At 72.1% G+C, this 50,024-nt stretch carries 48 protein-coding genes (1 of these 48 cut by a window edge); 21 read left to right on the top strand and 27 right to left on the bottom strand.

All coding sequences use genetic code 11. The annotated features are described in order from the left end of the window. Nucleotides 1-498, top strand: a 498-nt coding sequence (locus tag BMW78_RS18120; protein WP_143056326.1) for an HNH endonuclease signature motif containing protein, incomplete at its 5' end; no start/stop codon positions are given. A 57-nt stretch (nucleotides 499-555) separates the two neighbouring features. On the opposite strand, the gene BMW78_RS18115 is transcribed toward BMW78_RS18120, so the two are convergent. The 5 genes from BMW78_RS18115 to BMW78_RS18095 form a co-directional block, all read right to left on the bottom strand. Beyond that, the gene (locus BMW78_RS18115) at nucleotides 556-741 is read right to left on the bottom strand and encodes a hypothetical protein (RefSeq protein WP_091762575.1); all 186 of its coding nucleotides are present in this window, start codon (nucleotides 739-741) and stop codon (nucleotides 556-558) included. Between the two features lie 54 nt (nucleotides 742-795). Continuing rightward, nucleotides 796-2,640, bottom strand: a complete 1,845-nt coding sequence (locus BMW78_RS18110) for an NHL domain-containing thioredoxin family protein (protein WP_091762573.1) — start codon at nucleotides 2,638-2,640, stop codon at nucleotides 796-798. 85 nt (nucleotides 2,641-2,725) lie between these two features. Beyond that, nucleotides 2,726-3,733, bottom strand: a complete 1,008-nt coding sequence (locus BMW78_RS18105; protein WP_281247102.1) for a GTP pyrophosphokinase — start codon at nucleotides 3,731-3,733, stop codon at nucleotides 2,726-2,728. Between the two features lie 109 nt (nucleotides 3,734-3,842). Then, on the bottom strand, nucleotides 3,843-4,643 hold the full coding sequence (locus BMW78_RS18100) for a carbon-nitrogen family hydrolase (protein WP_091762571.1): 801 nt from the start codon (nucleotides 4,641-4,643) through the stop codon (nucleotides 3,843-3,845). Further along, a complete protein-coding gene (locus tag BMW78_RS18095; RefSeq protein ID WP_091762569.1) occupies nucleotides 4,640-6,658 on the bottom strand; it encodes a bifunctional copper resistance protein CopD/cytochrome c oxidase assembly protein in 2,019 nt (672 codons plus the stop codon). The genes BMW78_RS18100 and BMW78_RS18095 overlap by 4 nt, the downstream gene beginning before the upstream one ends. A 27-nt stretch (nucleotides 6,659-6,685) precedes the next feature. Here BMW78_RS18095 and BMW78_RS18090 point away from each other — a divergent pair, with 27 nt between their 5' ends. From BMW78_RS18090 to BMW78_RS18075, 4 genes are all read left to right on the top strand, one after another. Next, nucleotides 6,686-7,540, top strand: a complete 855-nt coding sequence (locus BMW78_RS18090) for a maleylpyruvate isomerase family mycothiol-dependent enzyme (RefSeq protein WP_091762568.1) — start codon at nucleotides 6,686-6,688, stop codon at nucleotides 7,538-7,540. A gap of 122 nt (nucleotides 7,541-7,662) precedes the next feature. Beyond that, nucleotides 7,663-9,219 (top strand): DHA2 family efflux MFS transporter permease subunit, encoded by a 1,557-nt coding sequence (locus tag BMW78_RS18085; RefSeq protein WP_091762566.1) that lies wholly within the window; start codon nucleotides 7,663-7,665, stop codon nucleotides 9,217-9,219. Nucleotides 9,220-9,415: 196 nt separating this feature from the next. Continuing rightward, on the top strand, nucleotides 9,416-9,925 hold the full coding sequence (locus tag BMW78_RS18080) for a MarR family winged helix-turn-helix transcriptional regulator (RefSeq protein WP_091762564.1): 510 nt from the start codon (nucleotides 9,416-9,418) through the stop codon (nucleotides 9,923-9,925). Beyond that, nucleotides 9,926-11,626, top strand: a complete 1,701-nt coding sequence (locus BMW78_RS18075) for an MDR family MFS transporter (protein WP_091762562.1) — start codon at nucleotides 9,926-9,928, stop codon at nucleotides 11,624-11,626. A 73-nt stretch (nucleotides 11,627-11,699) separates the two neighbouring features. Here the strand turns inward: BMW78_RS18075 and BMW78_RS18070 are convergent, their stop codons facing one another. The 10 genes from BMW78_RS18070 to paaN form a co-directional block, all read right to left on the bottom strand. Then, a complete protein-coding gene (locus BMW78_RS18070) occupies nucleotides 11,700-13,007 on the bottom strand; it encodes an MFS transporter (protein WP_091762560.1) in 1,308 nt (435 codons plus the stop codon). Further along, complete coding sequence (argE, locus tag BMW78_RS18065) at nucleotides 13,004-14,215, bottom strand: acetylornithine deacetylase (protein ID WP_091762558.1); 1,212 nt, start codon at nucleotides 14,213-14,215, stop codon at nucleotides 13,004-13,006. Before argE ends, BMW78_RS18070 begins: the two co-directional genes overlap by 4 nt. A 120-nt stretch (nucleotides 14,216-14,335) precedes the next feature. After that, entirely contained in the window at nucleotides 14,336-15,928 is a 1,593-nt protein-coding gene (locus tag BMW78_RS18060; RefSeq protein ID WP_091762556.1) for a dihydrolipoamide acetyltransferase family protein, read from the bottom strand. A gap of 30 nt (nucleotides 15,929-15,958) precedes the next feature. Continuing rightward, nucleotides 15,959-16,933 carry an alpha-ketoacid dehydrogenase subunit beta gene (locus BMW78_RS18055; protein ID WP_218144414.1) on the bottom strand — a complete coding sequence of 325 codons (975 nt, stop codon included), beginning with the start codon at nucleotides 16,931-16,933 and terminating at the stop codon, nucleotides 15,959-15,961. Further along, complete coding sequence (gene pdhA, locus BMW78_RS18050; RefSeq protein WP_425439068.1) at nucleotides 16,933-18,132, bottom strand: pyruvate dehydrogenase (acetyl-transferring) E1 component subunit alpha; 1,200 nt, start codon at nucleotides 18,130-18,132, stop codon at nucleotides 16,933-16,935. Before pdhA ends, BMW78_RS18055 begins: the two co-directional genes overlap by 1 nt. A gap of 201 nt (nucleotides 18,133-18,333) precedes the next feature. After that, the gene (gene mgrA / locus BMW78_RS18045; protein WP_091762554.1) at nucleotides 18,334-19,380 is read right to left on the bottom strand and encodes an L-glyceraldehyde 3-phosphate reductase; all 1,047 of its coding nucleotides are present in this window, start codon (nucleotides 19,378-19,380) and stop codon (nucleotides 18,334-18,336) included. Nucleotides 19,381-19,437: 57 nt separating this feature from the next. After that, nucleotides 19,438-20,544, bottom strand: coding sequence for a histidinol-phosphate transaminase (hisC, locus tag BMW78_RS18040; RefSeq protein ID WP_091762552.1), 1,107 nt, complete (start codon nucleotides 20,542-20,544; stop codon nucleotides 19,438-19,440). A gap of 4 nt (nucleotides 20,545-20,548) precedes the next feature. Beyond that, nucleotides 20,549-21,196 carry a helix-turn-helix domain-containing protein gene (locus BMW78_RS18035; protein WP_091762550.1) on the bottom strand — a complete coding sequence of 216 codons (648 nt, stop codon included), beginning with the start codon at nucleotides 21,194-21,196 and terminating at the stop codon, nucleotides 20,549-20,551. 127 nt (nucleotides 21,197-21,323) lie between these two features. After that, nucleotides 21,324-21,710 (bottom strand): phage holin family protein, encoded by a 387-nt coding sequence (locus BMW78_RS18030; protein ID WP_091762548.1) that lies wholly within the window; start codon nucleotides 21,708-21,710, stop codon nucleotides 21,324-21,326. A gap of 110 nt (nucleotides 21,711-21,820) precedes the next feature. Then, on the bottom strand, nucleotides 21,821-23,545 hold the full coding sequence (gene paaN / locus BMW78_RS18025; protein WP_091762623.1) for a phenylacetic acid degradation protein PaaN: 1,725 nt from the start codon (nucleotides 23,543-23,545) through the stop codon (nucleotides 21,821-21,823). 84 nt (nucleotides 23,546-23,629) lie between these two features. On the opposite strand from paaN, the gene BMW78_RS18020 reads away from it, so the two are divergent. From BMW78_RS18020 to galE, 3 genes are read left to right on the top strand one after another with little or no spacing between them, the layout of a single operon-like run. Continuing rightward, on the top strand, nucleotides 23,630-24,811 hold the full coding sequence (locus BMW78_RS18020; RefSeq protein WP_245735959.1) for a 3-hydroxyacyl-CoA dehydrogenase NAD-binding domain-containing protein: 1,182 nt from the start codon (nucleotides 23,630-23,632) through the stop codon (nucleotides 24,809-24,811). Continuing rightward, the gene (gene paaI, locus BMW78_RS18015) at nucleotides 24,811-25,212 is read left to right on the top strand and encodes a hydroxyphenylacetyl-CoA thioesterase PaaI (RefSeq protein ID WP_091762544.1); all 402 of its coding nucleotides are present in this window, start codon (nucleotides 24,811-24,813) and stop codon (nucleotides 25,210-25,212) included. Before BMW78_RS18020 ends, paaI begins: the two co-directional genes overlap by 1 nt. A 45-nt stretch (nucleotides 25,213-25,257) precedes the next feature. Continuing rightward, on the top strand, nucleotides 25,258-26,274 hold the full coding sequence (galE, locus tag BMW78_RS18010; RefSeq protein ID WP_091762621.1) for a UDP-glucose 4-epimerase GalE: 1,017 nt from the start codon (nucleotides 25,258-25,260) through the stop codon (nucleotides 26,272-26,274). Here the strand turns inward: galE and BMW78_RS18005 are convergent. Further along, a complete protein-coding gene (locus BMW78_RS18005) occupies nucleotides 26,262-27,077 on the bottom strand; it encodes a dienelactone hydrolase family protein (protein ID WP_091762542.1) in 816 nt (271 codons plus the stop codon). The two genes, galE and BMW78_RS18005, sit on opposite strands and share 13 nt — an antisense overlap. A gap of 163 nt (nucleotides 27,078-27,240) precedes the next feature. Between BMW78_RS18005 and BMW78_RS18000 the strand changes: the two genes are divergently transcribed. From BMW78_RS18000 to BMW78_RS17970, 7 genes are read left to right on the top strand one after another with little or no spacing between them, the layout of a single operon-like run. Continuing rightward, nucleotides 27,241-28,689 carry a cytochrome ubiquinol oxidase subunit I gene (locus tag BMW78_RS18000; RefSeq protein WP_091762540.1) on the top strand — a complete coding sequence of 483 codons (1,449 nt, stop codon included), beginning with the start codon at nucleotides 27,241-27,243 and terminating at the stop codon, nucleotides 28,687-28,689. A 55-nt stretch (nucleotides 28,690-28,744) separates the two neighbouring features. Continuing rightward, nucleotides 28,745-29,788 carry a cytochrome d ubiquinol oxidase subunit II gene (gene cydB, locus BMW78_RS17995; RefSeq protein ID WP_091762538.1) on the top strand — a complete coding sequence of 348 codons (1,044 nt, stop codon included), beginning with the start codon at nucleotides 28,745-28,747 and terminating at the stop codon, nucleotides 29,786-29,788. Beyond that, entirely contained in the window at nucleotides 29,788-31,443 is a 1,656-nt protein-coding gene (cydD, locus tag BMW78_RS17990) for a thiol reductant ABC exporter subunit CydD (protein ID WP_091762536.1), read from the top strand. The genes cydB and cydD overlap by 1 nt, the downstream gene beginning before the upstream one ends. Then, entirely contained in the window at nucleotides 31,440-33,113 is a 1,674-nt protein-coding gene (gene cydC, locus BMW78_RS17985) for a thiol reductant ABC exporter subunit CydC (protein WP_425439067.1), read from the top strand. The genes cydD and cydC overlap by 4 nt, the downstream gene beginning before the upstream one ends. Nucleotides 33,114-33,118: 5 nt before the next feature. Then, complete coding sequence (locus tag BMW78_RS17980; RefSeq protein WP_218144413.1) at nucleotides 33,119-33,541, top strand: BlaI/MecI/CopY family transcriptional regulator; 423 nt, start codon at nucleotides 33,119-33,121, stop codon at nucleotides 33,539-33,541. 20 nt (nucleotides 33,542-33,561) lie between these two features. Further along, nucleotides 33,562-34,413, top strand: a complete 852-nt coding sequence (locus BMW78_RS17975) for a M56 family metallopeptidase (RefSeq protein ID WP_245735957.1) — start codon at nucleotides 33,562-33,564, stop codon at nucleotides 34,411-34,413. Then, the gene (locus tag BMW78_RS17970) at nucleotides 34,410-34,970 is read left to right on the top strand and encodes a low molecular weight protein-tyrosine-phosphatase (RefSeq protein WP_091762534.1); all 561 of its coding nucleotides are present in this window, start codon (nucleotides 34,410-34,412) and stop codon (nucleotides 34,968-34,970) included. The genes BMW78_RS17975 and BMW78_RS17970 overlap by 4 nt, the downstream gene beginning before the upstream one ends. A gap of 59 nt (nucleotides 34,971-35,029) precedes the next feature. Here the strand turns inward: BMW78_RS17970 and BMW78_RS17965 are convergent, their stop codons facing one another. Next, nucleotides 35,030-35,269: a hypothetical protein gene (locus tag BMW78_RS17965; RefSeq protein ID WP_143056325.1), complete on the bottom strand. Its 240-nt coding sequence runs from the start codon at nucleotides 35,267-35,269 to the stop codon at nucleotides 35,030-35,032. A gap of 97 nt (nucleotides 35,270-35,366) precedes the next feature. On the opposite strand from BMW78_RS17965, the gene purB reads away from it, so the two are divergent. Further along, nucleotides 35,367-36,776: an adenylosuccinate lyase gene (purB, locus tag BMW78_RS17960; RefSeq protein WP_091762531.1), complete on the top strand. Its 1,410-nt coding sequence runs from the start codon at nucleotides 35,367-35,369 to the stop codon at nucleotides 36,774-36,776. On the opposite strand, the gene BMW78_RS17955 is transcribed toward purB, so the two are convergent. The 3 genes from BMW78_RS17955 to BMW78_RS17945 all read right to left on the bottom strand — a co-directional run bounded on the left by BMW78_RS17955 (nucleotide 36,764) and on the right by BMW78_RS17945 (nucleotide 40,608). Beyond that, nucleotides 36,764-37,354: a DinB family protein gene (locus tag BMW78_RS17955; RefSeq protein WP_091762529.1), complete on the bottom strand. Its 591-nt coding sequence runs from the start codon at nucleotides 37,352-37,354 to the stop codon at nucleotides 36,764-36,766. The two genes, purB and BMW78_RS17955, sit on opposite strands and share 13 nt — an antisense overlap. A 63-nt stretch (nucleotides 37,355-37,417) precedes the next feature. Continuing rightward, nucleotides 37,418-38,893, bottom strand: a complete 1,476-nt coding sequence (locus BMW78_RS17950) for an adenylate/guanylate cyclase domain-containing protein (RefSeq protein ID WP_143056324.1) — start codon at nucleotides 38,891-38,893, stop codon at nucleotides 37,418-37,420. Continuing rightward, nucleotides 38,893-40,608 (bottom strand): NAD(P)/FAD-dependent oxidoreductase, encoded by a 1,716-nt coding sequence (locus tag BMW78_RS17945; RefSeq protein WP_091762524.1) that lies wholly within the window; start codon nucleotides 40,606-40,608, stop codon nucleotides 38,893-38,895. The genes BMW78_RS17950 and BMW78_RS17945 overlap by 1 nt, the downstream gene beginning before the upstream one ends. A 135-nt stretch (nucleotides 40,609-40,743) precedes the next feature. On the opposite strand from BMW78_RS17945, the gene BMW78_RS17940 reads away from it, so the two are divergent. Next, the gene (locus BMW78_RS17940) at nucleotides 40,744-41,175 is read left to right on the top strand and encodes an MmcQ/YjbR family DNA-binding protein (RefSeq protein WP_245735955.1); all 432 of its coding nucleotides are present in this window, start codon (nucleotides 40,744-40,746) and stop codon (nucleotides 41,173-41,175) included. Nucleotides 41,176-41,178: 3 nt separating this feature from the next. On the opposite strand, the gene BMW78_RS17935 is transcribed toward BMW78_RS17940, so the two are convergent. Beyond that, nucleotides 41,179-41,667: a MarR family winged helix-turn-helix transcriptional regulator gene (locus BMW78_RS17935; protein ID WP_091762522.1), complete on the bottom strand. Its 489-nt coding sequence runs from the start codon at nucleotides 41,665-41,667 to the stop codon at nucleotides 41,179-41,181. A 74-nt stretch (nucleotides 41,668-41,741) separates the two neighbouring features. Between BMW78_RS17935 and BMW78_RS17930 the strand changes: the two genes are divergently transcribed. Then, on the top strand, nucleotides 41,742-42,116 hold the full coding sequence (locus BMW78_RS17930) for a cupin domain-containing protein (RefSeq protein WP_091762520.1): 375 nt from the start codon (nucleotides 41,742-41,744) through the stop codon (nucleotides 42,114-42,116). Nucleotides 42,117-42,232: 116 nt separating this feature from the next. Here the strand turns inward: BMW78_RS17930 and BMW78_RS17925 are convergent, their stop codons facing one another. The 3 genes from BMW78_RS17925 to BMW78_RS17915 all read right to left on the bottom strand — a co-directional run bounded on the left by BMW78_RS17925 (nucleotide 42,233) and on the right by BMW78_RS17915 (nucleotide 44,795). Beyond that, the gene (locus BMW78_RS17925) at nucleotides 42,233-42,865 is read right to left on the bottom strand and encodes a VOC family protein (RefSeq protein WP_091762612.1); all 633 of its coding nucleotides are present in this window, start codon (nucleotides 42,863-42,865) and stop codon (nucleotides 42,233-42,235) included. A 108-nt stretch (nucleotides 42,866-42,973) separates the two neighbouring features. Beyond that, nucleotides 42,974-43,792 (bottom strand): TrmH family RNA methyltransferase, encoded by an 819-nt coding sequence (locus BMW78_RS17920; protein ID WP_091762610.1) that lies wholly within the window; start codon nucleotides 43,790-43,792, stop codon nucleotides 42,974-42,976. Nucleotides 43,793-43,808: 16 nt separating this feature from the next. Beyond that, entirely contained in the window at nucleotides 43,809-44,795 is a 987-nt protein-coding gene (locus tag BMW78_RS17915) for a DUF2332 domain-containing protein (RefSeq protein ID WP_091762518.1), read from the bottom strand. A gap of 72 nt (nucleotides 44,796-44,867) precedes the next feature. On the opposite strand from BMW78_RS17915, the gene BMW78_RS17910 reads away from it, so the two are divergent. After that, nucleotides 44,868-45,476, top strand: a complete 609-nt coding sequence (locus BMW78_RS17910) for an LURP-one-related family protein (protein WP_091762516.1) — start codon at nucleotides 44,868-44,870, stop codon at nucleotides 45,474-45,476. A 46-nt stretch (nucleotides 45,477-45,522) separates the two neighbouring features. Here the strand turns inward: BMW78_RS17910 and BMW78_RS17905 are convergent, their stop codons facing one another. Both BMW78_RS17905 and serS read right to left on the bottom strand, forming a co-directional pair. Then, nucleotides 45,523-46,317, bottom strand: coding sequence for an HAD family hydrolase (locus tag BMW78_RS17905; RefSeq protein ID WP_091762514.1), 795 nt, complete (start codon nucleotides 46,315-46,317; stop codon nucleotides 45,523-45,525). A 71-nt stretch (nucleotides 46,318-46,388) separates the two neighbouring features. Continuing rightward, the gene (gene serS / locus BMW78_RS17900; RefSeq protein ID WP_091762512.1) at nucleotides 46,389-47,645 is read right to left on the bottom strand and encodes a serine--tRNA ligase; all 1,257 of its coding nucleotides are present in this window, start codon (nucleotides 47,643-47,645) and stop codon (nucleotides 46,389-46,391) included. A 103-nt stretch (nucleotides 47,646-47,748) separates the two neighbouring features. On the opposite strand from serS, the gene BMW78_RS17895 reads away from it, so the two are divergent. Beyond that, on the top strand, nucleotides 47,749-48,384 hold the full coding sequence (locus tag BMW78_RS17895; RefSeq protein WP_091762510.1) for a LysE family translocator: 636 nt from the start codon (nucleotides 47,749-47,751) through the stop codon (nucleotides 48,382-48,384). A 42-nt stretch (nucleotides 48,385-48,426) separates the two neighbouring features. Further along, nucleotides 48,427-49,530 carry a hypothetical protein gene (locus BMW78_RS17890; protein ID WP_091762508.1) on the top strand — a complete coding sequence of 368 codons (1,104 nt, stop codon included), beginning with the start codon at nucleotides 48,427-48,429 and terminating at the stop codon, nucleotides 49,528-49,530. Between the two features lie 53 nt (nucleotides 49,531-49,583). Here the strand turns inward: BMW78_RS17890 and BMW78_RS17885 are convergent, their stop codons facing one another. Further along, nucleotides 49,584-50,024 carry the 3' portion of a DinB family protein gene (locus tag BMW78_RS17885; protein WP_091762506.1) on the bottom strand. 117 nt of this gene lie beyond the right edge of the window, so only the last 441 of its 558 coding nucleotides appear in the window; its start codon lies beyond the right edge, outside the window; its stop codon occupies nucleotides 49,584-49,586.

Below are 50,024 nucleotides of genomic sequence, written 5' to 3'. Positions count from 1 at the left end.
CTGCTGCTCACCATGAGCTACGACGACCTCAAGGACCGGCTCGGGGCCGCCACCACCCTCGGTGGGCTCGATGCCGGCACCCACCTGCCCCCCGAGACCGTTCGGCGGCTGTGCTGCGACGGGTCCGTCATCCCGGTCGTGCTCGGCGGTGACGGCGAGGTCCTCGACTGGGGCCTGGAGAAGCGCTTCTTCACCGACGCCCAGACCAAACGGTTGTGGCTCCGCGACGGCGGCTGCACGTATCCCGGCTGCGGGGCACCCCCGCAGTGGACCGACGCCCATCATCTTGTCCACTGGGCCGACCTCGGACCCTCCGACCTCGACAACGGGGCACTGCTCTGCGAGCGGCACCACAACATCGTCCACACCCGCCGCCTGGCCGGCCGCGTCGTGCAGGGGTCGTTCGGGGAACGGGTCGAGTGGGACCTCACCCGAGGCTCCTACGACGACCTCCTCGCCCGACGCGCCGCCAGCAACACCGCAACCGAACCAGCGTGACCCCGCCCCACACCTCGCCGGCCACGACGGGGCCACAACCGTGCGCGAAGCCGGGCGTCAGTGGTGGTACGTGTCGTTCACGCCCCACGGCCGGTGCGCCTCGGGCGGTCGGGGGGAGTCGGTGAGCCGGTCGTAGCTCTCGGTGTCTCCGGGAGTCCGGCGACGCCGGTCGACGAGCACGACCACCACGGCGATCACCGCAAACACGATCAGAATCGGCAGCACGACCTCGACAATGCCCATGACCACGTCCCCCGTTCAGCCACCCCGCGGCGGCCTGGTGTGGCGAGTATGCCGTCAGACACCGCGGAGGTCGAGGCTGACCTCGGCCGGTGCGCCCTCCACGAGCACGACCGGGATGCCCCAGTCCTGCTGGTAGAGGTGGCAGGCGGCGTGCTCAGGCACCTCGCCGGTGTCGGGGTCGCCGTCGCAGGCCGCGGCCTGCACCGACACGTGCAGCACCCCGTCACCGACCGACGGGTCGAGCACGAGCTCGCGGGTCAGGCCCTCGGCGCTGCCCTCACCCTCGGTGAGCAGCGCGGCCGGCGTTGCCGAGACCACCAGCCGGGTGGGGTCGCCCCAGCGGTAGTCGAGCTTCTGGCCCGTGGGCGGGGTGAAGTTCACCCGGAGGTGCACCGCACCGGGAGCGACCTCCTGCCGGGGGCGCTGGGTCTGACGGGCCAGGCCGTCGACGCGCTGGGCCTTCTCCGGCAGCGGGATCCGCACCAGCTGGTGCGCGGCCGACTCGACGACCACGAGACGCGTGCCCTCGCCGTCGGTCTCGACCACGGCGTCGCTCGGCTCGCGCAGGCCGGTGGCCAGGGTCGAGACCTCGCGGGCCACCGCGTCGAAGCGGCGGATGGCGCCGTTGTAGGTGTCGCTCACCGCGACCGACCCGTCCGGCAGCACGGTGACGCCGAGGGGGTGCTGCATCAGCGCGTGGTCGGCGGCACCGTCACGGTGCCCGAAGTCGAACAGTCCCTGTCCCACGTGGGTCTCCACGACGAAGCCGTCGTCGGTGAGGTCGAGTGAGCGCAGCGCGGACGTCTCCGAGTCGGCCACCCACAGGCGCGAGCCGTCGGCGGAGGTGGCGAGGCCGGACGGCTGGGCGAACCACGCCTCGTCCGCAGCCCCGTCGCGGAGGCCCTCGTTCGAGGTGCCGCCGAGCACGGCCACGGTGTTGTCGGCCGGGTCGGCGCCCAGGTGCAGGGCCCACAGCTGGTGGGTGCCGGCCATCGCGACGACGACGCGGTCGATGAACCACGCGACGTCCCACGGGGTCGACAGGTCCTGCTTCAGGGCAGGGCCGCTGCCGGACCGCTCGCGCAGCTGGCGGCCGGTGCCGGCAAGCACCGTGAACGAGCCGTCGGCGAGCCGCAGGCCCTTCACCTGGTGGTTGACCGAGTCGGCGACGACGACGTCGTAACCGACGCGCGAAGCCGTCTCGACCGGCAGCACAAGGACACCCTGGGGCTCGTTCAGGACGCCGGGACCGCCGAACCGGGCACGCTCGGTGACCAGGTCGGCCTCGAGCTGCACGACCTCGTGGTGCGTCGTGTCCGACACCAGGAACGAGCCGTCCGGCAGGGTGGCCGCCTTGCCGGGGAACCGCAGCGCGGTCACCGGAGCCGGCGGCGCGGCATACGGGGTGTCGCCCTGCCGCAGGGTGCCCTTGGCCGTGTGCTCGGCGATGAGCTCCTCGATCAGCACGGAGAGCCCGTGGGCGTGCCCCTCACCGGACATGGAGGCGACGATGTAGCCCTCCGGGTCGATGACGACGAGGGTCGGCCACGCGCGGGCGGTGTAGGCCTGCCACGTGGCGAGCTCAGGGTCGTCGAGCACCGGGTGGTGCACGGCATACCGCTCCACGGCGGCCGCGAGGGCGTCCGGGTCCGCCTCGTGCTCGAACTTCGGCGAGTGCACGCCGATGAGCACGAGGGAGTCGGCGTACTTCTCCTCCAGCGGCCGCAGCTCGTCGAGCACGTGCAGGCAGTTGACGCAGCAGAAGGTCCAGAAGTCCAGGACGACGATGCGCCCGCGCAGCTCCTCGAGCGAGATGTCCTTGTCACCGGTGTTGAGCCAGCCGCGGCCGGTGAGCTCGGGGGCACGCAGGCGGGAGACGGAGCGGAGGGAGGCGGTCACGAGGGTGCCAACACGGCCCGGTCCGCTGCTCTTCCCGCCGGGGGCTGTTCCGTCGAGGGCTCGGCGCTCCACGGAGATGGCGGGCTCATCCCGACGGGGTGCCGCGCAGCTTCTCGAGCCGCACTCGCAGGGCGGCCTCGCGGTGGGCGTTGCCGTGCAGCGCGAGGTACCGGCTGCCGAAGACCGCCAGCAGCGCGTCGTCGAGCCTGCGGACGGCGCCGGCGGGGTACCGGTAGGCCATGCGGGCGTTGATCCCCGGGGTGTCGATCGAGGACAACAGCCCCCTGAGCTCCCCGAGCGAGGTGATGCCGAGCTCGAGCAGGAGGCCGGAGATCCACTCGTAGTGGTCGGTGCGGGACCAGCCGGAGTCCTGGAACTGGCCGGCGAGGAAGGTCGCGAGGTCCGAGGCGCTGATGCGGGGGTCGTCGGCGTGGGCCACGAGGCGCTGGTGGCCCATGGTCGCCTGCAACCGGTCGCGGATGGCGGAGAACTCACGGTCGGCGAGCTCCAGGAGCCCGGCAGCGAGGGTGAAACGGCGGTCCAGGTCGGGCACGTGCTCCTCGGGGATGGTGCCCTTGTAGCGCACGTCGTGCTCGAACTCCGCCCAGGCGTGCTGGAGGATCGTGCGCACCTGCACGGACGCGCTGCGCCCGCGCAGGGTCTCGTATGCCGCGGGCACCCCCTTCACCGGGTCCACCGCCACCAGCAGGTGGCGGCTCGCGTACCCGAAGCGCCCCTCCTGGGCGGTCTCCTGGCCCATGTCGCGGTCGTCGAGCACGCTGAACTGCTCGGCGAGGAGGCCTGCGACGGCCGTGACGTCCTCCTGCAGGTAGGTGACGACCCGGACCCCGAGCTGGTCGGTGATCTGGGTAAGCGGGTCGCTGTAGACGGGCTCACCGTCGACCACGCGCTCGGCCTTGCCGGCGAACGACGCCACGCTCTTGGCCCGACCGGTGACGCTGACGTAGTTGATGCCCGCGTCGTCGAGGAGTGCCGTCACCAGGGCGACGAACTGGTCGGCCGCGACCCGCAGCTCCGGCTGCATCGCGGCATACCGCTGCACGGCCTCGGCGCGCTCCTGTTCGACACCCACGGGACGACAGGCTATTGCCCACCCGCCCGCCGGGGTCGTGCGCCCGGCCGAGAGGGCCCGGCGGAGGGGCCGGCGGAGGGCTCGGCGGAGGGCCCGGCCGGTAGCCCCGTCAGAGGCGGCGGTCCTCCAACACGGGGAACGAGGCCCGGTAGTCGGAGACCACCGACAGGTCGACGTCGACGCTGAGCACCTGCTCCTCGGCTCCGGCCATGGCGAGCGCCTCGCCGGTCGGCAGCACCACCTGGCTGTGCCCACCCATCTCGGTGCCCGCGTGGGTGCCGGCGGTGTTGCAGGCGATGACGAGGCACTGGTCCTCGACGGCGCGGGCGTGGGCGAGCAGCGTCCAGTGCCGCACCCGGGCCATCGGCCAGGCGGCCGGGATGACGAACGCGGTGGCGCCGGCGTCGAGCTGTCGGCGGTAGAGCTCGGGGAAGCGCAGGTCGTAGCAGGTGGACAGGCCGGCTCGCCCCTGGCCGCCGGGCAGGTCGACCAGCACGACGTCCTCGCCGGCGTCCATGAGCTTCGGCTCGCCGGCGCCGAAGCCGAACCGGTGGATCTTGCGGTAGGTCGCGACCAGCTCCCCGGCCGGCGAGAACACGAGCGAGGTGTTCCACAGCCCGCGGCCCTCGGGCCCGTGCTCGCCCGTGGTCGGCCGCTCCACGATGGAGCCGGCGTGCAGCATCACCCCGGCGTCGCGGGCGGCGGCCGCCATGGCCTGCGCGGTGGGGCCGTCGACCGGCTCGGCCCGCGCGTCCCACTCCCGGTAGGCGAACCCGCCTGGCGCCCACAGCTCGGGCAGCACGGCGAGGTCGTGACCCGCCTGCTCGCGCACCAGCGCCGCGACCCGTTCGACGCGCTCCTGCACCGGCTCGGCGTCGCCGTAGCCGACCTGGATGACCGCGACCCTCATGGCTTCTCCCTCCTGTCCGCCTCCGCCTCCGCCGAACGGCGGTGCCGCTGGGCCAGCTCGGCGAGGTGTGCGTTGTAGGCCGTGAGCTCGGCGTCGTTGTCGCGGTCCGCCTGGCGGTCGCGACGCTTGGCCTCGGCCCGGTCGGTGCGCACCCAAGCGGCGGCCACCATGAGGGCCAGGATGAGCGTGGGCGCCTCACCGACACCCCACGCGATGGCTCCGGCCCGCTGCTGGTCGGCGAGCGGGTCCAGCGCCCACGGCAGGTGGAGCCGGGTGAAGAAGTCGGCCGCCAGCAGCTCCGTGCCGCTCGTCATGACCACGCCGAAGAACGCGTGGAAGGCCATGGTGGCGAAGAGGATGACGACGAGCAGCAGCGGTGACCACCGCTTCGGCCCGGGGTCGATGCCGACGAGCACCCAGACGAACAGGTAGCCCGAGAGCAGGAAGTGCACCATCATCGCGACGTGCCCGGTGTGGGTGCGCAGCGCGAGGTCGAACAGCGGCGAGTAGTAGAAGATCGCCAGGCTGAAGAAGAACAGCGCGGCCGCCACGACGGGGTTGGCCAGCAGGCCGAGGTAGCGCGAGTGCACCAGCTGGAGGATGACCTCCCGCGGGCCCCACGTCTTGTCGGGCCGCGAGGGCAGTGCGCGCAGCGCCAGGGTGATCGGTGCCGCGGGCACGAGCAGCAGGGGCACGATCATGGCCACGGCCATGTGCATCACCATGTGTGCGGAGAAGAGCACCCGGCCGTAGACGCCCGGTCCGCCGGACGTGGCGTAGACGAAGACCGCCCAGCCCAGCACCCACAGCACGACCCGGTACACCGGCCACGCGTCGCCTCGCCGGCGCAGCCGCAGCCACCCGGCGACGTAGACCCCGGCCATCACGAGCGCCACGGTCAGCCAGAGCCAGTCGACCCGCCAGGTGGTGAACCAGGCAGCCGGCGTCAGCGGCCCCGGGGCCGGGTAGCCGGTCAGGAGCTCGGCCGGGCTCGGTTCGGCCATCGCGGTGTCGGGCACGGGTGGGGCAGAGCGGGCCAGGGCGACGGCCACACCGACCGCGAAACCCATCACGACCAGCTCGCCGAGCACCAGTCGCAGGAACGCGGCGGCGTCGCCGCCGTCGGCACGCAGGCGGTGGGCCATCGTGCGGCGGTGGCGCCAACCGGCATACCCGAGCAGCACCAGGGCCGTCACCTTGGCGATGACCAGGAGCCCGTATGCCGTGGCCAGCCCACCGAGCGAGCCCAGCCGGATCCACGCGCTCTGCACGCCCGAGAGGGCCACCGCCACGAAGCACCAGAGAGCCACGGCGGAGAAGCGCTGCACCGTGACACCGAGGTCGTCGCCGAGCCGCGGGCGCATCACCGCGAGCGCGAGCAGGCCGCCGACCCACACGACGACCCCGACGAGGTGGACCGCCAGGGCGTTGACGGCGACGTCGTGGTCCGCAGCACCTGCGGCGTGGCCCGCGAGGGCCAGCGGGAGCACCGCGAGCACGGCGAGGAGCGAGAGCCACGCCATCGCGGCGCGGCTGCGGGCCACCGCGGCACCGGCGGCGACCACGGCAGCCAGGGCGGCGCTGATGACCGCCACCCGGGTGACCTCGAGGTCCCAGACGAAGGTGGTCAGCTGCATGAGGTAGCCCTGGCCGAAGAGCGGTATGCCGGCCAGTGAGGCGAACGTGAACAGCATCCCGACCAGCCCGGCCACCGCCCAGACGGCTGCCGTCACCGCCGCGGCCCGGGTGGCCGTCAGCCGACGGTTGGTGCGCGTGGTCTCCGGGGTGAGGAAGGCCGCGAGCAGGAGCAGCCCGACCGTCGCCGCGGCGGCCAGGTCGTGCACCACCCGCACGAGCAGGGTCCCCCAGCGGACCACCGCGCCCGGGTCGCCGATGGCGAGGGGCGCGGCTGCGCCCCCGATCACGGCGGCCACGAGAACCGCGGCGAACGCGGACCCAGCCAGCACCGCGGCGGGCACCCGTGCCGGGGCGGTCGTACTGCTCGGGGAGGACATGGTGCCCAGCCTAAGTAGGGTGGGGGCATGCCTCTCCACCCGGCAGCACCCCACGACCTTCCCGGGCTGGTCCAGGCCTACTGCCAGACCGTGCAGGCGGTCATCGACATCGGCCGCTCCTGCTCGGACCGCGACTTCGACAAGCCGACGGTCTACGACGGGTGGACGGTCAAGGACCAGGTCTCCCACGTGGTGGGGGTGGAGCAGTGGCTGAGCGGCTCACCTCTGCCCCGCGTGCCCGTCCCCGACTACCGGCACGTGCGCACCGAGCGCGACCGCGCCCGCGAGTCCATGGTCGAGCTGCGGCGCCGGATGATCGGCTCCAAGGTGGTCGACGAGCTCGAGGGTGTGCTCGCCAAGCGGATGATGCAGCTCGACGACCCTGAGCTGACCCTCGAGACCGAGGTCAAGGGCGTGGGCGGCCCGGCACCGGCCGGCGAGGTGCTGCGCGAACGGATCATGGACGTCTGGACCCACGAGCAGGACATGCGCCAGGCGCTCGGCCGCCCGGGCGGCCTCGACGCACCCGGGGCGGCCATCTTCATGGACACCCTCTGCACCGAGCTGCCGAGGCTGGTCGCCCGGGACGCCGGCATCGACCCCGGCAACATCGTCATCTTCGACATCACGGGCCCGGTCGTGGGCCGCGCGGGGGTCCGGGTCGAGGTCGCCGAGGACGGCAGCCCCCTGGGCACGCCACTCTTCACCGGCACGGTGCACGAGCACCCCGAGGACGGGCAGGTCACCAGCATCACGCTGTCGACCGACGCCATCACGCGCCGGGCCGCCGGGCGGGGCTCGCTCGGCGACATCCACTACACGGTGCAGGGCGACGAGGAGGTCGCCGTGCGGGTGCTGCAGGCCCTCCCCATCACGCACTGAGGAAATTCGCAGGACCGGGGCCGGGTCGCTCGCCTAGCATCGTTGGTTGACTCGCGCACAGCGACGTGCGCCTCCCCGCCCACTGGGCGCCGCCAACCCTGCCTCCTGAAGAGAGCACCGTCGTGTCCGCAACCGCACCACCCGCCCCGCAGTACCCCGACAACATCGACGCCGCCGTCCTGAAGGTGGCCGGCGTCGTCGTGCTCGGCGCCATCATGTCGATCCTCGACATCACCGTCGTCAACGTCGCCCTGCCGGTCTTCCAGACCGTCTTCGCCGAGACCCCCGACCAGCCCCTGGCCTACTCGACCGTGGCCTGGACGGTCACGGCCTACACGCTCGCGCTGGCGACGGTCATCCCGCTCACCGGCTGGGCCGCCGACCGGTTCGGCACCAAGCGGCTCTACATCATGGCCATCGTCCTCTTCACCGCCGGCTCGGCGCTGTGCGCGACGGCGACCTCGATCGAGATGCTCATCGGGTTCCGCGTGCTGCAGGGCCTCGGCGGCGGCATGCTCATGCCGCTGGGCATGACGATCATGACCCGGGCCGCCGGCCCGCACCGGATGGGTCGCCTCATGGCGATCCTCGGCGTGCCGATGCTGCTCGGCCCGATCATGGGCCCGATCCTCGGCGGCTGGCTGATCGAGCACTACAGCTGGCACTGGATCTTCCTCATCAACGTGCCGATCGGCGCGATCGCCGCCATCTACGCCTTCTTCGCCCTGCCGAAGGACCACACCGAGCCGTCGGAGTCGCTCGACGTGGTCGGCGTGCTGCTCATGTCGCCCGGCCTGGCGCTGTTCCTCTACGGCATCTCCTCGATTCCCGAGCACGGCACCATGAACAACCCCGAGGTCTACGTGACCATGGGCATCGGCATCGTGCTCATGCTGGCGTTCGTCTGGCACTCGTTCCGCCCGCAGCACCCGCTGCTCGACCTGCGCCTGTTCCGGAACCGCAACCTGACGGTCTCCCTCATCACGATGTTCATGTTCGGCGCCGCCTTCTTCGGCGGGCTGCTGCTCGTTCCGACGTACTTCCAGTCGGTGCGCGGCGAGTCGACCCTCGACGCCGGGCTGCTCGTGGCACCCCAGGGCATCGGAGCGATGGTGACCATGCCGATCGCCGGGGCCCTGGTCGACCGCTTCCCCGTGGGCCGGATCGTGCCGTTCGGCCTGCTCGGCATCATCGCCGGCATGTTCGCGATGACGCAGATCACCTCGACCACGCCCTACCCGCAGATCATCGCGGTGCTCTTCGTCATGGGCCTCGGCATGGGCGGCACGATGATGCCGATCATGACCACCGCGCTGAAGACGCTCACCTCGCACGAGGTGGCCCGCGGGTCGACCCTGCTCAACATCACCCAGCAGATCGCGAGCTCGGTCGGCGTGGCGGTGATGTCGGTGATCCTCACCAACAACCTCAAGGAGTCCAAGCTCGCCGGACCCGCCATGGCGACGCAGCGCGACCCCTCGCTGGTCGACAAGATCGGCGGCCAGGCCGTCGTGGCCAAGGGCCTGGCCGACGCGGCGGACGCGTTCGCCCAGACGTTCCTGGTGGCTGCCATCCTCGTGACGCTGACGATGATCCCGGCGCTGTTCCTGCCGCGGAAGAAGGAGGAGTCGCACCTCCTCGACGACCAGGCGGCCGCCGCCCCCGTCGTCCTGCACTGAGGCGTCGGGGCGTCGCCGCCCCAGCCGACACCCGCCGGGCGCTTCCTCGAGGAGCGCTCGGCGGGTCTTCTTTCTCGCCGTTTTCTCGCAGTCACCCATCCGCGGGTTCACTGGCCGCGAAGAACTATTTGCAATGCGCAAGCATTGAGTGATACTTGTATGCCGCAAACAAACGTTCCGTCTCGAAGGGACCCCTGTGCCCATCACTCTCGAGGCCGCCTCCACCTTGAGCACCACGCTGGTGCGCGTCATCAAGCTGATCAAGGGGATGCGGCACCACGCCCCCACCCCGCACCCCGAGGTGGACGCCAGCGCCTACCCGGTGCTGTTCACCATCGCCTCGGGCCCCAAGCGGGTCTCCGAGCTGGCCGACTGCACCCACTCCGACGTCTCCACCGTCAGCCGCCAGGCCAGCAACCTGGTCAACCAGGGCGTGGCCACCAAGGTCACCGACCCGGACGACGGCCGCGTCCAGCTCATCACCCTCACCGCTGAGGGCCAGGCCCTCCTCGAGGCCGTCAAGGGCCAGCGCTCGCAGTGGTTCCAGTCGCTGCTCGCGGACTGGACCTCCGAGGAGGCCGCCGAGTTCACGGCATACCTCGACCGGTTCGGCGACGCCCTCGAGGCCTCCCGGGCGCGCGCGCTGACCCGCACCCCGGCCCCGCCGGGCGCCCCCCACACCTCCACCGACCCGCAGGAGAACTGAATGGCAACCGCCGCCGTACGCCCCGAAGGGCCGCTCACCCACAAGCAGATCGTCACGATCCTCATCGGCCTGATGATGGGGATGTTCCTGGCCGCCCTCGACCAGACCATCGTCGCGACCGCGATCCGCACCATCGCCGACGACCTCAAGGGCCTGGACCAGCAGGCCTGGGCGACGACCGCGTACCTGATCACCTCCACCATCGTCACGCCGCTCTACGGCAAGCTCGGCGACATCTACGGCCGCAAGAAGCTGTTCATCTTCGCGATCAGCATCTTCGTCGTCGGCTCGGTCCTGTGCACCCTCGCGCAGACGATGCCCCAGCTCGCGGCCTACCGCGCCGTGCAGGGCATCGGTGCGGGCGGCCTCTTCTCGCTCGCCCTCGCCATCATCGGCGACATCGTGCCGCCGCGGGAGCGCGCCAAGTACCAGGGCTACTTCCTCGCCGTCTTCGGCACCTCCAGCGTCCTGGGCCCGGTCATCGGCGGGTTCTTCGCCGGCCAGGACCAGATCTTCGGCATCGACGGCTGGCGCTGGGTCTTCCTCGTCAACGTGCCCATCGGCATCGCCGCCCTGGCCGTCGTCTCCAAGACCCTGCACCTGCACCACACCCGGCTCGACCACCGCATCGACTGGTGGGGCGCGGTCGCCCTCAGCGTCTCCCTCGTCCCGCTGCTGCTGGTGGCCGAGCAGGGTCGCCAGTGGGGTTGGGGATCGACCTCGGCGCTGATCTGCTACGGCATAGGCATCATCGGTGCCGCCGCCTTCTTCGCCGTCGAGCGGGCGATGGGCGAGGAGGCGCTGCTACCGCTGGCGCTCTTCCGCATCCGCACCGTCGGGGTGGCCTCCGGCGCCTCGGTCCTCATCGGCATCGCCATGTTCGGCGGACTGGCCTGCCTCCCGCTCTACCTGCAGATCGTCAAGGGCGCCTCGCCCACCGAGGCCGGTCTGCTGCTGCTGCCGATGACCCTCGGCATCATGAGCGGGTCCATCAGCTCCGGCCAGATCATCAGCCGCACCGGCCGCTACCGGACGTTCCCCGTCGTCGGCTCGGGCCTGCTGGCCGTCGCCCTCTTCGTCTTCCACTACGTCCACGAGGACACCCCGCTGTGGCAGACGATGATCGTGATGTTCTTCTTCGGCATCGGACTCGGCTTCAACTTCCAGCCGCTGACCCTCGCCGTCCAGAACGCCGTGCCCCCGCAGCAGATCGGTGTCGCCACCTCGTCGGCGACGTTCACCCGTCAGATCGGCGGCACGCTCGGCACTGCGGTGTTCCTGTCCATCCTGTTCACCACTGTGCCTGACAAGATCGCTGCTGCACTGCAGAAGATCGCTCCCACGCCTGCCTTCCAGGAGGCGCTGCGCGACCCCAAGAACGCGGAGTTCGCCAAGCAGCTGCAGGCCCAGAAGGCCGGCGGCGGGTCCGGCGCCACCGGTGGGGTGCTGAAGGACAGCTCGTTCCTCAACACCCTGGACGCCCGGCTGGCCAAGCCGTTCCTGCAGGGGTTCTCGGACTCGATGGACCTCGTCTTCCTCGTGGGGTCGGCGGTCATGGTCGTCGGGTTCGTGGTGATGCTGTTCCTGCCCAACGTCGAGCTGCGGTCCGGCTCGTCCTACGCCCAGCGGGGTCAGGACGAGGCGCAGGCCCGCAGCGAGGTGGAGGCGGCTGCCGCGGCGCCGCCCGCGACCGGGCACTGACGGCCCGCCACACAGAAGCGAGGGGTATGCCGCGTGGTCACCACGCGGCATACCCCTCGCCTTTTGTTCGCCGTCAGCGGATGACGTACTTCGAGCGGGCCACGAACAGCCCCACCAGCGACAGCAGGGCGATCGCGATGTAGTACAGGCTCGGCGACATCAGCGACCCGGTGCGGGAGATGAGCCAGGTCAGAACCAGCGGAGCGAAGCCGCCGAACAGCGTCACGCCGAGGTTGTAGGAGACCGACAGGCCGGTGGTGCGGATCTGGGTCGGGAACAGCTCGGAGAGCAGGGCCGGCAGCGGGCCGAAGTAGAGCGCCATGATGATGCCGAGCACCACCTCGACGACCGTCAGGCCCCAGATCGAGGGGTTGGCGACCAGCAGCGCGAACATCGGCCACGCCAGCACGATGGCCGCGACCGTGGCCGCCCGCATGATGACTACCGGACCCACGCGGTCGGCCAGCGTCCCGACGTAGGGCACCCCGACGAGCGTGACGAGGCCGCTGATGATGCCACCGAGGTAGCCCGCCGAGGCCGGCAGGCCGAGGCTCTTCACCGCGAACGTCGGCATGTAGAGGATCAGGTAGACCGAGATGGTGGCCAGGCCCACGCAGGCCGCACCGGTGACGACACGGCCGGTGTGGTGGCCGATCGTCGACCACAGCGGCGACTTCACGGTCTCGCTCTCGACGAAGTCGGGGGTCTCGCTCATCCGCGAGCGGATGTAGAACCCGACCGGGCCGATGAGCATGCCGAAGAGGAACGGCACCCGCCAGCCCCACGACTCCAGCTGCTCGGTGGTCAGCCAGCTGTTGAGGCCGAAGCCGAACAGCGACGCCAGGAACATCGACGCGCCCTGGGTGGCCACCTGCCACGAGGCGTAGAACGCCTTGCGGTCGGGGGCGTGCTCGATGAGGAACGCCGTGGCCGTGCCGAACTCGCCGCCGGCGGAGAAGCCCTGGAGCAGCCGCGAGAGCAGGATGAGCAGGCCGGCGCCCGTGCCGATGGTCGCGGCCGTCGGGGCCAGGCCCATGATCGCGGTGCCGACCGTCATGATCGCGATGGTCAGGGTGAGGGCGGCCTTGCGACCGGCGCGGTCGCCGTAGGAGCCGAGCACCATCGCCCCGAGGGGCCGGATCAGGTAGGAGACGCCGAACGCGCCGAACGTGTAGAGCAGCGCGGTGACGCCGCTCGTCTCGGGGAAGAACAGCTTGCTGATGACGACCGCGAACGAGGCGTAGACGATGATGTCGAACCACTCGAGGGCGTTGCCGACCGAGGCGGCCACGACGGCACGGGTGGCGACGCGGCGCTGCTCCTCGGTGGTCGGTGCGGCGGAGGGCAGGGCCTCCACGGTGCGGGTCCGGTCGGTGCTCATCGCGTCTCCTCGGTGGTCGGGTCCTGCGTGGTGAGCTGGTCCAGCAGCTGGGTCATGAACTGCTCGCAGGCCTCGACCTGCGCGAGCTCGACGAACTCGTCGGGTGAGTGGGCCTGCGCGATGTCGCCCGGGCCGCAGACCACGGTCGGGATGCCGACCGCGTCGAAGAGCCCGGCCTCGGTGCCGTAGGTGACCTTGTCGGTCGAGGGGATGCCGCCGAGTCCCGACGCGAACGCGATGGCCGGTGATTCGGCAGGCGTGTCGAGCCCCGGGACCAGCGCGACGGGCTTCATCTCGACCCGGGCGCTGGGGTCCTCGGCCTGCATCTCCTGCTCCAGGCCGCGCACGTGCTCCTCGATGCGGCCGAGGATCTCCTGGGGATCGTCGGCGCCGACCGTGCGGAACTCGAACTGCACGTGGCACCGGTCGGCCACCGTGTTGCCGGCGATGCCGCCCTGCACGACGTTGACGCTCGCGGTGGTGTGCGGCACGACGTAGGCCTCGTCGAACGGGCCCTCGGCGCGGCGCTGGTCGGCGATGCCGCGGATGAAGGTGATGGCGCGCGCGGCGTACTCGACCGCGTTGACGCCCTGCGGCGTCAGCGACGAGTGGGCCGCCTTGCCGTGGAAGACGAGGTTGATGAGGTTGATCGACTTGTGCGCCGGGATGACCCGCATGCTGGTGGGCTCGCCGACGATGCAAGCGCGTGGCAGCGCCCCGCCCTCCTGCTCGGCTCGCGCCCTGAAGTGCTCGGCGATGTCGACGGCGCCGAGGCAGCCGACCTCCTCGTCATAGCTGAGCGCGAGGTGCACCGGCTCGCTCAGCCGCGCCGCGGCATACCGGGGCAGCAGCGCCAGCACGACGCCGATGAAGGACTTCATGTCGGCGGTCCCGCGGCCGTAGAGCCGGCCGTCGCGCACCTCCGGCGTGAACGGCGGCGAGCTCCACTCCTGGCCGTCAACCGGCACCACGTCGGTGTGGCCGGAGAGCACCACGCCCCCGGAGGTGCCGCCGTCGTGCGCGGGGAGGGTGGCGACGAGGTTCGCCTTGGTGCCATCGGCACTCGGCAGGCGGGTCGAGTCGACGCCGAGCCGCTTCAGCTCGGCCTCGACGACCTCGATGAGCGGGAGGTTGGTGTCGCGGCTGGTGGTGTCGAGCTCGACGAGGCGGGTCGTCCAGTCGAGGGACGAAGGGGGCGAATCGGACATGGGGTCACGTTCTGCCCTACCGCGAGGTACCGCAACCCCGTCTCAAAGAAGCGGGTCGAGGTAAGAACGCCGGTGATCCCCGGCGTTCTTACCTCGACCCAGTGAGGAGGAGAGGAGCGCTCAGCCCCAGACGAGGCCGCGGGCCGGGTCCTCCATGACCTTCGCGACGTCGGCGAGGAACTTGCTGCCGAGCTCGCCGTCGATGAGCCGGTGGTCGAAGCTCAGCGCCAGGCGGGTCACCCAGCGCGGCTCGATCGACTCGGTGCCGTCGGCCGCGGTGACCACCCACGGCTCGCGGCGGATGGCGCCGAACGCCATGATCGCCGACTCGCCGGGGTTGATGATCGGGGTGCCGAGGTCGACGCCGAAGACACCGACGTTGGTGATGGTGATGGTGCCGCCGGACATGTCGGCCGGCTGGGTGCGGCCCTCACGCGCGGTGGCGGTCAGCGCGCCGATGGCCTCGGCGAGCTGGCGCATCGACATCTGGTCGGCGTCCTTGATGTTCGGGACGATCAGGCCGCGCGGGGTGGCGGCGGCGATGCCGAGGTTCACGTAGCTCTTGACCACGATCTCGCCGGCGGCGTCGTCCCAGGTCGCGTTGATCTCCGGGTTGCGGCGCAGGGCCACGCACATCGCCTTGGCCAGCACCAGCAGCGGCGTGACCTTGACGTCGGCGAACTCGCGGTCTGATCTCAGCCGCTCGACGAGCTCCATCGTCGCCGTGGCGTCGACGGTGATCCACTCGGTGACGTGCGGCGCCGTGAACGCGGAGCCGACCATGGCCTGCGCCATCATCTTGCGCACGCCCTTGATCGGGATCCGCTGCTCGCGCTCGCCCGAGGGGGCGAAGGCCGGTGCCTGGTATGCCGCGACCTCGCCGACCGCTGCCGGCTCACCGGCGGCGGGGGCCTGCGGCTGCTGGCCGCCGGCCGCGTGGGCCTCCACGTCGGCGCGGGTGATGATGCCGCCCTCGCCGGAGCCCCGCACCTGCGCGAGGTCGACCCCGAGGTCCTTGGCGAACTTGCGCACCGGAGGCTTGGCCAGCGCCCGGGCGCCACCCTCACGGGCGACGACAGGAACAGCGGCCTGGGAGGCAGCGGGCTGGGCAGGGGCGGGCTGGGCAGGGGCGGCCTGGGCAGCCGGCGCCGGCGCGGCCACGGCGGGCTCGGCGGGGAAGGGCGACTGCGAGCGGGCAGCCACGCCACCCTCACCTCCGGCAGGGGCACCGGCACCCGGCTTGCGGGGGCGGCGCTTGGCCTCGGTCTGCTTCACGCCGTAGCCGACGAGGACGGCGGTGCGACCGGTCGACGTGGTGCCGCCGATCTTGCCCTCCTCGATCTGCTCCTCGGCCTCGGCCGCTGCGGCTGCCGCCGCCATCTTGGGCGCGGGGCTGCCCTCGATGCCGGGCTCGACCGCGCCGGCGGCCGGCGCCTGCTGCACCGAGGTCGGGGCACCCTCGCCGGCGCCACCAGCGGTGTCGACGGCGATGATCGGGGTGCCGACCTCGACCGTCTCGCCCTCGGGCACGAGCAGCTCGGTCACGGTGCCGGCGAAGGGCACCGGCAGCTCGACGAGCGACTTGGCGGTCTCGATCTCGACGACGATGTCGTTGACCTTGACGGTGTCGCCGGCCTTGACCTTCCAGGTGACGATCTCGGCCTCGGTCAGGCCCTCACCGGGGTCGGGGAGGTTGAACTGTTTGATGGACATGAGTTTTCGCGTCCTCTTCCTGGGCCGGGCTCAGTAGGCCAGCGAGCGGTCGACGGCGTCGAGCACCCGGTCGAGGTCTGGGAGGAACTCCTCCTCGAGCTTGCTCGGCGGGTAGGGCAGGTTGTAGCCGCCGACCCGGAGCACGGGCGCCTCGAGGTGGTAGAAGCAGCGCTGCTGGACCTCCGCCGCGACCTCGGCACCGAGGCCGAGGAAGGTCGAGGCCTCGTGCACGACGACCATGCGGCCGGTCTTCTCCACCGACGCGGCGATCACGTCCATGTCGAGCGGGCTCAGCGAGCGCAGGTCGATGACCTCGAGGTTCTTGCCCTCGCCCGCAGCCGCCTCTGCGGCCTGCAGGCAGGTCTTGACCATGGGGCCGTAGGCGACGAGCGTCGCGTCGGTGCCCTCGCGGCACACCTGCGCCTTGAACAGCTCACGGGGAGCGGCGGTCTCGTCGACCTCGGCCTTGTCCCAGTAGCGGCGCTTGGGCTCGTAGAAGAGCACCGGGTCGTCGGTCTCGATGGCCTGCTGGATCATCCAGTAGGCGTCCTCGGCGTTGGAGCAGCAGACGACCTTCAGGCCCGCGGTGTGCGCGAAGTAGGCCTCGTTGGACTCGCTGTGGTGCTCGACCGCGCCGATGCCGCCACCAACCGGGATGCGGATGACCATCGGCAGCTTGACCTTGCCCAGCGAGCGGGCCCGCATCTTGGCGACCTGGCTGACGATGTGGTCGAACGCCGGGTAGATGAACCCGTCGAACTGGATCTCGACGACGGGGCGGTAGCCGCGCAGCGCCATGCCGATCGCGGTGCCGACGATGCCGGCCTCCGCGAGCGGGGTGTCGATGACGCGGTCCTCGCCGAAGTCCTTCTGCAGGCCGTCGGTGACGCGGAAGACGCCACCGAGCTTGCCGATGTCCTCACCCATGAGGACGACGCGGGAGTCCTTCTCCATGGCCACCCGCAGGCCGTTGTTGATGCCCTTGGCGATCGTCATGGTGCTCATCAGTGCTCGCCCTCCGTCGCGAAGCCGGCGTGGTAGTCGACGAACTCGCGGCGCTCCTGCTCCACGAGCGGGTGCGGCTCGACGTAGACGTGGTCGAACATCGACTCGCCGGTCGGGTCGGGCATCGACAGGCAGCCCTCGCGGACCGTGGCGGCCAGCTCGTCGGCCTCCTTGTCGAGGGCGTCGAAGAAGTCCTGGTCGGCCTTCTTCTGGTGCACCAGGTAGGACTTCAGGCGCTCGATCGGGTCACGGTGCTTCCACACCTCGACCTCGGCGGAGACGCGGTACTTGGTCGGGTCGTCCGAGGTGGTGTGGGCGCCCATCCGATAGGTGTAGGCCTCGATGAAGGTCGGGCCGTTGCCGCTGCGGGCGGCGTTGAGCGCCTGCTGGGTCACGGCATACACGGCGAGCACGTCGTTGCCGTCGACCCGGACGCCGGGGAAGCCGAAGCCGCGGGCGCGCTGGTAGAGCGGGATGCGGGTCTGGCGCTCGTTGGGCTCGGAGATGGCCCACTGGTTGTTCTGGCAGAAGAACACGACCGGGGCGTTGTTGACCGCGGCGTAGACGAACGCCTCGTTGACGTCGCCCTGCGCGGACGCGCCGTCACCGAAGTAGGCGATCACGGCGGCGTCGCGGTCCTTGTCGCCGGTGCCGACGTCACCGTCGCGCTGGATGCCCATCGCGTAGCCGGTGGCGTGCAGGGTCTGGGCGCCGATGACGATCGTGTAGAGGTGGAAGTTCTTCTCGTTGGGGTCCCAGCCACCGTGGTTGACCCCGCGGAAGAGGCCGAGCAGGTTGAGCGGGTTGACCCCGCGACACCAGGCGACGCCGTGCTCGCGGTAGGTCGGGAACGCGTAGTCCTGCGGGCGCAGCGCGCGGCCGGAGCCGACCTGGGCGGCCTCCTGGCCCAGGAGGCTGGCCCAGATGCCCAGCTCGCCCTGGCGCTGGAGCGCGGTGGCCTCGGCGTCCACGCGACGGATGAGGACCAGGTCGCGGTAGAAACCGCGCAGGTCGTCGTCGGTCAGGTCCTGGACGTAGTGGTCGTACTCGGTGCTCTCGACGCGCTGCCCCTCCGGGGTCAGCAGCTGCACCATCTCCGGGCCGCCGTCTCCCACTTCGGGGACCGGCGCGGTCAGCTCGGCCAACGCATCGTGCTCACTGGCACTGGTGCTGGCACTCGCGACGGCGTTGTCGCTCACAGGCACTCCTGTTCCCTCGGGTCGTCGGAGGGTTCCCGGCGATCCTCGGCTCGGGCCGCGGTGGCCCTGCGGGGTCACCGCTGCTGGACACTGCGGCAAGGGTCGATCCACGCCACCTCAGGTGTGGCGGCGCTCACATGGGCCTTGCACCGCCGAATGTACCGGCAGCCCGGAGAATCTCAGAATCCGGGATTTCCCGGGTCAGGAGAGCTCGGATTGGGTGCGCCAGAGGTCGATGCCGGCGTCGACGGCGTGCTGGTCGATCTGCTGGAGCTCCTCGTCGGAGAAGTGCAGGTTCGACACCGCCGACGCGCTGTCCTCCAGCTGCTCGACGCTGGAGGCGCCGATCAGCACCGAGGTGACCCGCTCGTCGCGCAGCGCCCACGCGAGCGCCATCTGGGCGAGGGACTGGCCGCGCTCCTGGGCGAGGTCGTTGAGCCGGCGGACGTGCTCGAGCGACTCGTCGGTCAGCAGGTCGGGCGAGAGCGACTTGCCCTGGCTGGCGCGCGAGCCCTCGGGGATGCCACCGAGGTACTTGTTCGTGAGCATGCCCTGCGCCAGGGGGCTGAACGCGATGCAGCCGATGCCGCGCTCGCCTAGCGTGTCGAGCAGGCCGCCCTCGATCCAGCGGTTCAGCATCGAGTAGCTCGGCTGGTGGATGAGCAGCGGGACGCCCAGGTCGGTCAGGATCTCGGCCGCGCGGGCGGTGAGCTCGGGGCCGTAGCTGGAGATGCCGGCATACAGCGCCTTGCCCTGGTGGACGATGCTCGCCAGCGCGCCCATCGTCTCCTCGATCGGGGTGTCCGGGTCGGGGCGGTGGCTGTAGAAGATGTCGACGTAGTCGAGGCCGGTGCGCTTCAGGGTCTGGTCGAGGCTGGCGACGAGGTACTTGCGGGAGCCACCGTCGCCGTACGGGCCCGGCCACATGTCCCAGCCCGCCTTGGAGCTGATGACCAGCTCGTCGCGGTAGCGCCTGAAGTCGTCCTGGAAGTGGCGACCGAAGTTGGTCTCGGCGCTGCCGTAGGGCGGGCCGTAGTTGTTGGCGAGGTCGAAGTGCGTGATGCCGATGTCGAACGCGCGGCGCAGAATGGCCCGCTGCACGTCGAAGGGCTTGTCGTCGCCGAAGTTGTGCCACATCCCGAGGGAGATGGCGGGCAGCCGCAGGCCGCTCTGCCCCACCTTGCGGTAGGGCATCGGGCCGTAGCGGTCGGGGTTGGGCTGGTATGCCGGGAGCCAGGTGTCGACCATGGCCGCCACCCTAGAGCGGGGCCGGGTCGACGGCGAGGCCGGCGCAGCCCCTGCCGGTCAGACCGCCGGGGTCGTCGGGGCGGTGGCCTCGAGGAACGCGCCCGCGACCCGGATGAGCACGTCGTTGGCCTCGGGCTCGCCGATGGTGGCTCGCACGCCGTCGTCGCCGTACTGGCGCAGGGTCAGGCCGGCCTCCTGGGCCGCCTGGGTGAAGGCGGTGCTGCGGTCGCCGAGGGGGAACCACACGAAGTTGGCCTGGGTGTCGGGGATGAACCAGCCCTGGGTCCGCAGCGCCTCGACCACCCGGCTGCGCTCGGCGACGATGGCGTCGACCCGTTCCTTCAGCTCGTCGAAGGCGTCGAGGGAGGCGATGGCCGCCGCCTGGGCCAGCGAGTTCACGCCGAAGGGCACGGCGGTCTTGCGCAGGGCCGAGGCGATGGGCTCGTGCGCCACGGCATACCCGACCCGCAGGCCGGCCAGGCCGTAGGCCTTGGAGAAGGTGCGCAGCACGACGACGTTGGGGCGGTCGCGGTAGAGCGCCAGGGCGTCGGGGGCCTCCGGGTCCTGCACGAACTCGAGGTAGGCCTCGTCGATGACCACGAGCACCCGGCTCGGCACGGCGTCGATGAACCGCTCGAGCTCGTCGTGGTGGACGATCGGCCCGGTGGGGTTGTTGGGCGTGCAGACGAGCACGACCTTGGTGCGCTCGGTGATGGCCGCGAGCATGGCGTCGAGCCGGTGGCGGCAGTGCTCGTCGAGCCCCACCCTGACGGCCGAGGCGCCGGCGAGCGCGGTGACGATGGGGTAGGCCTCGAACGAGCGCCAGGCGAAGACGACCTCGTCACCCGGGTCGCAGGTCGCCTGGATGATCTGCCCGAGCACGCCGACGCTCCCGGTGCCGGTGGCGATGTGCTCGACCGGCACGCCGAGGTGGTCGGCAAGCGCGTTGCTCAGCTCGGTGACCGCCATGTCGGGGTAGCGGTTGATCTGGGTGGCCGCCTCCCGGACGACCTCGAGCACGCTCGGCAGCGGCGGGTAGGGGTTCTCGTTGGAGGACACCTTGTAGGCGATGACGCCCTCGCGGGGCGCCGCCGGCTTGCCGGGGACGTAGGCAGGCACCTGGGTGAGGGCGCTGCGCAGGCGGACGTCGCTGTGCTCGCTCATGGCGTCACTCTAGAGGCCGACCTCCCGAGAGGCCGCTGCACGGGGACTCGCACCGGCAGCGGCACCCCGCCGCGCAGGCCGGCTGCTCGAAGCAGGTGTCCGGGCAGCCGCACTCCGGCAGTGGCTCGAGGACCCGTGCCCGTCTGCCTCTTCGCGCGGCGCTGCGCTGGGCCAGCTGTTCCACCGTCGGGTGGTCCACCGGCCGCTGCGCTCCGGTCGCTCCTGCCCCGTCGCGCGTCGACCGCAGGGCGTACCAGCCTTGCGGATCGGCACGGTCGTAACGGGGGCCAGCGCCCCGGTTCAGCGGCCACCGGTCCGGCGGGACGACGTCGAGGTGGGCCGGGAACCGGCGGCCGGCGTTGTCCCGCACCGCGTCCGACCCGAAGGGCGGCACGACCCGCCCACTCTCGTCCACCACCTGGAGCCGGAGCCCAGCCAGGCCGAGCACCCGCTCCAGCACATCGACAGCCATCGAGCCGCCGGACTCCCACCTGCCCACGGTCGCCGGCCCCACACCGAGACGCTGGGCGAGCTCGCGCTGGCTCAGGTCGGCGATGCGGCGCACACGCGCCACGTACCCAGCGATGTCCAGACCCACGTCGTCCCACTGCTTCTCATCCCACTGCTGCTCGTCCCACTGCTGTTCCCCCATGGCGCCATGCTGGCGTCGGGCACCGACACCCACGCCAGAGACGACTGCGCCACTGCTCCGCGAGGCGGAGCAGTGGCGCAGTCACGTGTCGGAACCCTCGGCCCGGCCGGGCGGGCGGTCGGCGTGCTCAGTCGCCGTCGGGCAGGACCAGGTTCAGGACCATCGAGACGAGAGTGATGACGAGAGCGCCGACCACGGAGTCCCAGAAGAAGTGCTCGACGTCGAAGTCGAGGCCCAGCGCGTGCGACAGGCCCGAGGTGAGCTCGAGCATGAGGGCGTTCACGACGAGGGTGAACAGCCCGAGCGTCAGGAGGATGAACGGGAACGAGAAGAACGTCGCGATCGGCTTCACGAAGGCGTTGATGAGGCCGAACAGGATCGCCACGAGCAGGATCGTGATGAGCCGCGTGCTCAGCTGGTCGGCGTTCTCACCGAGGTGGATGCCCGGGATGACGAGGGCGGCCACCCACAGGGCGACGCCGTTGACGGCGATCTTGATCGCGATGGACCTCATGCCGAGATCGTGCCAGAGAACGACTCACCCCACCCTGACGACGAGCCGCGGGTGGGGTGTGTCGCGCCGGACGGGGTCCGCGCCAGGCCGGGAGGGACTACATGCCGGGACTACACGTGCCTTCGGGCGGTCACCACGCGGAACCGGTTGGCCACGAAGGCGGCGTCGACGTACGCCGCGTTGGCCGCCGGGTTGGCGCCGGTGCCGTGGTAGTCGGAGAACGCCGCGGTCTGGTTGACGAACACCTGGCCGGTGAGGTTCTCCGACAGCGCGACGCCCGCGTCGGCGGCTGCCTCGCGGGCGGCGTCGAGCACGTCCTCGGAGGTCGAGTACACCGCGGCCGTCATCGCACCGTGCTCGCGCACGGTGTCGCGGAACTGGGCCAGCGACTGCTCCGTCGACGCGGTGCCGATGAGGAAGGTGACCGGCCCGAAGCACTCGCGGGTGTAGACGTCCTCGCGGCTCGCGTCGATGGCGACCAGTCCGGGGGCGCGCACCACCGCGTCCGGGTATGCCGGGTGGCTGACCTCGCGCGAGTCCAGCACCACCGTGCCGCCGGCCTCCTGTGCCAGGTCGCCGAGGCTGGCGGCGTTGGTGCGCACGCCCTCGTTGACGGTCGCGCCGAGCAGCTCGACGGCCTTGGCGTCGTCGCCGGTCAGCTTGCCGATGGCGGCACCGAGCCGCTGGCCGAACTCCTCGAACGAGAGGTGGCCCTCGTCGGTGTCGACACCGTCACGCGGGACGTAGACGTTCTGCGGGGTGGTGCACATCTGGCCCGAGTACAGGCTCAGCGAGAAGGCGAGGTTGCCGAGCACACCCCGCAGGTTGTCGGTGGAGTCGACGACGACGGTGTTGACGCCGGCCTTCTCCGTGTAGACCAGCTGCCCGCGGGCGGCGCCGTTCTCCTCGAGCCAGCCGCCGAAACCGGGGCCGCCGGTGTAGTCGATGATCGTGACCTCGTCACGCTCGGCCAGTGTCTTGGCCAGGCCCTCGCCGTCGCCCTCGGCGGCGAGCTGCACCAGGGCCGGGTCGAAGCCGGCCTCGCGAAGCACGGTGCGGGCGGCGTCGACGGAGATCGCCAGCGGCAGCACGGCTCGCGGGTGCGGCTTCACGATGACGGGGTTGCCGGTCACCAGCGAGGCGAACAGGCCCGGGTAGCTGTTCCACGTCGGGAACGTGTTGCAGCCGATGACCAGCGCGAGCCCACGGGGGACGACGCGGTAGTCCTTCTGCATCCGGAGCGGGGCGGGGTTGCCCTGGCGGTCCTTGCCCGGCTTCTCCCAGACGACGGAGGCTGGAACCCGCTCCTGCTCGACGAGCCCGGCGACAATCGCCTCGAGGGCGCGGTCCTGCGCGTGCGGCCCCGCTGCCTGGAAGGACATCACGAAGGGCTGGCCACTGGTGTGCATGACCGCGTTGGCCATCTCGAAGGACCGCTTGTTGATCGCGTCGACGACCTCGAGGCAGACCGCTGCACGGACCCGGGCTCCGGCGTCGCGCCACGTGGGCATCGCCGCCTCGGCCGCGGCGACCGCCGCGTCGACGTCGAGGTGCGGGTAGGTGACGCCGAGGACCGGCCCGTAGGGCGAGACCTCGTCGCCCACGGCGGTGCCGTCGGTGGGCTGGTCGGCCAGCGCCGCGAAGGGCTTGCCGAGGTGCGCCTCGTAGGCCGCCTTGCCCTGCTCGGCCGCACCCTCGCCGTACACACGGGGGGACGGCGACTCCGGGTAGCGGGAGAAGTACGAGCGGGCGGCCAGCGCCGCGGCGGCGGCGTCGAGGTCGGCAGCGTGCTTCTCGACGAGCGGGTGGGTGTCGGGCGTCGTTGCCGTCGTCATGCCGCCCATCGTAGTCGCGCCGATGTGACAGCGTGACGGCCGCAGTGGCGCCCCGATGTAACACGTCGTGCGACGATGGGCGCCATGACGACGCTGTCCGAGGGAGCACCCGTGTCCGTGGTCGGCGCCGGCGCCATGGGTGCGGGGATCGCCCAGGTCGCCGCCTCCGCCGGCCACCCCGTCGCCCTCGTCGACGCCGTCAGCGGCGTCGTGGAGAAGGCCGTGGCCGGCATCATCGGGAGCCTGCAGCGCCAGGAGGCCAAGGGCCGGATCAGCTCGGCCCAGCTCGAGGCGACCGTCGAGCGCATCACGCCCGTCGACGCCATCTCCCAGCTGCCGGCGAGTGCGCTCGTCATCGAGGCGGTGCGGGAGGACCTCGACACCAAGCGCGCCCTCTTCAACGAGCTCGCCGAGCGCCAGTCCCGCGAGACCGTGCTCGCCACCAACACCTCGAGCCTCGACGTCGGAGCCATCGCCGAGGGGCTCCCGGAGCCGGGTCGGGTCATCGGCCTGCACTTCTTCAACCCGCCACCGGTCATGCGCCTCGTCGAGGTCGTGCGCGGCCGATCCTCGTCACCCGAGGTCATCGAGGCAGCGGCCGGCCTCGTGCGAACCTGGGGCAAGACGCCCGTGGTCTGCGCCTCCACACCGGGCTTCATCGTCAACCGCGTCGCCCGCCCGTTCTACGGCGAGGCCCAGCGCATGCTCATGGACGGCGTCGCCGACGCGGCCACCCTCGACGCGGCGCTGCGGTCGGCCGGCTTCCGCATGGGCCCGCTCGAGCTCACCGACCTCATCGGGCAGGACGTCAACCTCGCGGTCGGCACCAGCGTGTGGGAGCAGACGGGCCGCGACCCGCGTTACGCCCCCACCGCGATGCAGCAGGAGCTCGTCGCGGCAGGCCACCTCGGCCGCAAGTCGGGTCAGGGCGTCTACCGCTACGACCCCTCAGGCGCCCCTCTCGACGCCGAACCCGACCAGGCCAGGCTCGCGGAGCTGCTCGGCGGCCCCGTGGAGACCGACCCGGTCGCGCGCACCCTCGCCATGCTGGTCAACGAGGCCGTCGACCTCGTCCACCGCGGCGAGGCCGGCGCCGACGACGTCGACACCGCCATGACGCTGGGCACCAACTACCCCAAGGGTCCGATCGCGTGGGGACGCGAGATCGGGTATGCCGTGGTGGCCGACCAGCTCGCCGCCCTCGACCGCGCGTTCCCGGGCGGGCGCTACCGGCCCAGTTCCGCCCTGTCGGGAGAGGAGGCGTGATGGCCGAGCTGACCCACGTGGAGCGCATGTGGCAGGACGACGCGGCCTCACGGGCCCTCGGCATGGACGCGCTCGTCATCGAGACCGACCACGCCGAGGTGCGCATGACGATCACGGACGCGATGGTCAACGGGCACGACATCGCCCACGGCGGCTACATCTTCACCCTGGCCGACTCCGCCTTCGCGCTGGCCTGCAACAGCCGGGGTGAGACCACGGTGGCGGCCGGCGCCGACATCACCTTCGTCGCGGCGGCGCGGCGCGGCGACGTCCTCGTGGCCGAGGCGCGGGTGCGCACGGCATACGGCCGCAGTGGGATCACCGACGTGACCGTGACCCGGGAGGACGACGGGGCGGTCATCGCGGAGTTCCGGGGCCGTTCCCGCACCCTGCGCGCCTAGCACGAGCTGCAACCGGGCGCCGGCGGCACGGCATACTTTGTGCGCATGCGCGTTCTCGTCACCGGCGGCGCCGGCTACATCGGCTCCCACACCGTCGTCCAGCTCGCGGCCACCGGCCACGACGTCGTGGTCGTCGACAGCTTCGCCAACTCCAAGGCGGCCGTGGTCCCGCGGCTCGAGGCGCTCATCGGCCGCCCGCTCGAGGTCCACGCCTTCGACCTGACCGACCGCGACAAGACCGAGTCGCTGTTCGCCGAGGGGCACTTCGACGCCGTCATCCACTTCGCCGGCCTCAAGGCCGTGGGCGAGAGCGTCGCGGCTCCCCTGGAGTACTACCAGAACAACCTCGACTCGACGTTCGCGCTGGTGCGCGCCATGCGCAACCACGGCTGCTTCAAGCTGGTGTTCTCCTCCTCCGCCACCGTCTACGGCGAGAACGCACCGGTGCCGATGCACGAGGACCTGCCGACCTCGGCGACGAACCCCTACGGCTGGACGAAGGTCATGATCGAGCAGGTGCTGCGCGACGTGGCCGTCACCGACGAGCGCTGGCGCATCGCGCTGCTGCGCTACTTCAACCCCGTCGGCGCCCACCCGTCGGGCACCATCGGCGAGGACCCGCAGGGCATCCCCAACAACCTCATGCCGTTCATCGCCCAGGTCGCCGTGGGCAAGCTCGAGAAGCTCAAGGTGTTCGGTGACGACTACGACACCCCCGACGGCACGGCCCAGCGCGACTACATCCACGTCGAGGACCTCGCCGCCGGGCACCTGGCGGCCCTCACGAAGCTGGGGACGACCGACGAGCCCGTCTCGACGTGGAACCTCGGCACCGGCCGGCCGAGCAGCGTGCTCGAGGTGCTGCACGCCTTCGAGCGGGCCTGCGGCCACGAGCTGCCCTACGAGGTCGTCGGCCGCCGGCCCGGTGACATCGCCGCGTCGTACGCCGACCCCTCCCGCGCCGAGGCCGAGCTCGGCTGGCGCGCGGAGAGGACCATCGACGACATGTGCGCCGACCAGTGGAACTGGCAGCGCGGCAACCCCCTCGGTTACCCGGACTGACGCGCCGGCTGGGGCAGGCGGCGCGCGAACAGGTCGAGCAGCGCCTCCCAGTGCCGCTCGGTGGCGGCGTCGTCGTATGCCGCGGTGTCGGCCATCGTGAACCCGTGCGCCGCGCCCTCGTAGAGCTCGGTGCGGTGCTCGACCCCGGCTGACGCCAGCGCCTCGCCGACGACCTGCTGGTGCTCCGGCGACATCGAGTGGTCGTGGTCGGCGTGCGCGACGTAGACCTCGCAGCCCAGGCGGCCGAACAGCCGGTGGGGGCTGTCCGGGGCGTCGGTGACCAGGCGGCCGGCGTGGAAGGTCGCGACCGCGGCCACCCGCTCCGGCGCGTGGGCCGCCAGGCGGATCGCGAGCGCGCCACCCATGCAGTAGCCCAGCGCGCCGACCGGTCCGTCGGCGACGCGCTCATCCCTGGCCAGGAAGTCGAGCCAGGCGTCGGCGTCGCGCGTCGCCAGCTCGGGGGTCAGGGCCTTCATGACCGGTCCGAGCCGCTCGAAGACGGTGCCGCGGGCCAGCGGGTCGCTCAGGTCGGGCAGCTCGACCACGGGCGCGCGGCCGCTGCGCCAGAACACGTTCGGCACCAGCACGGCATACCCCTGCCCGGCCAGCCGGGAGGCCATCTCCTCCAGCCGCGGCCGCAGGCCGAAGGCGTCCATGAACATGACCACGCCGGGGTGCGGGCCACCCGTCGCCGGGGTGACGAAGAGGGCATCGGCGGCGCCGTCGGCGGTCGGGACGTCGAGGGTGGCGGCGGTGGTCTCGAGGGGGGTCTCGGGTGAGGTCTGGGGTGAGAGGTCGGCCATGTCCGCAGTCTGGCAGTGGCCCTCAGCACGCGCGCGGCACGCCAAGAGGTGACCGTGGCCCTCCCCGCTCGGGACCAATGGCCCGTGCGGCCGAACTACTACATATCGTAGTATCCACTACGCCCTGTAGTAGTTCATCCGTCTCCCCCAGGAGCTCCCTCCCATGGACGCGCTCGACCTCGCGAGGTGGCAGTTCGCCATCACGACCGTGTACCACTTCCTGTTCGTGCCGATCACGATCGGGCTCTCGGCCCTCGTCGCGGTCTTCCACACGGCGTGGGTCAGGAAGCGCAACCCGGAGATGCTCCGGCTCGCCAAGTTCTACGGCAAGCTCTTCACGATCAACTTCGCGCTCGGCCTGGTGACCGGCATCGTCCAGGAGTTCCAGTTCGGCATGAACTGGTCCGACTACAGCCGCTTCGTCGGCGACATCTTCGGTGCCCCGCTGGCGATCGAGGCCCTGCTCGCGTTCTTCCTCGAGTCGACGTTCCTCGGCCTGTGGATCTTCGGGTGGGGCCGGATCCCCGAGAAGCTGCACGCGGGGTGCATGTGGGCCGTGCACATCGGCACGCTGCTGTCGGCCTACTTCATCCTGGCCGCGAACTCGTTCATGCAGAACCCGGTCGGCTACCGCTACAACCCGCAGAGCGGCCGGGCCGAGCTGACCGACTTCGCCGCGGTGCTGACCAACAAGGTGCAGCTGGTCACCTTCCCGCACGTCGTGTTCGCCGCCTACATGGTCGGCGGCGCCATGGTCATGGGCGTCGGCCTGTGGCACATGCGCCGGGTCAACAAGGCGACCGAGCCGGCCGCGCGCTCCGACCTCGGCATGTACCGCAAGGCCACCCGCCTCGGCGCCGTCGTCACGCTGGTCGCCGGCCTCGCGGTCGCCGTGACCGGTGACCTGCAGGGCAAGATCATGACCGAGGTCCAGCCGATGAAGATGGCGGCGGCCGAGGCGCTCTACGAGTCGTCGGACAGCAACGCGCCGTTCTCCCTCTTCACCGTCGGCTCGCTCGACGGCTCGCAGGAGAAGTTCTCGGTCACCGTTCCGGGCCTGCTCTCCTTCCTCGCCACCGGCAGCTTCGACGGCAAGGTCCAGGGCATCAACAACCTCAAGGCGGAGTACGCCCAGAAGTACGCCGACAACCCGCTGACCCAGAGCACGACCTACGTGCCCAACATCCCGCTGTCCTACTGGTCGTTCCGCCTCATGATGGGCGTCGGCTTCGCCGCGATGGCCGCCGCGGCCGCCGTGCTGTGGGCGACCCGCCGCGACCAGGTGCCGACCGCCCGCTGGTGGACCTGGCTCGCCGTCGCCACACCCCTGCTCCCGGTGTTCGGCAACAGCTTCGGCTGGATCTTCACCGAGATCGGCCGCCAGCCGTGGATCGTCTTCGGCCTCATGGCCACCCACACCGGCGTCTCGCCGTCGGTGTCGGCCGGCGAGGTCATCACCTCGATGGTGGTCTACACGCTGCTCTACGGCGCCCTCGCCGTGGTGGAGGTCAAGCTCTTCCTCCACTACATGCGAGCCGGTGCCCCGCCGCACGAGGAGCCGGTGACCCCCAGCGAGAAGGACGAGGACGCCGAGCTGGCGTTCGCGTACTGAGCCGGCCGACGAGCACGACGCGACCACGCGGCATACCGAAAAGGACTGTCAAGCAATGGACTTCCCCACCATCTGGTTCATCATCATCGGCGTGCTCTGGACGGGCTACTTCGTCCTCGAGGGCTTCGACTTCGGCGTCGGGATGCTGCTGCCGGTGCTCGGCCGCGGCACCGACGCGGCTGACGGCGAGAAGCGGCGCCGGGTGCTCATCAACACGATCGGCCCGGTCTGGGACGGCAACGAGGTGTGGGTGCTGACCGCCGGTGGCGCCACCTTCGCGGCGTTCCCGCACTGGTACGCCACGATGTTCAGCGCGTTCTACCTGCCGCTGCTGCTCATCCTGGTGGCGCTGATCGTGCGCAACCTCGGCTTCGACTACCGGGGCAAGCGCGATGACGACCGCTGGCGCGCCAACTGGGACAAGGCGATCATCGTCGGCTCGTTCGTGCCGGCCCTGCTGTGGGGCGTCGCCCTGACCAACCTCGTGCGCGGTCTGCCGATCGACGCCAACAAGGAGTTCACCGGCAACCTGTTCACCCTGCTCAACCCGGTGTCGCTGCTCGGCGGCATCGTCACCCTCGGCCTGTTCCTCACGCACGGCGCGCTCTTCACCGCCCTGAAGACGAGCGGTCAGATCCGCGAGGACGCCCGCGGCGTGGCGACCAAGGTCGGCGTGGTGACCGCGGTGCTCGCCGTGGCGCTGCTGCTGGTCCTGGGCACGCAGCACGGCGGCAACGCCTGGTCGTGGCTGACGACCGTGGTCGCGGCCGGGTCGCTGCTCGCCGCGCTCGGTGCCAACCTGCGCGGACGGGAGGGCTGGGCCTTCATCGGCACGTTCGTCACGATCGCGATGGCCGTGGCGACCTACTTCCTGCTGCTCTTCCCAAACGTCATGCCGAGCACGCTCAACGACGCCTGGTCGCTCACGGTCGACAACGCCTCCAGCACCACCTACACGCTCAAGATCATGACCGTGGTGGCGCTGGTGTTCACGCCGCTCGTGCTGCTCTACCAGTCGTGGACCTACTGGGTCTTCCGCAAGCGCATCGGCACCCAGCACATCCCCGCCGCGGCCGAGCCCGTCGCCGCGGGCCGCTGATGCGCCCGTTCGACCCCCAGCTCCTGCGCGCGGCCCCGGCCGCGCGCAGGCCTGTGGTGGCCCTCGCCGTGGTGGGCGTGCTGCAGGGGGTGGCGACCATCGCCACCGCCTTCGCGCTCACCGCGGTGGTGCTGGCGGTGGTGAAGGGTATGCCGGTCGGCCGGCCGGGTGCCTGGCTCGCCGGCCTCTTCGCGCTGCGGGCCGCGCTGTCGTGGACCTCGGAGCGCGTGTCCGCGTGGGCCGGCTCGCGGGTCAGCGCCGCCCTGCGGGAGCAGCTGCTGGCGGCGTGGCTGCGCGCCGACGCCGACCGCCGGCCCGACCCGTCCCACGCCGTCGCCCTCGCCGCCCAGGGCACCAGCAGCGTCGAGCCCTACGTCGCGAAGTACCTCCCCGCGCTGGTCACCGCCGCCGTCGTCCCGCCGCTGGCTATCGCCACGCTCGCGGTCGTCGACTGGCCCAGCGCCCTCATCGTGGTGCTCACCGTGCCGTTGCTCCCGGTCTTCGCCGCGCTCATCGGCGCCAGCACCCGCGACGCGACGCAGCGCCGCTGGCAGGCGCTGTCGGCCCTGTCGGGTCACTTCCTCGACGTCATGCGCGGCCTGCCGACCCTCGTCGGCTACGGCCGCGCCACCCGCCAGGTCGAGACCATCTCCTCGGTCAGCCAGCGGCACCGCCGCACCACCATGGAGACGCTGCGGCTGGCCTTCCTCAGCTCGGCAGCCCTCGAGCTGCTCGCGACGATCTCGGTCGCCATGGTGGCCGTGACCGTGGGCATCCGGCTCTCGCACGGCTCGGTCGCCCTGGGCACCGGGCTCGTCGCGATCCTGCTGGCACCCGAGGCCTACTGGCCGATCCGCCGCGTCGGGGCGGAGTTCCACGCCGCCGCCGACGGCGCCGAGGCGCTCGCCGACATCCAGGGACACCTGGCGACCGGGACCGGCTCCGAGGTTGCGGCCGCCGGTGCGGGTCGCGACGACGCGGCGCGCCGGCTCGCAGCGTCGCTGGCGCGGCCGGCCACGGTGGTCGCCTCCGGGCTCACCTACACCTACCCCGGCACCACCGTCCCCGTGCTGGACGGCGTCTCACTGACGGCGGGCCCCGGCCTGACCGTGCTCACCGGCCCCTCCGGCACCGGCAAGACCACGCTGCTCGAGGTGCTCGCCGGCATCCGCGTGCCGCAGGCCGGCACCCTGTCCACCCCCGCGGCCCACCTGGTCAGCCAACGGCCGTTCCTCACCGCCGACACGGTGCGGTCCAACCTGGCCCTGGGCACCGCGGCAGGCCAGGACGCCTGCTGGCAGGCCCTGCGCGACGTGGGCCTCGACGGCGTGGTGGCCGCCATGCCGCAGGGCCTCGACACCCGCATCGGCGACGACGGCTTCGGCCTCTCGGCCGGGCAGCGCGCCCGCCTCGTGCTCGCCCGCGCGACGCTCTCCGAGGCCACCGTCGTGCTCCTCGACGAGCCGACCGCACACCTCGACCCCGAGTCGGCCGGCATCGCCCACGAGGCGATCCGCACCCTGGCCGCCCGCCGCTGCGTGGTCGCGGTGAGCCACCGCCCCGAGCTGGTGGCGGCCGCCGACGCGCACGTACACCTCGAGCAGGGCCGCACCACCCACTCCGACAGCCGGCAGGACCGGGAGGCCCAACAGTGAACCGGACCCCCGCACAGAACGAGACCGCAGCGGTGGGCCGCACCCGCCTCCTGCACCCCACCCCGCGAACCGCGCTGGCCGGCCTGCTCGGCGGGGCCGCCCTGTCCGCCGGGGTCGCCCTGACCGCAACCTCGGGCTGGTTGATCGTGCGCGCCAGCGAGCGGCCGGTCATCCTCACGCTGCTGACCGCCATCGTGGCGGTGCGCACCTTCGGCCTCGCCCGACCGGTGTTCCGCTACGGGGAGCGGCTGGTGTCGCACGACGCCGCGCTCGACGACCTGGCCGCCCGCCGCACCAGCGTCTACGAGCGGCTCATCCCGCTGACACCGGCGCGCCTCGGCACCCGGGGTCGCGCCGACGTGCTGACCGGGGTGGTCGACGACCTCCAGGACGTCGTCGACGCGCAGGTGCGGGTGACCGTGCCGCTCATCGCGACGACCCTCACCGGCGTGGCCACGGCGGTGCTCACCGCGCTGGTCGACCCGGGCGTCGGGCTCGCGGTCACCGGGCTGCTGGTCGTCGCCGCCCTGACGTCGTGGCTCGCGTGGTGGCTGGAGGGCCGCTCGCAGAAGGAGCTGCTCGCCGCCCGCGCCGAGGTCTCCCGGGTCAGCGAGCTGGTGGCCCAGCACGCCGGCGACCTGCAGGCGATCGGTGCCGGCGAGGCGGCACTCGGCTGGGTGCGTGAGGCGCACGACGCGGTCGAGGCGGCCACCCGCCGGCAGAGCCGGGGACGCGCGCTGGCGGCGGCCCTGCTCCCGCTGGCCACGGCAGTCGCCACCGTCGTCGCCGCCCTCACCGTCGAGCCGGCCGCAGTGGGCGCACCGGTGGCCGCGCTTCTCGTGCTGGCACCGTTCGCCCTGGCCGACGTGCTCTCACCCCTCTCCGACGCCATGCGGTCGCTGGCCCGGGCGCAGGCGAGCGACGCCCGGCTCCACGACCTGCTCGACCAGGCACCTGCCACCGGGCCCACCGGTCACCGCCTGCCTCCGGCCACGACGGTCCGTGCGCCGCACCTGCGGCTCGTCGGCGTCGCGGCGTCGTGGGACGGCGCCCGCACCGCCCTGCCACCGGTCACCCTCGACCTGCCCCCGGGCACCACCCTGGCCGTCACCGGCGCGAACGGCTGCGGCAAGTCGACACTGCTCGCGGTGCTGGCCCGCCACCTCGACCCAGCGTCGGGGCGCTACGAGGTCGACGGCGTCGAGGCCCGCGAGATCGACCTCGAGGCGCTGCGGTCCCTCATCGCCGTGGTGGACGACGAGCCGCACCTGTTCGCCAGCACGGTGCGCGAGAACCTGCGGCTGGCCCGCCCCGACGCCACCGACACCGACATCGACGCGGCCCTGGCGGCGGCCGGCCTGGCCGCCTGGCGGCAGGAGCTCGCCGCCGGCCTCGACACCCGTCTCGGCGCCGCTGGCACCGGTGTCAGCGGCGGCGAGCGGGCCCGGCTCGGCATCGCCCGCGCCCTGCTCTCCGGCCGCCCGGTGCTGCTCCTCGACGAGCCGGTGGCCCACCTCGACCACCCCACCGCCGAGGCCGTGCTCCACGACCTCTTCGCCGCCAGCGCCGGCCGCACCGTCGTGGTGGTGAGCCACCGCCCCGACGGCCTCGACGGGGCGGCGCGGACCCTCGACCTCGCCGCTGCGACACTGGCTCTGGAAGGCAGGTGAGGGCGGTGCCCACCAAGACGATCAACAAGCTCGGTGAGCTCGAGCGCGCGGTCATGGACCAGGTCTGGGCCCTCGGGGAGTCCGGTGAGCCGTCGGTGTCGGTGCGCCAGGTGCACGAGGGCCTGCTGCGCGGACGCGACCTCGCCTACACGACCGTCATGACCGTGATGGGCCGGCTCGCCGACGCGGGCCTGCTCGTCAAGGAGCGTGGCTCCGGCCGCGCCTACCTGTATGCCGCGGCCGGCACCCGCGAGGAGCTCACCGCCAGCAGCATGCTGGGGCAGCTGCAGGGGCTGCCGTCGGCCGACCGCCGAGCGGCCATGCTGCACTTCCTGGGCGACGCCACGGCCGAGGAGATCGCCGACCTCAAGGCCGCGCTGGCCGAGGTGGAGAAGCGGCACGGGCGGTCGAACGGGGGCCGGAGCTGAGCCCAGCCGTCGCGGCCGTCGTGCTGGCCGCCCTCGCCGTGGTGCTGACCGCCGTGGCCCCGCGCGCCATGGCTCGGCAGGAGGTCTTCCGCCGGTCGCCCCGGGCCGCCCTGCTCGGCTGGCAGGCCGTGTCGCTGGCGGCCGTCGTCTCCGCGGTGAGCGCCGCGCCGCTGGCCGTGCACGCGCTGGCGCTCGGCGGCGCGGGCTGGGCCGCCTGGGCTGCCGTGCCCGCCCTGGCGTTCAGCGGGCTGGTGCTCGGCAGGCTGCTCTGGTCGGGACATCTGGTGGGCACCCGGCTCCGCGCCGCCCGGCGGGAGCACCGCGTCCTCGTCGACGCCCTCGGCGAGGCGGTCGACGACGAGGTGCGCGTGCTCGCGCACCCCACTCCCACGGCATACTGCCTGCCCGGCCTGCGGCGCCGCGTCGTGCTGACCGAGGGAACGCTGCGCGCGCTGCCCGGCGAGGAGCTCGACGCGGTGCTGGCCCACGAGCGGGCCCACCTGCGCGCCCGGCACGACCTCGTGCTCGAGTTCTTCACCGTGCTGCACCAATCGGCGCCGAGCCGGCTGCAGGCCCCCGAGGCCCTGCGCGAGGTGCGCCTGCTCGTGGAGGTGCTCGCCGACCGCGCCGCCCGGCGCCGCACCGGACCGGTGCCGCTGGCCCGGGCACTGGTGGCGCTGGCCGGCGCCTCCCACCCCGAGACGGCGCTGGCGGCGACCGCCGACGTCAGTGCGACCCGCACCCGCATGGCCCTGCTCGCCGAGGACGACGCACCGGGGTGGCTCGCACCGGTGGTCTACGCGTTCGCCGCCGGCGTGCTCGCTGCCCCCCTCGCGCTGCTCGGCCTCGCGCTCGGTTCAATGGGGGCATGAGCAACAACGGGGACACGCGCAGCCACGACCGGTCCGGGGAGCCGTACCGCGTCATCGTCGTCTGCACGGGCAACATCTGCCGCTCGCCGATGGGCGAGTTCATCCTCCGCGAGCGCTTCGAGGAGGCCGGTCTGGGGCACCGCGTGGAGGTCGACTCCGCCGGTACCTCCTCGTGGGAGGTCGGCAACCCGGCCGACCGCCGCACCCTGGAGGTGCTGCGCCGCAACGGGCACGAGGACTTCGGCGGCACCAGCCACGTGGCGCGCCAGTTCGAGCGGTCGTGGATCGACGGCCGCGACCTGGTGCTGGCCGCCGACTCGGGGCACCTGGAAGACCTGCGCACAATGGCTCGCAGCGAGGAGCAGCGCTCCCGCATCCGGCTGTTCCGCGAGTTCGACCCCGAGGCGGTCGCCGCGGGCGAGCTCGACATGGACGACCCCTGGTACGGCGACGGCGACGCCTTCGACCGGACCTACGCCGAGGTCACCGCGGCCGCGGCCGGCGTGGTCGAGCACGTGCGGCAGGAGCTGGCCGCCCGCGACGGCGCGCTGGGGTGACCCACCGGCTGTGGTCGATCACCGCCCTCCACGCGTCGGTGACCGACCACGGTCACGCCTCAGCCGAGCGGGCAGCCCACCTCTGACAGCGTCTGCTTGTCGGCATCCGAGCCGGTGAGGACGAAGCCGCTTCGCGACACGACCGCGAAGTGCAGGTCCTCGTCGCCGTCGATCCGGACCCGGTAGACCGCGGTGGGCTGGCCGTCGATCGTGCTGTTGATGTCGGGCGCCCGCTCCACTCGGCGCTCGATGCCCTCGCGGTCGATCTCGTAGCCCGCCGCCTCGAGGCACTCGCCCATGCGCTGGGTGCCCCCGGCGACGGAGGCGCAGCGTAGTGCGGGGGCGGACGGCGGACGGCGGACCGGGCACCCCACGCCGTCTGGGAGGATGAGGGCCATGGCCTCGCTTGCTGACGCGACACCCCCCTTCGCCCTCGGCGCCCTCGACGGCCGCTACCGCAGCGCCGTCGCCCCGCTGGTCGACCACCTCTCCGAGCCGGCGCTCAACCGCGAGCGGGTGCACGTCGAGGTCGAGTGGCTGATCCACCTCACGTCGAACCACGTGGTGCCGGGCGTGCGCGCCCTCACCGACGACGAGCAGAAGGCGCTGCGCAAGGTCGTCGACGACTTCGGGCCCGACCAGGTCGCCGAGATGGGCGACATCGAGCGGGTCACCCAGCACGACGTGAAGGCGGTGGAGTACTTCCTCAAGCGCCGGCTGTCCGAGATCGCCCCGGCGGCGGAGGACAAGGGCCTCGCCGAGCTGATCCACTTCTGTTGCACGTCCGAGGACGTCAACAACCTCTCCTACGCCCTGATGGTCAAGGGCGCGGTCGAGCAGGTCTGGCTGCCCAAGGCACAGGCGCTGGTCGAGGCGGTGGCCACCATGGCCTCCGACCTGCGTGACGTGCCGCTGCTCGCCCACACCCACGGCCAGCCGGCGACCCCGACCACCATGGGCAAGGAGCTGGCCGTGCTCGCGCACCGGCTCCAGCGCCAGCTGCGGCGCATCGAGTCCGCGGAGTACCTGGGCAAGCTCAACGGCGCGACCGGCACCTACGGCGCGCACCTCGCCGCCGTGCCCGAGGCCGACTGGCCGTCGATCAGCCAGAGCTTCGTCGAGGGCCTCGGGCTGACCTGGAACCCGCTCACCACCCAGATCGAGAGCCACGACTGGCAGGCCGAGCTGTACGCCGACGTCGCGCGCTTCAACCGGGTGCTGCACAACCTCTGCACCGACGTGTGGACCTACATCTCGATGGGCTACTTCGCGCAGGTGCGCGGCCAGGGCACGGTCGGGTCGTCGACGATGCCGCACAAGGTGAACCCCATCCGGTTCGAGAACGCCGAGGCCAACCTCGAGGTCTCCAACGCCCTGTTCGACGTGCTCGGCTCCACGCTGGTCACCTCGCGGCTGCAGCGCGACCTCACCGACAGCTCGATGCAGCGCAACATCGGCACGGCGTTCGGCCACTCTCTGCTCGCCCTCGACAACGTCAGCCGCGGCCTCGCCGGCCTCGACGCCGTGCCCGCGGCGATGGCGGCCGACCTCGACGCCAACTGGGAGGTGCTCGGCGAGCCGGTGCAGTCGGCCATGCGCGCCCTCGGCGCCCGCGGCGTGCCCGGGATGGACGAGCCCTACGAGCGGCTCAAGGAGCTGACCCGCGGCCGCCGCATCACCGGCGACGACCTGCGCGCGTTCATCGCGGGCCTCGGCCTGCCCGACGACGTGGCCGCGCGCCTGTCGGCGATGACGCCGGCCACCTACATCGGCGCCGCCCCCGAGCTCGTCGACTACCTCGACTGACGCTCCTCCGCGGCCCGCGCGGCGGCTTCGACCTGCGCCCGGTAGTCGGACCACCACTGCTCGTCATGGGCGGGCAGGCTCGAGCTGTCGGCACGCATCCCGGCTGAGCCGTCGAGCTGCTCCCGGAGGATGTCGGCGTGTCCGGCATGGCGGGCGGTCTCGGCGAGTACGTGGATCATCACGGAGTGCAGGGTCACGTCCGGTTGCGGCCACCAGTGCGCGTGGCCCGAGGCGTCCAGGTCGAGCTCACGGATCGTCTCGTCGGCGTGCGCGCTCGCGGCGCGGTAGGTGTCCAGGATGTACTCGCGGCTCTCCGCGGCCGTGGCCCAGAGGTCGGCGTTCTCGGGCTGGTCGTCGTCCCACCACGGGAGGTGTGGTTCGAAGGGGCGGCCGAAGACCTGGCCGAAGTACCACGCCTCAGCGGTCGCCAGGTGCTTGACGAGGCCCAGCAGGTTCGTGCCCGTCGGCGTGAGCGGTCTGCGGATGTCGTACTCCGACAGCCCTTCGACCTTCCACATCACCGCCTCACGGGTGTTCATGAGGTACCCGTGCAGCTGCTGCTTCTCCGCGCCGCTCATGCGCACCATCCTGCCGCGCCCACCCGACGGACCGCGAGCGCATCGGGGTCACCGGCAGCAACCTCAGCTGGCAGAGGTTGCTGCCGGAGAAGGGGGCTGACCCTCGAGGGCCAGCAGGACGTGGGCGTCGACGGGCTCGGTCCTGCCCTTGAGCTCGAGCGGCCCTAGTGGCTCGGTCACCGCGTCGGGCAGGTGGGCGAGCGTCTCGGGTCCGATGGCGACGCCGCCGACGGGGGCCCTGGCCTCGAGCCGGGAGGCGACGTTGACGGTGTCTCCGATGACGGTGTGCGTGCGCCCGCCGCCGGCTCCGAGGAGGCTGAGCGACACCTCACCGGTGTTGACGCCGACCCGGAACCGCGGCCAGTCGGGGTGCTCCTGCGCGACCCGGGCCGTGGTGCGCTGGAGGTCGAGCGCGGCCGCCGCGGCGCGGTGCGCGTGGTCGGGCTGGTCGCCGCGGCGGTTGAAGGTGGCCATGATCGCGTCGCCGATGAGCCGGTCGATGTCGCCGCCATGGGCGCGCACCACCGGGGGGATGGCCACCTCGAAGTAGGTGTTCAGCATCGCGGTGACCTCCTGCGGCGAGTGCGCCTCCGACCAGCTCGTGAACCCCTGGAGGTCGGCGAAGAGGACGCTCATCTCGCGGCTGCCGGAGACGGTCTGGTCGAGGTAGAGGTCGGCGAACCGCTCCTCGTGCCACTGCTGCTGGGCGCCCCAGGCCACCAACCCGAAGGCCGCGAGCATCAGCAGGTGCCACTCCCACCAGCTGAGGTGCCAGGCCCGCGAGAACACGAGCACGACCATCGCCTCGGCAAGGAGGACGAAGGCGCCCGCCACCGCCACCGGCATGAGCCCGCCACGGTGCTGCCAGAGCCGCAGGTAGCGCCAGGCGCTCCACAGGTAGAGGCCGATGGCGGCCATCGCCATGACGACCATCGGCCCGGACGCCTGCTCGGGCGCGGTGTGCCCGTTCATCGGCGGCAGCCCGGCCAGCGACCAGACCGCCCACAGCGCCATCAGCGCCAGCAGCGCCCTCCGCAGCAGACGGCCCCGTCGCATGGCCCGCACCCCGGCCTCGCCCTCGAACCGGCCGGTCGAGACGAGGGCGAACGCCGACCCGATCGCGATGCCCACCGGTGTGGCGATCGTGAAGCCGGCGTTGGGGGTGTCGAGCAGCACCTTGGGCGTCGCGAGCGCGTGCAGGCCGAGGAAACCGGCCGACGACAGGAAGGCCAGCGACACGAAGAGCACCCGGGCGTCGCCGCGCCGCTGGGCCGCCGTGCCGGTGCCGTAGGCCACGACCGCGCTGAGCACCGCCGCGCCCAGCACCAGCCAGAAGTGCGCCGGCTGGTGCTGCCACATCAGGTCGAGGTGGGGCAGCCCCAGCACCAGCGTCAGCCCGGCCAGCGGCAGCAGCAGCGCCACGACCGAGCCGACCACGGCCCCGGCCCGCGGGGGGCCGTGCTCTCCCCCAGCCGGCGCGGCCGCCGCGTCCCCCGAGGCCGCCGCGTCCCCCGAGGCCCCCGAGGCCCCCGAGGCCATCAGGGTCCGCCGGCAGGCGCCTTCGCGCGCTGGACAGCGAGGTACTGGTGCAGCTGCGAGACGACGACCGACCCCTCACCCACCGCCGACGCGACCCGCTTCACCGACGAGGAGCGCACGTCCCCGACCGCGAAGAACCCCGGCAGCGACGTCTCGTACGGGAACGGCGCCCGCTCCAGCGGCCAGTCACCGCTGGCGACGACATCCGACCCGGCCAGGACGAACCCGCGCTCGTCGCGGACCACCTCCGGCGGCAGCCAGGACGTGTGGGGCTCCGCGCCGATCATGATGAACAGCGCGTCGGCTGCAACGGTCTTCTGGTCGCCGGTCGAGCGGCGCCGGAGCACGAGCTCCTGCAGCCACGCCTCGCCTCCGCCGCCGACGACCTCGGAGTCGAGCTCGACGATGATGCCCGGGTTCGACTCGATCTCGTCGACGAGGTACTGCGACATGCCCTCGCCCAGGGACTTCGACCACACGATGAGGCGCACGCCCGCGGCATACCGGGCCAGGTGGAGCACGGCCTGCGCCGCCGAGTTGCCGCCGCCGAGCACGGCCACCTGCAGCCCGCCGAGCGCCTGCGCCTCCGACACGCTGGCGCCGTAGTAGACGCCGGCCCCGGTGAGCCGCTCGATCTCGGGGATGCCGAGCCGCCGGTAGGAGACGCCCGTCGCGAGCACGACCGTCTTCGCGGTGACCTCGCCGACGTCGGAGATGTGCGCGAGGAACCGGCCGTCGTACGGGTTGACGCGGGTCACCTCGCGGGTGAGCAGGAAGTGGGCGCCGAAGACCCACGCCTGCTGGTAGCCGCGCTGCGCCAGCTCGGCCCCGCTCAGGCCGCGCGAGAAGCCGAGGTAGTTGCGGATCAGCGAGCTCGACCCGGCCTGCCCCCCGAGCGACTCGCGCTCGACCGTGAGGATGCGCAGCCCCTCCGACGACGCGTAGACCGAGGCGGCCAGGCCGGCAGGGCCCGCGCCCACGACGAGCACGTCGAAGTCGCGCTCCTCGTCGGGCAGCTCGGTGCGGATGCCCCACGCCTCGCAGATCTCGGCGTCACTGGGGTCGAGCAGCACCTTGCCGCCGAGCGCGGGCATCCACACCACGATGGGCCCGCTGGGGGTGTCGGGGTGCAGCATGCCGATCTTGCCCAGCGCCGTGTTCGCGGCCGCTGTCCCGCGCTCGAGGAAGGCGTGCGGGATGCCGTTGCGGGTCAGCAGGTTCCGTATGCCGTGGGCGCGGGCTGCGCGCCGCTCCGCGACGACGATGACCTCCCGCAGCGCGCTGACGACGGTGCGCGACCACTCGTGCACGAACTCGCCCACGGTGCGGTTGAACAGCTCGTCCAGCTCGGACCACGGCTTGAGCACGTAGTAGTTGATGTCGCCCATCGCCATGGCGCGCAGGATCGCCTCGGCCGTCGGCCGGTCCGACCAGGCGCCCCAGGGCACGAGCAGGGCCCGTCTGGCGTCGGGGTGCATGGTGCGCACGCGGCCGAGCAGCTCGGCGCCGGGCAGGTCCGGCAGCCACTGCTCGGCGAGCACCGTGGCCACCGGGTCGCCCCGGTCGCGCGCCGCCTCGAGCTGGGCCAGCGCCGCGGCACCGGTCTGCTCCCCGCGCACGCGGAAGTCGGCGCCGAAGCGGCGCTGAAGGTGGGCCTCGATCCGTGAGAGCGACTCGGGGTCGGCATCCACGGCGAGCAGGAGGGGACGCGGCATGATGCCTCCCTGCCGTCGAAGGGCTTCCTCGTCAGGCTAGGACCGCCGCGGACCCGACGGGTACAGCCGATGACGTAGGCCTGACGCATCCTCCGGGTCGTACCGGGAGCGCGTCCCCGGTCGTACCGTGGGCGGGTGACCCGCGGACGGATGAATGAGGCGCGCGCCCGCCTGGCCGACCTCGACGCCGTGGCGATGCGGCTGCCCGGCGTCGAGCGGAGCACCTCGCCCGACGGGCGCCACTCCTACGAGGTGGCAGGCAAGGCCTTCGTCCTCTCGAGGAGCCCGCGCAAGGACGCGGTCGACCCCGAGACCGGCGAGCGGATGGAGGACGTGCTCGTCTTCTGGGTGGCCGACCTCGGCGACAAGGACGCGCTGGTCCAGGGCGACGGGCCGTTCTTCACGACTCCCCACTGGAACGGCTACAAGGGGGTGCTGCTGCGCGAGCGCGACCTCGGGCAGGTCAGCCGCCGCGAGCTGGAGGAGGTCGTCACCGACGCCTGGCTGGCCCGGGCGCCCAAGCGCCTGGCCCAGGAGTTCCTGGCCGGTCCCGGGGAACCGACCTAGGGCTCAGCCGAGCCACGACTGCAGGTCGAGGCGACGGGCCGAGTCAGCACCGAGGACCCACAGGTCGCGGTGCAGCGCCTCGAGCCGCTCCGCTCCCACCCGGTCGGCCCACTCGGCGCGGATCTCCTCGAAGACCGCCACCGACTGCCGCAGGAAGTCCCGTCCCCGCTCGGTGGGGCGCACCACCTTCCGGCGGGCGTCCGTCGCGTCGACGGCCCTCTCGACGTAGCCCTGCTGCTCGAGCAGCCCGAGCGTCTTGGCCGCGGCCTGCTTCGACACCCCCAGCCGGCCCGCCACCTCGGTGGCGGTGGCCCCTGCCCCCACGGCCTGCAGCGTGAAGCCGTGCACCGGCCGGGTGTCGGGGTGACCGCGCTCGGCGAGCCTGCGGTGGCTCTCGTCGAGGTGGGCGCGGAGGGCTCCGAGCAGCACCAGGGGAAGCTCCCAGGCGGCCAGGGTCGGCTCGGCGCGAGGCGGGGCCGTCTCGTCGCTCATGCCCTCTTCCCCCCCAGTTCGTCAATGTGGTTGACTGTTTTCGTCAACCACATTGACTATAGGGAGAGATCGCCATGACCACCATCACCGACACGCAGCACCGGGTCACCGAGACCCCCAACGGGGTGATGACCACGCTGGCCTCACCCACCCTGGGCGGCAGCAGGGCGAGCCTGTGGCTCGTGGAGATGCACCCCGGGGCGGGCGGCCCGGAGCACGCCTTCGACGGCGAGCTCATCTGGGCGGTGACCCGCGGCGCCGCCGAGCTCACCATGGCCGGCACCACCACCACCTTGGGGCCCGGCGACACCGCGGTGCTGCCGGCGGGCGTCATGCGGCGGCTGACCGCCGGTCCGGACGGCTTCACCGCCGTCGTCACCGGACCGGGCGGCAGCACCGTCAGCCGGTCGGACGGCCTGCCCCCGGTGGTGCCACCCTGGGTCGCGTGACAGGCCGGCTCGTCCCCGAGCCCGGGAGCAGGACCGAGCACCACACGGAACGACAGGCAACGACAGAGGCCGCCCCGGTCCACGGGGCGGCCTCTGTCGTTGCGGCGGGTCGTCGGTCAGACGGTGACCTCACCGCTGGGGGTGTCGAAGGTGACCGAGAGCAGGCCGGGGGTGCCGTGCGGCGCGACGAAGGTGAACTCGATCGAGGTCGGCTCGTCGACCGGCCAGTTCAGCCAGTCACGAACCCGGTCGGGGTCACCGGCGATCTGCAGGGACTTGATGGTGACCTCGGTGTCGGCGCCGACCGAGGGGTGGCACTCGGGGGTCTTCCACTCGACGAAGAACGGCAGCTGCGGGTCGGAGATCAGGCCCTTGACGCCCAGCTGGCGCCACTTCAGCTCGGTGCCGTCGGGGCGGTGGCGGAAGCCCTCGGCAGACTCCCGGCCCAGGCGCTCCTCGAACGGCGTGATGTCGTCGACGCGGACGACCCAGCCGAGCCAGCCACCGCCGGCCTCGGAGCGGGCCCGGACGGCCTGGCCGAAGGGAGCCTTGTCGGATGCCGGGTGGTCCAGCACCTCGACGACCTCGACGTAGCGGTCGTGCGCCAGCGGGAGGATCACGTTCCGGGTGCCGAACCGCGGGTGGACTCCCCCATTGACCGGCTCGACGCCGATCAGCTTGGCGAGACGCTCAGCCGTCGCCTTCAGCCCGTCGTGCTCGGCGGCGTAGGAAACGTGGTCAACTCGCATGCAGAACATCGTGACACACGTTTTGGGGTGCTCTTGACACCGGGGTGGCCAGCCCCTTACCGCCCCGCCGGAGCGGGACGAGTAGGCCGGACGGAGGGCGCGAGCGGCCTACGCCCGGAGGCGGGCCCGGCGCTGCCGGACCGCCTCGTAGATGACGATGGCTGCGGAGGTGGCGACGTTGAGCGAGTTGGCCCGGCCCGCCATCGGGATGCGGACCCGGTATGCCGCGGCGGCGAGGACCTCGTCGGTCAGCCCGTACTTCTCGGCGCCCACGGCGATCGCGACGGGGCCGGTGTAGTCGACGTCGGTGTAGTCGAGGTCGGTGTCGGGGGTGGTCGCGACGATGGCGATCCCCCGCTGCTGCAGCCAGCCGATGGTGGAGGCCGTGTCGTCGCTGCACACCGGCACCGAGAACACCGTGCCCTTGCTGGCGCGCACGAGGTTGGGGTTGCCCCAGTCGGTGACGGGGTCGGCGGCCACGACGGCCTCGACCCCGGCGGCGTCGGCGGTGCGCAGCATCGCGCCGAGGTTGCCCGGCTTCTCCACGCCCTGGCACAGCAGCGTCAGGGCCCGCGGGCTGACCTCGAGGTCGGCGCAGGCGCGCGCGACGGACGGCACGACCGCGAGGAACCCGTCGGGGCCTTCCCGGTAGGCGACCTTCTCGAACGCGGCCCGGCCGAGCTGCACCGTCTCGACCCCGCGCGAGGCGACGTCGGTGACGACGGCGAGCTGGGTCGTCGGGTCGAGCATGAGGTCGGGGCAGTAGTAGAGGGCCTGGGGCAGGATGCCGGCCTCCAGGGCGAGGGCCAGCTCCTCGAAACCCTCGATGAGCGTCAGGCCCGACTCCTCGCGCGAGCGCCGACGGCGCAGGGAGGTCAGGGACTTCAGCCGCTGGTTGGACGGCGAGGTGATGATGAGGTCAGCCATGGCGGGGCCCAGCATGTCATTGATGGAGCCAGAACAGGCTCTGGCCGTGCGGGTCGCTCCACGCGACCGGCGCGCCGTCACGGGCCACGAGGAAGCGCCCCGGTTCCGGCTCCGGCTCTGCAGGCGGCTCCACCAGGCCCGCGAGCACGCTGGGTGCCTCGTTGGCCACCCAGTGGCCGGGCAGGCCACGGACGACCTCGGCGAACCTCCTCCGCTGCTCCGGTGCGGCGTAGGCCAGCACCGCGCTGTGGAACACCACGAGGGTGGCGCCGGCCGGTGCCCGGGCGGCGAGTGCGGGCAGGTGCTCCACGAGGTCGCCGGCGACGAGCAGGGGCGGGTCGGAGCGGAGCACCTCCGCCGCGGCGTGCAGCCGCCGGCGGCGCTCCTCGTGCTCGGGCCAGACCAGCGCCTCGAGCCAGGCGAGGTCGTCACCGGAGGTGACGTCGAGCGGGTGCAGGTCGAGGCCCGCGCGCCAGACCACCTCGGGCAGCCGGTCGGGCACGGGGACGTCGTTGTCCAGCCTGCACGGGAGCGTGACGCCGGGGCCGGGGCCGGCGCCGACGGCCGTGACCGCGTCGTCACGGTGGCGGTACTCGTACCGGTACCGGTCGGCATACAGGCACAACCCTGCGGAGGCGCCCACCTCGAGCAGGGCCAGCGGACCCGGTATGCCGGCGAGCACCGGCAGCAGCGTGGCGCACCGTGCTGCCTCGTTCGTCTGGGTGCTGCGGGCCAGCACCTCGGGCCGCACGTCGTGCCAGTGCTCAACGACCCAGGCCGTGAAGGCGTCCGGGTCCATGACGGGTGCACCCATCAGGCGGCCCACGCCGAAGAGGAGGTTGGGCTGGCGCTTGGCCGCCGGCAGGGTGGCCAGCAGGTCGAGCACCGGCCCGCTCGCCGCGACCGCCTCGGCCAACCGCTCGTAGGCGTGCGAGCTGCCACGCGCCTGCACCCGCGCGAAGCGCCGGTACTCCTCGGCCGTCTCGGCAGGGGTGGGGTCCATGCGGGCAGCCTGCCACGACGCATTCCGTGCGACTGGGGACACCTCCTGCCCGGTTTGGGACACAATGCCCCCATGACCCTCCCCACCACGACCGAGCACTTCCACCTGCGCCAGAAGGTGACCCTCATGGTCAACCGCTACGAGGTGGTCGCCTCCGACGGGTCCGGCGCCGAGGGCCCGGTGCTGGCCGTGGCGCAGCAGAAGCGGGTGGCCCTCAAGGAGGAGGTCACCTTCTACTCCGACGAGGCGCGCACCCAGCCGGTCTTCTCGTTCAAGGCCCGCAAGCGGCTCGACCTCGGGGCCACCTATGACGTGCTCGACGACCAGGGTGTGCCGATCGGCTGGTTCCGCAAGGACTTCGGCAGCTCGCTGCTGCGCTCGACGTGGCACCTGGGCACACCCGACGGCCTCGAGGCGACCGGCACCGAGCGCAGCTCGAACGTCGCGCTGGCCCGGCGCGCCTGGGAGATGCTGCCCATCGTCAGCGACCTGCCGAGCCCGTTCGTCTTCCACTTCGACTTCACCGCGGCCGACGGCACGCTGGTGCTCAGCTCCGAGCGCCGCCGCTCGCTGCGCGACCGCTACGACGTGCACGTGCCGGTGGCCAGCAACGGCTGGCAGCTCGACTGGCGCATGGCCATGGCCATGGCCGTCGCGCTCGACGCGCTGCAAGGCCGCTAGCAGGTGCCCCGACCGGTGTGCCGCGCGGGCGGCATACCCGGTCTGCTCACTGGAGGACGGAGAGGAGGACGGGCACCAGGCCGTCCTCGTCGACGTGGCCGGTCACGTCGTCGGCCACCTCCTTGACCTCGTCGGGCGCGTTCGCCATGGCGACGCCCCACGCGGCCCACTGCAGCATCTCGATGTCGTTGCGCTGGTCGCCGACCGCGATGGTGTGCATCGGCTCGACCTGGAGGGTGCGCCGCAGCAGCTCGAGCGCGGAGCCCTTCGAGACGCCCTCGGGGTTGATGTCCATCCAGGCCGTGAAGCCGACGTTGTAGTTGACCTCGTGGAGGCCGATCCGCTCGGCGAGCTCCTCGAAGTCCTCGCTCGTCCCCGTCGGGCTGCGGAACGTCACACGGGTGACCGGCTCCGCGACGAGCTCCTCCCAGGGCACGACGCGCAGCTCGCCCTGCAGCTCGCCGTCGGGGAAGGGCGCGCTGAGCTTGAACCCGACGCCGAGCTCCTCGACCGCGATCACCGCGTCGGGCCAGGAGTCGCGCAGCAGCTCGAGCGCCGGGGCCGGGTCGAAGGTGACCGTGTCGATGATCTGGTAGCCCTGCGGCTCGTCGGGGTCGAGCTTGAGCGTGACCGCTCCGTTGGAGCACACGACGTAGCCGTGGGTGAGCTCGAGCAGCTCGAGGATCGGGGTGGCGGCCACGATCGAGCGACCGGTCGCCACGACGACGTGGTGGCCGGCGTCCACCACGGCCCGCACCGCCTGGTACACGGCGGGACGCAGCTCGCCGGCGTGCGTGATGGTGGTGCCGTCGAGGTCGAGGGCGATGAGTCGCTGCGGCATGGGGTCAACCTACCGATGCCCTCCACCCCGGGACGGCGTCACACCGGTGACTCACCCGTGAAGGGCAGGCGTCAGACCGGCTTGAGCACCTCGAGGCCGAGGTAGGGCTGCAGCGCCTGCGGCACCACGACCGACCCGTCGGCCTGCTGGTGGTTCTCGAGGATGGCCACGAGCCAGCGGGTCGTCGCCAGGGTGCCGTTGAGGGTCGCCGCCGTCTGCGTGCCCTTGTCGGTGCGGTAGCGGGTGTTCAGCCGGCGCGCCTGGTAGGTCGTGCAGTTCGACGTCGAGGTGAGCTCGCGGTAGCGGCCCTGGGTGGGGACCCACGCCTCGCAGTCGTACTTGCGCGCAGCCGGTCCGCCGAGGTCGCCCGCCGCGGTGTCGATGATCCGGTAGGGCACCTCGATCTTGGCGAGCATCTCCTTCTCCATGGCCAGCAGCCGCTGGTGCTCGGCCACGGCGTCCTCGGGGCGGCAGTAGACGAACATCTCCAGCTTGTTGAACTGGTGGACGCGGATGATCCCGCGGGTGTCCTTGCCGTAGGACCCGGCCTCGCGGCGGTAGCAGGTGGACCACCCGGCATACCGCTTGGCGTCTGCGGAGAAGTCGAGGATCTCGTCGGTGTGGTAGCCGGCGAGCGCGACCTCCGAGGTGCCGGTGAGGTAGAGGTCGTCGGCCTCGAGGCGGTAGACCTCGTCGGAGTGCGCGTCGAGGAAGCCGGCGCCGCCCATCACCTGCGGGGTGACGAGCGTGGGGGTGATCATCGGCACGAAGCCGTGCTCGACGGCCTGCGCGAGCGCGAGGTTCATCATCGCGATCTCGAGGCGAGCGCCGACGCCCTTGAGGAAGTAGAACCGCGAGCCGCCGACGCGGGCGCCACGCTCCATGTCGATGGCGTCAAGGGCCTCACCGAGGGCGAGGTGGTCCTTCGGCTCGAAGTCGAAGTGGCGCGGCTCGCCGACGGTCTCGAGCACGACGTAGTCGTCCTCGCCACCGACCGGCACCCCGGGCTCGATGACGTTGCCGACCCGGCGCACCAGGGTGTCGAGCAGCTCCTCGGCCTCCGACGCCGACGCCTGCAGCTCCTTGACCTTGGTGGCCATCTCCTTGGTCTGGGCCAGCAGCGCCTGCTTGGCCTCGCCCTGCGCCTGCGCGACCTGCTTGCCCATCGACTTCTGCTCGGCCCGCAGCCGCTCGAACTCGGTGAGGGAGGAGCGGCGCCGCTCGTCGGCCGCGAGGATCTGGTCGACGACCCCCTCGTCCTCGCCACGGGCACGCTGGGAGGCGCGGACCCGGTCGGGGTCCTCGCGCAGGAGCTTGATGTCGATCACCGGCCCAGCCTATCGGCCGCCCGAAGCGTGAAACTCGTGGCAGCCGGCGCCCCCGGGCTGCCATCCTGCGAGGAGCAGCGCCGCACGATCCCCCGGAGCCACCATGCCCTCACCGACGACCCTGTTGGCCTTCGCAGCCGCCGCGGCTGCCCTCGTGCTCGTGCCGGGGCCCAACCTGCTCTACATCATCAGCCGTGGCATCTCGCAGGGGCGTCGCTCGGCGCTGGCCTCCACCGCGGGCGTCGCCAGCGCCACCGCCGTCTTCGTGGTGCTCACGGCCCTCGGCCTGACGGCGGTCATCTCGTCGTCGGTCGTGGCGTTCACGGTGGTGAAGTACGCCGGTGTGGCCTACCTGGTGTTCCTGGCGGTGAGGGAGCTGCGGTCGCGGGGCCGCTTCAAGCTGGAGACGCCGCCCCCGGTGAGCGGCCGACGCGCCTTCGCCGACGCCTTTCTGGTGGGCATCACCAACCCCAAGGTGGCCCTGTTCTTCCTCGCCTTCTTCCCGCAGTTCATCCATCCTGCCGACGGCGCCGTGGCGAGCCAGGCGCTGGTGCTCGGCACGGTGTTCGTCGTCATCGGTGTCACCTTCGACTCGCTCTACGCCCTCTCGGCCGGGGCGATCGGCGCCTGGCTCGCCCGGCGCCCACGCGTGATGCGGCGCAGCCACCTGGTCAGCGGCACGGTCTACCTCGCCCTCGGCGGGGCGGCCCTGCTCACCGGCGGACCGCAGCGGGCCTAGGGGCCGGCGCAGGCCGGGCGCGACCGAGGGCCGGGCACCGTCGTGGACACGGGGACGCAGGTCGTCTTCCTCGCCGTGGTGGGCGGCCGGTTCCTGCTGCCGCTGCTCATCCCGCGGTTCCCGCTGCCGGCGCTCCTCGCCTGCCTGGTGCTCGACGGCATCGACCAGTCAATCTTCCAGGCCTTCGGCTACGACCCGCCCGGCTACCAGGGCTACGACAAGGCGATGGACGTCTTCTACCTCTGCGTCGCCTACCTCTCGACGCTGCGGAACTGGACCAGCGGTCCGGCCTGGCAGGTGGGGCGGTTCCTGTACTTCTACCGGCTCGTCGGCGTCGTCGCGTTCGAGCTGACCCAGTGGCGGCCGCTGCTGCTCATCTTCCCGAACACCTTCGAGTACTTCTTCATCGCCTACGAGGTCGTGCGCCTGCGCTGGGACCCCACCCGCTACGGGCTGCGGGTGTGGGTCTGGACCGCCGGCCTCATCTGGGTCGTGGTGAAGCTGCCGCAGGAGTGGTGGATCCACATCGCCCAGCTCGACTTCACCGACACGGTGCAGGAGGTCGCGTGGTTCGGGCCGGCCGTCGTGCTCGCCCTCCTCGCGCTGCTCGCGGTCCTCTGGTTCGTCGTGCGGCCCCGGCTCCGGCCCGCCGACTGGCCCTGGCACGTGTCCGCCGACCCGCTGCCCGCCGCGATCGACGAGCCGGCCGAGCGCTCGGCCTGGGTCGCCTCCCACTACCGCGTGCTCTCGGTGCCGACCCTGGAGAAGGTCGTGCTCGTTGGGCTCATCAGCGTCGTCTACGCCAGCGTCCTCCCCGGCTCGGAGGCGCGGAGCACGACCCTGTTCACCGGTGTCGCGGTCTTCGTGGTCATCAACGCCGCGATCACGCTGTGGGCGGCGCGCGCGGCCCGCTCCATGGAGACGCTGACGGGCGCCTTCGCCGCCCGCGTCGCGGTCAACATGGGCCTCGTGGTCCTCGGCGACTGGCTGCTGCGCCGCGACAGCGGCTCCCTCAACCTCGCCGGCGCTCTCTTCTTCGTGCTGCTCCTGTCGCTGGTCACGACGATGCACGACCACTTCTGGCCGGTCCACGAGGTGCGCGCCGAGGCGCCCGAGCCGACCGGGAGGCAGCCCGCCCCCGCCTGATCCGCGGGGAGCCCGGGCCGGTATTCCGCGGGCCGGTCTGCCGCGGGCGCGCCTCAGGCGTCGACGTCCACCAGGTGGTGGGCCAGGTCGTGGAGGAAGTACTGGCCCAGGCTCTCGATGGTGAACAGGGAGCCGTTGCTGCGGCGGCCGGTGCGCTGCCACTGGCCTCGCTCGACGCTGGCGAAGGCGGCGCGCACGTCGTCGGCGGCCTCCCGCAGCTCACGGGCCACCACGGCGGGGTCCTGCAGGTGGTAGCGGCCGGCGACGGCGGCGTTGTCCTGGTCCCAGTTCGGGAAGTCCGGGCCGTCCTTGCGCAGCATCCAGTCCACCCGCTCCGTGAAGACGCGGCAGACGTCGCGGACGTGGCACGCGTACTCCAGCGGCGACCAGGTCGTCGGCGTCGGACGGGTGGTGGCGTCGGGCCGGGCCAACACGTCCTGCCAGGGCTCGGTGAGGGCCTGCACGCGGTCGGCGACCGAGGGCCCGTCGACCTC

Origin of the sequence: Pedococcus cremeus (assembly GCF_900111375.1) — a bacterium.
Classification (GTDB): domain Bacteria; phylum Actinomycetota; class Actinomycetes; order Actinomycetales; family Dermatophilaceae; genus Pedococcus_A; species Pedococcus_A cremeus.
The sequence above is the reverse complement of the archived record's forward strand: the minus strand, read 5'-3'. Positions and strand labels throughout refer to the sequence as shown.

Bases quoted from the DNA above. Each gene is read 5' to 3' on its own strand.
- BMW78_RS18115 (WP_091762575.1), bottom strand. From the start codon at position 741: ATGGGCATTGTCGAGGTCGTGCTGCCGATTCTGATCGTGTTTGCGGTG.
- BMW78_RS18100 (WP_091762571.1), bottom strand. From the start codon at position 4,643: ATGAGGGTCGCGGTCATCCAGGTCGGCTACGGCGACGCCGAGCCGGTG.
- BMW78_RS18095 (WP_091762569.1), bottom strand. From the start codon at position 6,658: ATGTCCTCCCCGAGCAGTACGACCGCCCCGGCACGGGTGCCCGCCGCG.
- BMW78_RS18090 (WP_091762568.1), top strand. From the start codon at position 6,686: ATGCCTCTCCACCCGGCAGCACCCCACGACCTTCCCGGGCTGGTCCAG.
- BMW78_RS18075 (WP_091762562.1), top strand. From the start codon at position 9,926: ATGGCAACCGCCGCCGTACGCCCCGAAGGGCCGCTCACCCACAAGCAG.
- BMW78_RS18070 (WP_091762560.1), bottom strand. From the start codon at position 13,007: ATGAGCACCGACCGGACCCGCACCGTGGAGGCCCTGCCCTCCGCCGCA.
- argE (WP_091762558.1), bottom strand. From the start codon at position 14,215: ATGTCCGATTCGCCCCCTTCGTCCCTCGACTGGACGACCCGCCTCGTC.
- BMW78_RS18060 (WP_091762556.1), bottom strand. From the start codon at position 15,928: ATGTCCATCAAACAGTTCAACCTCCCCGACCCCGGTGAGGGCCTGACC.
- BMW78_RS18055 (WP_218144414.1), bottom strand. From the start codon at position 16,933: ATGAGCACCATGACGATCGCCAAGGGCATCAACAACGGCCTGCGGGTG.
- mgrA (WP_091762554.1), bottom strand. From the start codon at position 19,380: ATGGTCGACACCTGGCTCCCGGCATACCAGCCCAACCCCGACCGCTAC.
- hisC (WP_091762552.1), bottom strand. From the start codon at position 20,544: ATGAGCGAGCACAGCGACGTCCGCCTGCGCAGCGCCCTCACCCAGGTG.
- BMW78_RS18035 (WP_091762550.1), bottom strand. From the start codon at position 21,196: ATGGGGGAACAGCAGTGGGACGAGCAGCAGTGGGATGAGAAGCAGTGG.
- BMW78_RS18030 (WP_091762548.1), bottom strand. From the start codon at position 21,710: ATGAGGTCCATCGCGATCAAGATCGCCGTCAACGGCGTCGCCCTGTGG.
- paaN (WP_091762623.1), bottom strand. From the start codon at position 23,545: ATGACGACGGCAACGACGCCCGACACCCACCCGCTCGTCGAGAAGCAC.
- BMW78_RS18020 (WP_245735959.1), top strand. From the start codon at position 23,630: ATGACGACGCTGTCCGAGGGAGCACCCGTGTCCGTGGTCGGCGCCGGC.
- paaI (WP_091762544.1), top strand. From the start codon at position 24,811: ATGGCCGAGCTGACCCACGTGGAGCGCATGTGGCAGGACGACGCGGCC.
- galE (WP_091762621.1), top strand. From the start codon at position 25,258: ATGCGCGTTCTCGTCACCGGCGGCGCCGGCTACATCGGCTCCCACACC.
- BMW78_RS18005 (WP_091762542.1), bottom strand. From the start codon at position 27,077: ATGGCCGACCTCTCACCCCAGACCTCACCCGAGACCCCCCTCGAGACC.
- BMW78_RS18000 (WP_091762540.1), top strand. From the start codon at position 27,241: ATGGACGCGCTCGACCTCGCGAGGTGGCAGTTCGCCATCACGACCGTG.
- cydB (WP_091762538.1), top strand. From the start codon at position 28,745: ATGGACTTCCCCACCATCTGGTTCATCATCATCGGCGTGCTCTGGACG.
- cydD (WP_091762536.1), top strand. From the start codon at position 29,788: ATGCGCCCGTTCGACCCCCAGCTCCTGCGCGCGGCCCCGGCCGCGCGC.
- BMW78_RS17970 (WP_091762534.1), top strand. From the start codon at position 34,410: ATGAGCAACAACGGGGACACGCGCAGCCACGACCGGTCCGGGGAGCCG.
- BMW78_RS17965 (WP_143056325.1), bottom strand. From the start codon at position 35,269: ATGGGCGAGTGCCTCGAGGCGGCGGGCTACGAGATCGACCGCGAGGGC.
- purB (WP_091762531.1), top strand. From the start codon at position 35,367: ATGGCCTCGCTTGCTGACGCGACACCCCCCTTCGCCCTCGGCGCCCTC.
- BMW78_RS17955 (WP_091762529.1), bottom strand. From the start codon at position 37,354: ATGAGCGGCGCGGAGAAGCAGCAGCTGCACGGGTACCTCATGAACACC.
- BMW78_RS17950 (WP_143056324.1), bottom strand. From the start codon at position 38,893: ATGGCCTCGGGGGCCTCGGGGGCCTCGGGGGACGCGGCGGCCTCGGGG.
- BMW78_RS17945 (WP_091762524.1), bottom strand. From the start codon at position 40,608: ATGCCGCGTCCCCTCCTGCTCGCCGTGGATGCCGACCCCGAGTCGCTC.
- BMW78_RS17935 (WP_091762522.1), bottom strand. From the start codon at position 41,667: ATGAGCGACGAGACGGCCCCGCCTCGCGCCGAGCCGACCCTGGCCGCC.
- BMW78_RS17930 (WP_091762520.1), top strand. From the start codon at position 41,742: ATGACCACCATCACCGACACGCAGCACCGGGTCACCGAGACCCCCAAC.
- BMW78_RS17925 (WP_091762612.1), bottom strand. From the start codon at position 42,865: ATGCGAGTTGACCACGTTTCCTACGCCGCCGAGCACGACGGGCTGAAG.
- BMW78_RS17920 (WP_091762610.1), bottom strand. From the start codon at position 43,792: ATGGCTGACCTCATCATCACCTCGCCGTCCAACCAGCGGCTGAAGTCC.
- BMW78_RS17915 (WP_091762518.1), bottom strand. From the start codon at position 44,795: ATGGACCCCACCCCTGCCGAGACGGCCGAGGAGTACCGGCGCTTCGCG.
- BMW78_RS17910 (WP_091762516.1), top strand. From the start codon at position 44,868: ATGACCCTCCCCACCACGACCGAGCACTTCCACCTGCGCCAGAAGGTG.
- BMW78_RS17905 (WP_091762514.1), bottom strand. From the start codon at position 46,317: ATGCCGCAGCGACTCATCGCCCTCGACCTCGACGGCACCACCATCACG.
- BMW78_RS17895 (WP_091762510.1), top strand. From the start codon at position 47,749: ATGCCCTCACCGACGACCCTGTTGGCCTTCGCAGCCGCCGCGGCTGCC.